Raw genomic sequence first — 56,131 nt, 5'->3', positions numbered from 1 at the left:
CGTCGCGCACCTCCACGAGCACCCGGTCGCCTCGGACGGACACACCGACGTCCACGGTTGCCGTGGCGTGGTCGATGGCGTTGTCGACGAGCGCGGTCACCGCCCGGCGCAGCGAGACCGGCGACGCGAGGACCGACGCCTGCGCGTCGCCGCCGCGTGTGAGCGCGATCTCCATCTCCATGGCCATGGCCTGGGCCGCGTCGACGACGTCCTGCACCAGCGCGGACGCATCGACCGGGACGGCATCGACCGACCGCGCGTCGGCGGCGAGGAGCATGTCGTCCAGCACGGACGTCAGTGCGGCCGCGTCGGCGAGCAGACCGTCGACGTCGTGCTGCACGCGGTCGGGCGGACCCGAGCCCCAGTCGGTGGTCATGTGCCGGTCCAGCAGCTGTGCCCGCGTCGAGAGCAGGGTGAGCGGGGTGCGCAGCTCGTGGCTCGCATCGGCGACGAATCGCCGCTGGAGGTTCAGTGCGGCGACCATCGGCTGCACCGCCCGACGGGTCAGCCACACGGCACCGAGTCCGGCGAGGACCATCCCGACGGCGCCCGCCGCCAGCAGCGCGACGACGAGTCGCGCCAGCTCCTCGCGGCTCTCCGTCGGGTCCTCCGCGGCCTGCACGACGGTCCCGTCGTGCCTGCCCGTGAGCACGCGGACCGTGCCCGCGTCGGTGGGTGCGGTCGTCCAGACGTCCTCGCCCGACCTGGCCACCTCCCGCATCACGTCCACGTCCGGCAGGCTCTCCGGCAGGCCCTCGGACGTGGACAGGCCCCGGGGTGACGCCACCGCGACCCACATCCCGGGAGGAGCGTCCTGAGCGTCGTCGATCGAGCTCACGGCCCCCTCGAGCCGCGACCGTGCCGCCTCGTCCTGCGCCCGGACGACCACCAGGAGCACGGCAGCGCCCACGACGACCAGGCAGCCCAGGACGAGCACCGCGGTCTGCAGGCCGAGCCGGCGCGCTGTCCGACGCAGCGCGTCGCGCTCGGCGCCCGTCGTGGACGGCGTGGTCATCCGGCGCCCAGCCGGTAGCCCGCGCCGCGCACGGTCGCGACCGTCGATCGGCTCAGCTTGCGGCGCAGGTAGTAGACGTACGTGTCGACCACGCCCTCGTCCTCGGCGTCCGTGAAGACCCGGTCGAGGATCTCGGGCCGGCTGAACACCTGGCGGGGATGCCGCGCGAGCAGCTCCAGGAGCGAGCACTCCCGCTCCGAGAGGTCCACCAGTGCCCCTGACGAGGTGGTGACCTGCCGGGTGCCCACGTCGAGCGTGCCGGCGGGGACGTGCAGCGTCCCGACGTGATCGCGCTGCCGACGACGCAGCGCTCGTAACCGCGCTGCGAGCTCGTCGACGTCGAACGGCTTGCTCATGTAGTCCTCGGCTCCCGCGTCGAGCCCGGCCACGCGGTCGGCCGGGTTGCCGAGGGCCGAGAGCACCAGCGCGGGCGTCACCACTCCTCGGGAGCGCAGCCGGCCCAGCAGGTCCAGGCCGTCGATGGCCGGGAGGCCGCGGTCGAGCACGATCACGTCGTAGGTCCGTGTCAGACCGAGGTGCAGGCCGCGCTGTCCGTCGCGCGCGACGTCGACGTCGTACCCCTCGCCGACGAGGATCTGCTCGAGCATCGTCGCGAGCTGCCGGTCGTCCTCGACGAGGAGCAGCCGCGCGGACTCCGGCATCGCGTCCTCCCTGCTCAGCACCTCGTCGCATCGTACGGTCGCACTCGTCGCTCCGAGCGCGAGGTGCACGTGCGGGGACCGCACGCGCGTATCGGCCCGGATCGTCGCGCTCGTCGCCTCCGGGACCGAGGGTGGCGTTCGGTCAGCCGGACAGCGCCTCGCACACCTCGACCAGCCGGGTGCGCAGCGCGTTCCCGCGCTCGGCGAAGCCGCGCTGCCGCGCGACGTACTCGGCCTTGCCCTCGGGCGTCTCGATGGTGACGGGGTCGAGCCCGTACGTCGTCACGTCGTACGGCGACGCCTGCATGTCCAGGGTCCGGATGTCGCGCGCGAGCTCGAAGCAGTCGAGGAGCAGGTCTCCGGGGACGGCTGGGCCCAGCTTGGTGGCCCACTTGTAGACGTCCATCCCGGCGTGCAGGCAACCGGGCTGCTCCATCGCGGCCATCGAGCCCCGCGTCGGTCGCAGCGTGTTGAGCTCGACCGCGTCGGGGGTGAAGAACCGGTACGCGTCGAAGTGCGTGCAGCGGATCTTGTGGGTCTCGACGACGGCGTCCGTGCCGGCTGCGCCGAGGCGCAGCGGGAGCGGGTGCCGGTGCTCGTCGGTCTCCCGGTAGACCATCGCCCACTCGTGCAGACCGAAGCAGCCGGTCAGCGCGGGACGGCCCAGGGTCGCGGTCAGGAGCCCGTGGATGAACCGGATGGCGTCGCCGCGATCCGCGAGGAACGCGTCGACGTCCAGGGTCACGGTGCTTCCGGTGGTCCGGTACCAGCGCCAGTCCGTGTGCGGGGCCGGGGCGTCGAGCGCGACCCCGACGCCCGGGTGCCAGCGCCGCAGCGCGGCGGGCGTCACCGGGTAGTACTCGAAGAGGAAGTCCTCGATCGCGTGCTTCTGCTGACGCGACCGGCGTTCGCGTCGGCCCGCGGTGAACGCGTCGGCCCGCTGAGCGTGCGCGTCCGCGAGCGACGCCCACGTCGTCGCGTCGAGCACAGGGGGAGCGGTCACAGGCATGCCACCAGGGTAGGCGAGGCTGACAGACTGCCCTCGTGGTCATCCTCGCGTCGGTGTTCGCCGTCCTCGCAGCCCTGCTGCACGTCCTCTTCTTCGCCTACGAGTCGCTGCTGTTCGAGCGCCCCGAGGTGCACGCGCGCTTCCGGACGCGCACCGAGGACGTGCCGGCGGTCAAGCCGTGGGCCTACAACCAGGGCTTCTACAACCTGTTCCTCGCGATCGGCGCCCTGGTCGGCGTCGTCCTCGCGCTCTCGGGACAGGAGACGGTCGGCCTGGCGCTGGTCCTGCTGGCGTGCGGGTCGATGCTCGCAGCCGCCCTCGTGCTCGTCGCGACGAACCGCGCCATGGCCCGTGCCGCGGTGACCCAGGGCGCCTTCCCGCTGCTCGCCGTGCTGTTCGCGGTGGTCGCTCTCCTGTCGTAGAAACCTCAACCCCAACGTCGGAGCAGTCGACAGGCGTTATGGGTGCAGGAGACGCGAACAGGGAGCGTGGTGCGTGAGCAGACGGTGGGAGGACCTGCTGGAGCAGGTCGCCCGTGAGCGGTATCAGCGCCTGGTCGCGCATGCCACGCTCGTCTCGGCGTCGCCGTCGGATGCCCAGGACCTGGTGCAGGAGTCGTTGATCGCGGCGTTCTCCGGGCGGGCGCGGTTCGGGTCGGTCGAGCAGGCGGAGGCCTACGTGCGTCGGGCGATCGCGTCGCGGGCGATCGACGCGGGTCGGCGCAAGACCCGTGAGGCGCGGCTGATGGCGCGTGCGGCTGCGCAGACGTCGCCGGTGGTCCTGCCGGACGACCGGCTGCCCGGCGCGGACGTGGTCCGGGCGCTCGCGGCACTGAGCCCACGGGAGCGCGCGTGCGTGGTCCTGCGGCAGATGGAGGACCTCTCCGTGGTCGAGACGGCCTCGGCGCTCGGGCTGTCCGAGGGTGCGGTCAAGCGGTACACGTCGGACGGGCTCGCGCGGCTGAACGCGGCGCTGGGGAGCACGGCGGACGTGAGCGAGCGGATCGCGGTGCGGACGCTGGACACGACGGAGGTGCGCCATGAGCGATGAGCTGCACGCCCTGCTCGCCCGGGCGGCCAACGAGATCGAGGGTGCCGCCCCGGCACTGGACGGTGGCCGGCTGGGCCTGGTCCGGTCCGCGGCGCGTCGTCGCCGGATCGTGCGGCACACCGCCGAGTCGTTCGCGGGTGTGGGTGTCGTCGGGGTGCTCGGGGTCGGCCTGTGGTTCGGGCTCGGCCAGGAGACCCCGGAGCCGGTGGTGCCCGTCGTGACCCCCACGGTCGCGCCGACGCCGACGCCGACGCCGACGAGCGCGCCCACGCCCACCGCGACCCCGACGCCCACCGGTCCGCCGACGCGCGCCGAGTCGATCGACGACGCCACCGTGATCGCCCGGCTGAGCGCACCCCGCACCGGTGAGGTCTGGCAGACGCCGGTGCCGGCGCCCGAGCTCGAGGCGGTCTTCGGCGAGTTCTCGAACCCGCACCTCGTCGGCACCCGAGGCGAAGCGTCGATCTACTTCACGACGTACGACCAGCTGGGCACGTGGTACGTCGGCGGTCTGTTCGAGGTCGACGCGCAGGGTGTTCGGCGGATCGCCTGCCCGAGCGCGCGGACGGTCGACCTGTGCGCCGAGGAGGGGGAGAGCTACAGCACGCCGCCGGGCTGGGTGCGGGACGAGGACACCTTCTACGACACGCTCACCCTTCCGGCGTCGATCGACCTGGGCGACGGGTTCACCGTGACGACCACCAACACCGCCCGGACGCCCGCCTTCGGGTTCAGGATGTACGGCGACGCCGACCCGACCATGAAGGATGACTTCGAGCTGCGCGTGCTGCGCGACCTCGGCCCGGTCGACGTGGTCGCACGGGTCACGGACTACTCGTCGGTGCCCGACGTCACGGACCTCACCTACGGCCTGGCGACACCCTTCGGCACCTTCGTGCGACTCGAAGCGAGCGACATCCCGGCGGGGGACTTCGAGGCGATCCGGTGGGACGACGGCATCGTCCGGACGGACACCGGCGACGAGTACCCCACGCAGACCATCGCTCCGGGAGGGCAGTCGTGCCTGTGGACGACGTTCTCGCAGGACGACGCGCACGTGCCCGGCGACTGGCGGCCGGGCGGGACGACGCCGGACGGCCGTCGGGTGTACCTGCCGGTCGCAGGAGGCAACCCGCTCTCGCGCGCGGTGCGGGCGTGGCAGGAGGAGAACTCGTGGACCGTCTCCGAGCTCGGCGGCGACGACCCGGCGGCGGACGAGTGGGGAACTCTGCACGGCGCGGCAGCGGGGTACGCGTACCCGACCGACGACGCCTTCCTCGAGGCGAACGCGTTGTTCGCGCTGAAGGGGCCGGCCGGCACGTGGCTGCTCGGGATGCGGCAGGACGCCGCCAACAACGTCTACGAGTGCGCCTGACCTGCGGAGTCGCTCTCGGTGGCGTCTGACGGTTCGGTCGTGCGCGGCGGAAGTACGTCGGGGACGATGTCCGCCGCCCTGGTCGAGACCCGGTGCAGGACCCACTCGAGCGGCCCGCGCCCGACGGACACCACCCAGAGCCAGCACAGCCCGATCGTCGTGAGGATGAACGCGAGCCACACCCCGACGGTCGCCTGGTAGACGACGCCCTGCCCGAGGGCGGCGATGACGACGATGTGCACGGTGTACGCGGTGAGCGCGAGCGACCCGACGGCCGCCAGCGGCGCGAGGACCCGCGGCCACCGGTCGGCGACGGCGAGGCTCCCGGCGATCACCAGCAGCGCGACCCCGACGTTGCCCACGACCTCGAAGGTGGTCGACGAGTGCGGCTCGGCGATCGCCAGCGCGGCGGGCCAGCCGAACAGGTGCAGCGCGACCCAGGAGCCGCCGTGCCCGAGGATCACGAGCCCGACGCCGGCCAGGGCACCGATGCCGCGCAGCCGCGTGGAGCGCAGGTCGCTGCGACCGATCGCGAGCCCGACCAGCAGGTAGGCCGTCCACACGATCGCCGGGTAGTAGTGGCCGACCGTGATCTCGGCGAGGACGGTCGGTCGCGCGCCCTCGAGGGCGGCGGCGATGGCCTGCCCCAGCGGGGGGCCGAGCACGGCGACGACCCCCGCCGCCGTCAGCAGAGCGGCCCGCGACCAGCGCAGCGCCACGCAGCCCAGCGCGAACAGCAGCCCGTACGTCGGCAGGATCACGACGACCGGCGTCGCCAGGATCACGAGGAGCTCCCCGAGGGCGAACAGCAGCAGCGCCCGGACCAGGATGCGCACGCGCGCCTGCACGAGACGGGTGCCAGTGACGGGATTCGTGCTGCCGGAGAGCAGCGCCAGGGACAGGCCGGCCAGGACGACGAACAGGGCTGCCGGCCGACCGTCCGCCAGCTGCGCGAAGCCGCCCGGAGGGATGGGCCCGTGGTCGTCGGGACCGACGTGCGCGGTCATCATCCCGAGCACGGCGAGCCCCCGGGCGACGTCGATCCCCACGATGCGGCGCATGATCGGATGCTAGCGAGCCGAGCGACCCGCGGGATCTCGCATGTCGAAACGGTTCGTCCCGGTTATTGAACTCTGGGCCTCATCGATGATTACAGTTCGATGTGAACTCCCCGACGCACCCCGACGTGTACACCCACGGACACCACGAGTCCGTGCTGCGCTCGCACCGCTGGCGCACCGCCGAGAACTCCGCGGCCTACCTGCTGCCGGCCCTGGTCCCGGGTACCCGGCTGCTGGACGTGGGCTGCGGCCCGGGCTCGGTGACGATCGACCTGGCGGCCCGCCTCGAGCCCGGTGAGGTCGTCGGCGTCGACACCTCCGCGGCGGTCGTGGAGATCGCGCAGAAGGCGGCGGCGGACGCGGGCGCGGACAACGTGACGTTCCAGGTGGCCGACGCCTACGAGCTCCCGTTCCCCGACGACTCCTTCGACGTCGTGCACGCCCACCAGGTGCTCCAGCACCTCACGGACCCCATCGCGGCGCTGCGGGAGATGCGCCGCGTCACGCGGCCGGGCGGGCTCGTCGCGCTGCGCGACGCCGACTACTCGGGCATGACCTGGTACCCCCAGTCGGACGGCCTGGACGAGTGGCTGGCGCTGTACCACGAGGTCACGCAGGCCAACGGGGCCGACGCGAACGCCGGCCGCAAGCTGCAGTCGTGGGTGCGCGAGGCCGGGTTCGAGGCGGACGGCATCGTGCCCAGCGCCGGCGTCTGGTGCTACGCCACCCCGGAGGACCGCGCCTGGTGGGCGGGGCTGTGGGCGGACCGCTCGGTCGCCTCGAACTTCGCCGCGCAGGCCATCGCGCACGGCCTCGCCGACGAGGTCGGGCTCGAGCTCCTCGCCGACGCGTGGCGCGAGTGGGGCAAGCAGCCCGACGGCTGGTTCGCGGTCCTGCACGGCGAGGTCCTGGCCCGGGCCTGAACTAGGCTGCGCAGGTGCGCATCGCGAGGTTCACCACCGGGGGAGACCCCCGCTACGCCCTGGTCGACGGAGCTCCCGGCTCCGAGGAGCTCGTGGTCATCACCGGCGACCCGCTCTACACACCGGTGCAGCCCACGGGCGAGCAGATCCGTCTCGACGACGACAGCGTCCGCCTGCTGGCGCCGGTCATCCCACGCTCCAAGATCATCGGCGTCGGCCGCAACTACGCCGACCACGCCGCGGAGATGGGCAACGAGCTCCCGCCCGCGCCGCTGCTGTTCCTCAAGCCGAACACCTCGGTGATCGGCCCGGACGACCCGATCGTCCTGCCCGACTGGACCGAGCACGTCGAGCACGAGGCCGAGCTGGCCATCGTCATCGGCAAGGTCACCAAGGACGTCCCGCCCGACCGCGCCCTGGACTACGTGTTCGGGTACACCGTCGCCAACGACGTCACCGCGCGCGACGCCCAGCGGGCCGACGCCCAGTGGACCCGCGCGAAGGGGTTCGACGGCTCGTGCCCGATCGGGCCGTGGATCGTGCCGGGCCTCGACGTCGACGACCTGTACGTCCGCGCCCGCGTCAACGGCGAGACGAAGCAGGACGGCCGCACGTCGCAGATGATCTTCGACGCGGCGTACCTCGTCTCGTACGTGTCCGAGGTGTTCACGCTCCTGCCCGGCGACCTCATCCTCACCGGCACCCCCGCGGGAGTGAGCCCGATCGTGGACCGCGACGTGGTCGAGGTCGAGGTCGAGGACATCGGGGTCCTGCGCAACCCGGTGCTGCGCCGCCACTGACACCCTGGGCACCATCGCCCACCCGAACGAAGGAGAACCGTGAGCTTTGTCGATGTCGCCGTGGAGACCACCCCGATCGACGGCCTGCTCGTCTTCCGCCTGAAGCAGATCGGGGACGAGCGCGGCACCGTGCGGGAGTTCTACCGCGGCTCGGTGTGGGAGGACGACGAGCTCAGGTCCAAGGTCGACGGCCCGTGGGCTCAGGTCAACATCACCGAGAGCAAGCGCGGTGCGATCCGCGGTCTGCACGGCGAGGCCATGAACAAGCTGGTCGGGATCGTCTCCGGGCAGGCGCTGGGCGCCTACCTCGACGCCCGGGAGGGCTCGCCGACGTACGGTGCGGTCCACACGGTGCCGCTGGAGAAGGGCACGCAGGTCTTCGTGCCGAAGGGGGTCTGCAACGGGTTCCAGTCGGTGTCCGACGAGACGCAGTACCTGTACTGCTTCGACACCGAGTGGCGTCCGGGCATGCCCGGCGTCGCCTACAACCCGCTGAGCCCGGACCTCGGCATCGAGTGGCCGGTCCCGGTGGACGTCGACGACCCGGCGCAGGTCTCGGTCAAGGACCGCAGCGCCATGGTCTGGACCAAGGCCTGACGGACCGCCAGTAGCCTGGAGCCTGTGACTTCCTCTGCTGTTCGCGTTCGCTTCTGCCCCTCGCCCACCGGCACCCCGCACGTCGGACTGATCCGGACCGCCCTGTTCAACTGGGCGTACGCGCGCCACACGGGTGGCACGTTCGTCTTCCGCATCGAGGACACGGACGCGGCGCGCGACTCGCAGGAGTCCTACCTCCAGTTGCTCGACGGGCTGCGCTGGCTGGGCCTGGACTGGGACGAGGGCGTCGAGGTCGGCGGTCCGCACGAGCCGTACCGGCAGTCGCAGCGGACGGACCTCTACGCGGACGTCGTGCGTCGGCTGGTCGAGGGCGGGCACGCGTACGAGTCGTTCTCCACACCGGAGGAGATCGAGGCGCGTCACAAGGCGGCAGGCCGGGACCCGAAGCTGGGCTACGACGGCGTCGACCGGGACCTGACCGACGAGCAGAAGGCGGCGTTCCGCGCGGAGGGCCGGGAGCCGGTCCTGCGCCTGCTGATGCCGGAGGACGACCTCACGTTCGCGGACCTGGTGCGCGGCGAGGTGACCTTCAAGGCCGGTTCGGTGCCGGACTTCGTCATCGTGCGCGCCAACGGTCAGCCGCTCTACACGCTGGTCAACCCGGTGGACGACGCCCTGATGGGCATCACGCACGTGCTGCGCGGCGAGGACCTGCTGTCGTCCACCCCCCGGCAGATCGCTCTGTACCGGGCGCTGGCCGCGATCGGCGTCGGCTCGGGCGAGCCCGTGTTCGGGCACCTGCCGTCGGTGCTCGGCGACGGCAACAAGAAGCTCTCCAAGCGCGACCCCGAGTCCAACCTGTTCCTGCACCGGGACAACGGGTTCACGCCCGAGGGTCTGCTCAACTACCTCGCGCTGCTCGGCTGGTCGATCGGCCCGGACCGGGACATCTTCTCGATGGCGGAGATGACGGCCGCGTTCGACGTCGCGGACGTCAACCCGAACCCGGCGCGCTTCGATGTGAAGAAGGCCGAGGCCATCAACTCGGCCCACGTCCGGCTGCTCGCGCCCGGGGACTTCCGCGACCGGCTGGTCCCGTACCTGCACCGTGGAGGAGTGGTCCCGACCGACTCCTACGCAGACCTGTCCGTGGAGCACCGCGCGCTGCTCGACGCGGGCGCCCCGCTGATCCAGGAGCGCATCACGCTCCTGGGCGAGGCGGTCGGCATGCTCGGCTTCCTGTTCGTCGCGGACGACGCCCTCGAGATCGCCGACGACGCCCGCGGCGCGCTGCGCGAGGAGTCCGGGTCCGTCCTCGACGCCGCGGCGACCGCACTGGCGGCCGTCGACGACTTCACCACCGCCGCCACGCAGGAGGCGCTGCAGGCCGCGCTCGTCGACGGCCTCGGCATCAAGCCGAGGTTCGCGTTCACGCCCCTGCGGGTGGCGCTGAGCGGTCGCCGCATCTCGCCGCCGCTGTTCGAGTCCATGGAGATCCTGGGCAAGGAGTCCACGCTCGCGCGGATCGCCGCCCTGCGCGCGTCGCTCTGATGCGCGTCGACGGCGTCCTGTTCGACATCGACGACACCCTCGTCGACACACGTGGTGCGTTCGGCCACGCGCTGTCGGACGTCGCGCGTCGGTACCTGCCGGACCTCCCGCCCGAGCGGCACCCGGAGCTGGTCACGGTCTGGCGGGCCGACGTCGGCGGCCACTACGCGGCGTACACGCGCGGCGAGGTCGGCTTCGTCGAGCAGCGGATGACGCGCGCCAACGAGCTGCACGAGCTGTTCGGCGGACCGACGCTGGACGCCGATGGGTTCGCCGTCTGGGACGAGTCGTTCCAGCAGGCGTTCGCGGACGCATGGGTCGCCCACCCGGACGTCGACGCGGTCCTCGACAAGCTCCTCGCGGCGGGTCTCGCGGTCGGCGCGCTGTCCAACGCGTCGGTCGGGCTCCAGACCACCAAGCTCGAGCGGGTCCGCCTGCTCGACCGCGTGCCGATGCTCGTCGGCGTCGACACGCTCGGCTTCGGCAAGCCGGACCCGCGGGTGTTCGTCGAGGCGTGCCGACGGCTGGGCACCGCGCCCGAGCGCACGGCCTACGTGGGCGACGAGCTCGACGTCGACGCCGTGGCCGCCCGCGCGGCGGGGCTGCTCGGCATCTGGGTCGACCGGCCCGGCGGGCGCCGGCTGCCGCTGACCGACGCCGAGATCGCGGCGGCCGACGTCGTCACGATCGAGTCGTTCGACCAGCTCCCCGGCGTGCTGGGCCTGTGAGGGCTCAGAGCAGCCGCGCCCGGTAGCACTCCGTCCGGTACGGCACGTCGATCCACTCCCGTCCGCGCAGGTCGGGGTGGGTGGTGACGAGCCGGTCGATCTCGTCGAGCAGCGCGTCCCGCTCGTCGGCCGGCAGCAGGATCAGGTGGCTGCGGCTCGCCGCCAGCGTGCGCAGGTCGGCGGCGCGCAGCCGCTGGGCCCAGTGGAAGGTGGCGTGCTCCGGCTCGGTGAACGCGTCCCCGAGCTCCGGGTCGCGGTAGCTGGTCTCCAGGGTGTCCCCGCGGTGCACGATCTCCGTCCACCGCGCCACCCAGTCGGTCTCCTGGTCCCGCACGTTCCAGATCGCGGCGACCTGCCCGCCGGGGCGCAGGATGCGGGCGAGCTCGGCGGAGGCCGCCGGCGGGTCGACCCAGTGCCACGCCTGCGCGATGGTCACGGCGTCCACCGAGGCGTCGGGCAGGCCCGTCCGCTCGGCGGTGCCGGGGAACGCCTCCACGGCCGGCAGGACGGCGGTCAGCTCGGCCCGCATCGCGTCCGACGGCTCCACGGCGACCACGTGCCAGCCGAGCGCGACGAGGCGCTCGGTGAGCTTGCCCGTCCCGGCGGCCAGGTCGAGGACGTCGCGCGCCTCCGCGGGCACCGACCATCGGACGGCGTCGTCGGGATAGCTCGGCCGGGTGGCCTGGTAGACGGCCGCCGCGCGGTCGAACGAGGCGGCGCGGTCGTCACGGTCGTCGGTGCTCATGGCATCGATCGTGCCGCGGACCGGCCCGTCACGCCTCAGGCAGCGGGTCCAGGTACTCCAGGGCCGCCTGGTGCAGCTTCCCGTTGGACACCAGCGCCGACCCGCCGAACGGGCCCGGCACCCCCCGGATCGACGTGAACATGCCGCCGGCCTCCGTGACGATGGGCACCAGGGCCGCCATGTCGTGCAGCGCCAGCTCGGGCTCCGCGGACAGGTCGACGGCGCCCTCCGCGACCAGCACGTGCGACCAGAAGTCGCCGTAGGCCCGGGTGCGCCACGTGCGTCGCGACAGGTCGAGGAAGGCGTCCAGCTGCCCCCGCTCCTCCCAGCCGCCCAGCGACGAGTACGACAGCGAGGCGTCCTCGAGGCGGTCGACCCCGGAGACGTGCAGCTGGCTCGCGGCCGCGAGCGACTTGCCCGTCCACGCGCCCGAGCCCTGCGCGGCCCACCACCGGCGGCCGAGCGCGGGGGCGCTGACCACGCCCACCACCACCTGGTCGCCGTCCAGCAGCCCGATGAGCGTGGCCCAGACGGGCACCCCGCGGACGAAGTTCTTGGTGCCGTCGATCGGGTCGATGATCCAGCGCCGCGGCCCGTGGCCGGTGTCGCCCATCTCCTCGCCGTGCACCGCGTCGCGCGGCCGTGCCCGGGACAGCTGACCGCGCACGATCTCCTCGGCCGTCTTGTCGGCGTCGGACACGGGGGAGAGGTCGGGCTTGGTCTCCACGCGCAGGTCCTGCGCCTTGAACCGGGACATGGTCAACCCGTCGACCTGGTCCGCGATCACGTGGGCGAGGCGCAGGTCGTCGTCGTACCCGGGGCGCAGGCTCATGCCCGACACCGTAGTGGGTCGAGTTCGCACGTCAGGGACGTGCGGGCTCCCGGTTGTCCGGTTCGCCGCTGCCGAGCCGGCTCGCCAGCAGCCGGCGGAAGGACTCGATCCGGGCCGCCCGGGCCGCCCGGGTCACGTCGTCGGGGGAGGCCTCGACCCACTCGTCCAGCGCGCAGTCGGGGGCGTCGTCGGCGTGCGTGCAGCCGCGCGGGCACTCCTCCGCGACCGCGGCGAGGTCGGCGAACGCGCCCAGCAGGTGCTGCGGGTCGACGTGCGCGAGCCCGAACGACCGCACACCCGGGGTGTCGATGACCCAGGTGGGCTTCGAGGTGCCCGGCACGCGCAGGGCCACGGCGGAGCTGGACGTGTGCCGCCCGCGACCTGTCACGTCGTTGACGATGCCGACGGCCCGATACGTGCCGGGAACGAGCGCGTTCACCAGCGTCGACTTGCCGACACCGGAGTGGCCGACGAGCACCGAGGTCTTGCCCTCCAGGGCGGCCCGCACGTCGTCCAAGCCGTGGATGATCTTGCCCCCGACGGACGACTGCGCGCTCGTGACCACGACCTCGACGCCGATCGGGGCGTACATCCCGACCAGCTCGGCGGGGTCCGCCAGGTCGGCCTTGGTCAGCGCGAGCAGCGCGTCCATGCGGGCGTCGTAGGCGGCGGCGACGCACCGGTCGATCATGCGGGTGCGGGGTTCGGGGTCCGCCAGGGCGGTCACGATCACCAGCTGGTCGGCGTTCGCGACGATGATCCGCTCGATCGGGTCGGTGTCGTCGGCCGTCCGCCGCAGCACGGTGCGGCGCTCGCCGATCCGCACGATGCGGGACAGCGAGCCCTCGTCGCCGGACGTGTCGCCGACGATGTCCACGCGGTCGCCCGGCACCACGCGGTCGCGGCCCAGCTCGCGGGCCTTCATCGCGATAGCGACGCGCTCGTCGGGTCCGTCGGGGTCGACGAGGATCGCGTAGCGACCGCGGTCCACCGCCGTGACCAGCGCGGTCTCGGCGTCGGCGTGCTCGGGACGCTGCTTGGTCCGGGGGCGCGAGCCACGACCAGGACGGATACGGACGTCCCGCTCGTCGTAGCGCCGGGTCCCCATCAGGCCAGCACGGCCGATCCGGTCAGCATGCCGCCCCAGAGCCCCACGAAGTCCGGGATCGTCTTGGCGGTCGTCGCGACGTCCTCCACCTCGACGCCCGGCACCCGGAGGCCGACGAGCGCGCCCGCGGTGGCCATCCGGTGGTCCTCGTACGTGTGCCAGGTGCCGCCGGTCAGCGGTCGCGGCGTGATGACGAGCCCGTCCGACGTCTGCTCCGCCTGCCCGCCGAGCCGCGTGATCTCGGCAGCGAGGGCGGCGAGCCGGTCGGTCTCGTGTCCGCGCAGGTGGGCGATGCCGCGCAGCCGGGTGGGGGAGTCCGCCAGGGCGGCCAGCGCGGCGATGGTCGGCGCGATCTCCCCTGCGGCGTGCAGGTCGAGGTCGACCCCGCGGATCGCACCGGTCGCCGTCACGCTCAGCACGTCGCCGTCCAGGCGTGTGGTGGCGCCCATGCGCTCCAGGATCCCGGGCAGGAGGCCCCCGGGCTGCGTCGTGGACGTGGGCCAGCCCGGCACCCTCACGGTGCCGCCGGCGACCAGCGCCGCGCACAGGAACGGCGCCGCGTTCGACAGGTCCGGCTCGACGCGCACGTCGCGCCCGGCGATCCGCCCCGGGCTGACCTGCCAGATCGCGGGCCGGGAGTCGTCGACCGCGACGCCCGACTCGCGCAGCAGCGCGACGGTCATCTCGATGTGGGGCAGGCTCGGCAGCGTCCGGCCGGTGTGCCGCAGGGTCAGCCCCTGCTCGAACCGGGCGGCGGCGAGCAGCAGGCCGGAGACGAACTGGCTGGACGCCGAGGCGTCGACGTCGACCTGGCCGCCGCGCACGGACCCGCGACCGTGCACCGTGAACGGAAGGTGACCGGGCTCGCCGTGCTCCTCGACGCGCACGCCCAGCGTGCGCAGCGCGGTGAGCACCGGACCCATCGGCCGGGCCAGGGCGGCGTCGTCACCGTCGAACCGGACCGGCCCGTCGGCGATCGCGGCGACGGCCGGCAGGAAGCGCATGACGGTCCCCGCGAGGCCGCACTGGATGCTCGCCGCACCCTGCACCGGCCCCGGCGTGACCACCCAGTCGGCGCCGTCCTCGTCGATCCGCGCGCCCAGGCTGGTCAGCGCGTCCTGCATCAGGAGGGTGTCGCGGGACCGCAGCGCGCCGCGCAGGCGACCCGGTGCGTCCGCGAGCGCGGCCAGGACGAGGTACCGGTTGGTCAGGGACTTCGATCCGGGCACGTCCACAGATGCGTCGAGCGGGCCACCGGCGAGCGGTGCGGTCCAGAGATCCATGGCACCCAGGCTATCGGGGGTGCCGACGGAGCCTGGTGGACGTCTCAGGCTCGGTCAGTCGGTGGACTTCGCCGCGGCGTGGTCGGAGCGCGCCTTCTGCACGCGCCAGCTGATCCCGGGGCGCCCCTCGAGGTCGACCCCGGCGATGAGGGCACCGCCCGTGAACGCCAGCGCGCGCACGAACCGGTCGCGACGGGCCCGGCGCAGGACCGGGTCCTCGCCCTTGACGCGCTTGAACGGCAGGTTCAGCACGATCAGGGGCGCCGTCAGGACCGCCAGGGCGAGCGCGGCCGTGCGCGGTGCCTTGCCGACGGCGAGCAGCACCCCCGCCCCCGCCAGCGCGACACCGTGCACCTGGACGATCGTGGTCAGCTGGCGGTCGCTGAGCTCGTAGCCCAGCGCCTCACCGGCCGGCCCCTCGCGGACGGGCTCGGGCAGCCGGGCGCGCAGCGTGGTCAGGGCGCCGCGGGCGTCGGCGGCGTGCGCGGCGGGGTGCCGGACGACATCGAGACCCTCGGTGACGAACCACGAGGCGAACAGGGGACGTGCGAGACGACGCAGCAGCACGGCAGCTCCTCCTACAGGGCGCCACCGGCGGCGGAGGGTGCGTCGGCGGACTCGCCACCGTCACCGATCTGCTCGCGGGCGACGTAGTTCTCGAGGTCGAACAGGTTGTCGCCGGCACGCGTGGCGACGGTGAGCAGCGTGGTCGCCGACGCGACCTCCTCGACCTGCTCCTTGAGGAACCAGAGCAGGAACTGCTCGCCCAGGGCGTCACCCTCCGCGCGGGCCGCGGCGAAGATGGCCTCGATCTGCGTGGTGACCTGCTTCTCCTGCTGCAGGGCCAGGCCGATCGGCTCGGTGACCTGGGTGAAGTCGTTGCGCACCGCGCTGCCGCCGGGGATGGCGACGGGCAGGTCCCGGTCGAGCAGGTACTGCACGATCATCAGCGCGTGGTTGCGCTCCTCGATCGCCTGCCGGTAGTAGTGCCGTGCCAGCTGGGGGAGGTCCTGCCCGTCGAACCACACGGCGATCGCCACGTACTGCTGGTGGGCGTCGAACTCGTGGCCGATCTGCTCGCGGAGCAGGCGCAGGAACGTGGACTCGTCGGCAGTGCTCGTCATGCCGCCAACCTAGTGCTGTCCCCTGGGGTTCAGCACGAGGGAATGGCTCGCGCGCTCGCGCCGTTGTGCCCACCATGAGCTGCACCACCGAGGCGCGACCCGCCACGACGTCCGTGACGGGCTGGGCCATCGGTATCCCCGTGGACACTCTTCCGGCTCTGGCACCCGCGCAGATGCAGTCTGCCGCGATCGATGTGGCGTGGCCCACGCCGGTCGGTGGTCCTCAGCCTGCGGGACTAGGCTCGACCGCGATGAGCGAGGACACGAACCGCGCGCCTGAGACCGAGGACGACGCGGCACGGACCGAGAGGTTCGAGGCGGAGGCGCTGGTCTACCTGGACCAGCTGTACGGCGCTGCCCTGCGCATGACGCGCAACCCGGCAGACGCCGAGGACCTGGTGCAGGAGACGTTCGCCAAGGCGTTCGCCGCGTTCCACCAGTACCGCCCGGGCACCAACCTCAAGGCGTGGCTGTACCGGATCCTGACCAACACGTACATCAACTCGTACCGCAAGAAGCAGCGCGAGCCTCAGCAGTCCCGGTCCGAGGAGATCGAGGACTGGCAGCTGGCCCGCGCCGAGTCGCACACGTCGAGGGGCCTGCGGTCTGCCGAGGCCGAGGCGCTCGACCACCTCCCGGACTCCGACATCAAGGACGCGCTGCAGCGTCTGCCGGAGGAGTTCCGGATCGCGGTGTACCTCGCCGACGTCGAGGGCTTCGCGTACAAGGAGATCGCCGAGATCATGGGGACGCCGATCGGGACGGTGATGTCCCGCCTGCACCGCGGCCGCGCACAGCTGCGCGAGCTGCTGTCGGACTACGCGCGGGGGCGTGGTCTGGTCGGGGTGGCCCCCACCGCACCGGAGGGCGAACGATGAGTGACCTGCACGACGCAGACCCGCTGACCCCTGCCGCCGGCAACTGCGGCAACAACTGCGCCGACGCGCTGGACCGGTTGTGGGAGTACCTGGACGCCGAGCTGGGCGCGGTCGACGCCGCGACGGTCCGGGCGCACCTGTCCGAGTGCCAGGGCTGCCTCGAGGAGTACGACGTCGACGTCGTCGTGAAGACCCTCGTGCGCCGGGGCTGCCAGGAGGCGGCACCGGACGGTCTGCGGCTGAAGATCCACGAGCAGCTGACGGTCATGCGGGTGACGCGGGACTGAACGAGTGACGAAGGCCCGGTGCAGCAGCTGCTGCTCCGGGCCTTCTGACTACCTGTCTCCGAACGCTCAGGCGTTGGGACGGTTGCCGTGGTTCGCTGCACTGCCCTTGCGGGAGCGGCGCTTGCGGCCTCGCTTGCTCATGGGATCTTCCTTCGTCGACGTACGGGGGTCGGCGCCCGTGCTACTCGCCGGACTCGCTCCATGGTCCCACATATCGCGTGCCCTCAAGTGCGGGGCCTCGTCGTCCGATATCCAGTGCGTGAGCCAGCCGACACAGTCCGTGATCCCGTTCCTGCACGCCCTCGCGAGCACGGGCGGCTCCGACCTGCACTGCAAGGTCGGGTCCGCGCCCCGCGTGCGTGTCGACGGGCGGCTGCGCAAGCTGCAGGTGCCCGACCTCAAGCCCGCGGACACCGAGCGGATGCTCGAGGAGGTCCTGCCCGACGACCTGGTCGACAAGTTCCGGGAGCACCACGAGGCGGACTTCGCCTACTCGGTCTCCGGCGTCGGCCGGTTCCGCGTCAACGCCTACCAGGCGCGCGGCACGTACGGCATGGTGTTCCGCCGGGTCGCTGTCGGCGCCCAGGCGCTCGCCGAGCTGGCGCTGCCCGAGGTCATCGGTGAGCTGGCCCTGGAGCCCCGCGGGCTGGTCCTGGTGACCGGGCCCACCGGGTCGGGCAAGACGACGACGCTGGCGTCGATGGTCGACCTCATCAACACGCTGCGCGAGGTCAACATCGTCACCATCGAGGACCCGATCGAGATCCTGCACCAGGACAAGAAGTCGATCGTGTCCCAGCGCGAGGTCCGCCAGGACACCGCCGACTTCACGGTCGCGCTGCGTGCCGCGATGCGCCAGGACCCCGACGTGATCCTCGTCGGCGAGATGCGTGACGTCGAGACCGTGCGTGCGGCGCTGTCCGCCGCCGAGACCGGCCACCTCGTGCTGTCGACGCTGCACACCATCGACGCGGCCGAGACGATCAACCGCATCATCGATTTCTTCCCGCCGCACGAGCAGAAGCAGGTCCGCATCGCGCTCGCGCAGGCGCTGCGCGGCATCGTGTCGCAGCGCCTTGTCCGCCTGGCCAACGGCACCGGCCGGCGGCCCGCGATCGAGGTCATGATCAACACGGGCCGGACGCGCGAGGCGATCCTGGACCCGGAGGACGCCCCGCCCCTGATCGACCTGATCAAGGAGGGCGACTTCTACAAGATGCAGACGTTCGACCAGCACCTGTTCCAGCTGGTCCGCGACGACGTCATCACGTACGAGGAGGCGCTCTCCGCCTCGACCAGCCCGCACGACCTCACGGTCGAGCTGCGGCAGGCCGGCCTCGTGTCCTGAACCCTCCCGAGAAGAGCCCGTGACCACGTCGGTCACGGGCTCTTCTTGTGTTCCTGAACGCGATATGACGCGAGTAGTTGCATCTCCGTAGAACGCGATATAACGTGTCTGGCGGAACGAGATATATCGCGAATGGGAGAGCATCATGGCAAGCGAGTCCTGGGTCGTCGCCGGCCCGCAGATCATCGAGATCGAGGCGATCACCAGCCTGCGCGTCCAGCTCGCCGGTGGCCGCGTCGACGTCGTCGCGCACGACGGACCCGGTGCACGGATCGAGGTGCACGCGGTCGACGGCCGGCCGCTGGAGGTCAGCCTGTCGGGGGACGGAGAGCTCCGGGTCGGCTACCAGTTCACTCTGGGTGGCTGGGACGGCTTCCTGGAGAAGTTCCGGAACTTCAGCGGCAAGGACCGGGCCGACGTGCACATCGCCGTCCCGCGGGAGGTGCACGCCAAGGTGGGCACGGTGTCGGCCGACGGGCTGCTGGCGGGGATCGAGCAGGACGCGTCGGTGTCCACGGTGTCCGGCACGCTCATCACCGACGGCACCCGCGGCCGGCTGAGCGCCAACACGGTGTCCGGCGAGATCGTGGTCCGCGACCACCGTGGCGACCTCAAGCTCAACTCGGTCTCCGGTGAGCTCGCCGCGTCGGGGGAGCTCAGCCTGGTGCAGGCCAACTCCGTCTCGGGATCGCTGACCTTCGACGTGACGTCCGGGACGTCGAGCCTGACCGCGACGACCGTCTCCGGCGACGTCACGGTCCGGCTGCCCGAGGGCAAGGGCGTGCAGGTCAAGGGGCAGTCGGTGTCGGGGCGTCTGGTCGTCGACGGCGAGGAGTACAAGGGCACGACGCCGGGGCACCGCAAGGTCGACCTGCGGACCGGTGACGGCGCGTGCTTCGTGTCGGCCAGCACGGTGTCCGGGCACCTGACGGTGCTGCGCGGTGCAGGGACCGGGGTCGCGTGATGATGGCACCCGTCTTCGCGCACGGACAGCTGCGCCTCTACCTGCTGTCGCTGCTGGAGGGTGGCCCCAAGCACGGCTACGAGCTCATCACCGCGCTGTCGGACCGGTTCGGTGGCACGTACCGACCGAGCCCGGGCACGGTCTACCCCCGTCTGGCGCGGCTCGAGGAGGAAGGGCTGGTGCAGCGGGTCGACGAGGAGCGCAAGAGCACGTACGCGCTCACGGAGGCCGGCTACGCCGAGCTCGAGGCGCGCCGGGCCGAGCTCGGCCACCTCGAGGAGGGCATCGCGGAGTCCGTCCGGGAACGTGCCGCGCAGGTGCGCGAGGACGTCCGCGGGTCCATGCGCGGGCTGCGCGCCGATCTCGCCGCGGCGGCCCAGCAGGCCCGTGCGTCCGCGGTCCCGCACGCCACGCAGGTGCCGGACGACCCGCGGCTGGCGTCGCACGTGCGGTACATGGACGCCGAGGCCATGATCCACCGGTTCCGCGACGAGATCCGGGCGGACCTGCGTCGGGCCGACGCCGGCGGGAAGGTCGAGCAGCTCACGCTCGACACGCTGCGGACCGTCCTGGACTCGGCGCTCACCGCGGTGCGCGGCACCCTGCGATGACGAGCTAGGTCAGGCGCCGTCGTCCGGCAGGCCGAGCCAGGCGTGCCAGCCGGTGTGCAGCACCAGCCAGGCCATCAGGCCGTACCCGGCCTGACCTGGCAGGATGCCGTCGCCGGCGGCGAGGTCGCCCAGCCACTGGTCGTGCGCGGCCAGCGGGGTGTAGGTGTCCACGAACGGCACGCGCCGCCGGGCGGCCACGTCCGCGAACGCCGCGGAGAGGTCGGCGAGCTTCTCGCTGTCCGCTGTGGCGCCCGGCGGCGGGCCGACGACGAACGCGGGGATCCGGCGCTGGTCCGCCACGTCGAGGATGTTGGCGAGGTTGAGCCGGCTGCGGGCCAGGGAGAGGCCGGCGGCGACGTCGGCGCGGCCCAGGGCGACCACCAGGCGGTTGTCGGTGTCGGGCGACCAGCGACGCGAGGCCTCGTCGTCCCACCGGGCGCCGAGCTCGGTGCTGGTCTCGCCCGGCACCGCGAGCGTCAGGACGGTGAGCGGGTCCGGGGTCGGCGTCCGGGCGGTCACGCGACCCACCCAGCCCAGCCCCTTGGGGTCGCCTGCGCCGGCGACGAGCTCGTCACCGACCACCGCCAGTCGCAGCGGCAGCTCTCCCACGTGCGTCACCTCTCGCCGTCCGACCCCGACGGGCCGTCGGGAGACGGCCGTCGCCGCACAGTCTCTCAGGGTGCAGCGACGTCCGCGGGTTCATCGGCGGGCCTGTCGTGGGGGGAGTGGGTGAAGGGCGGTGGGTCCGTCAGGCGCTGCGGTACGGGTGGCTCGGCAGGTCGGACACAGCGTCCGACCAGTCGGCGTGGGAGGCGGGCGGCCGAACGCTGCCGAGCCCGTCGGCGCGCAGCGCGACGACGAGACGGGCGACCAGCCAGGCCGCTACGACGAGTGCGAGGACGATCCAGAAGGTGGTCATGGCAGAAAGTCTGCGCCCGACGATAACGCGCCACGAGTGGCAGAACTGACGATGACCGTTGACATTCTGCCAGGCGACGTCGGATGCTGGCAGCATGCTCCGATCCGTCGCCGTCATCGTCCTGCCGAACGTCGCGCCCTTCGAGCTGGGGGTCGCGTGCGAGGTCTTCGGCATCGACCGTCGTGACACGGGCGGACCCGCGTTCGACTTCACGATCTGCGGCATCGAGCCCGGGATCGTGAAGACCAAGGACGCCGGCTACTTCTCGATCGTCGTCGAGCACGGCCTGGAGGCCACGCGCGACGTCGACCTGGTCATCGTCCCCGCGTACGGCAGCTCGGGGCCGGTGCCCGAGGTCGTGCTCGACGCCCTGCGGGACGCGCACGCGCGCGGGGCGTGGGTGCTGAGCATCTGCAGCGGCTCGTTCGCACTCGGGCAGGCCGGCCTGCTCGACGGCCGCCAGTGCACCACGCACTGGATGTACACCGACGAGCTGAGCCGGACGTTCCCGCAGGCCCGCGTGAACCCGGCCGTGCTCTACGTCGACGACGACCGGGTGATCACCAGCGCGGGCACCGCGGCCGGCATCGACGCGTGCCTGCACCTCGTGCGCCGCGAGCTCGGGGCCGCCACCGCGTCGGCGATCGCCCGCCGGATGGTCGTGCCGCCGCACCGCGACGGCGGCCAGGCGCAGTACGTCGACACGCCGCTGCCGTGCGACGCCGACACCCTGGCCCCGCTGCTGGCCTGGATGGTCGAGAACCTCGAGGAGGAGCTGAGCGTGCCCGACCTCGCGGCCCGCGCGTTCGTGTCGGAGCGGACGTTCGCCCGCCGGTTCCGCGCCGAGACCGGGACCACGCCGGCCGCCTGGGTCACCCGGCAGCGCGTGGTCCGCGCCCAGGAGATGCTCGAGCGCTCCGATGCGAGCATCGAGGAGATCGCGCGGCTGTGCGGCTTCGGTACCGCTGCGGTCCTGCGGCACCACTTCGCGCGGACGCTCGGCACCAGCCCGCAGGCCTACCGCAGGACCTTCGCGCCCGCACCCGTCTCCTGACGCGCCGAGAGCCGCATCCCCCGTTGGGGATGCGGCTCTCGGTCAGCGTGTCGTCAGCGCGCGAACGCGGTCTCGACGAGGTTCGCCTGCTGGGCCTGGTGCTTCTTGGCCGACCCCGCGGCCGGCGACGCCGACTCCTTGCGGGAGACCACCCGGAGCGTGCGGTTGAGCAGCTGCGGCAGGTGCATGGACAGGAACGTCCACGGGCCCTGGTTGCGCGGCTCGTCCTGCACCCACACCAGCTCGGCACCGTCGAACGGCGCTACCGCGGCGCGGGCCGCCTCCGTGTCGAGCGGGTAGAGCTGCTCCAGCCGCACGATCGCCGTGTGCTCGTCGCCCGTCTTCACGCGGTGCGCGAGCAGGTCCCAGTAGACCTTGCCCGAGCAGAGCAGCACACGGGTGACCTGCCCGGCCTTGGCGGCGGCGAGGTCGTCGCCGATGACCGTGCGGAACGTGCCCGACGTGAAGTCCTCGACGCCGGACGACGCCGACTTCAGGCGCAGCATCGACTTGGGCGTGAACACGACGAGCGGGCGACGCGGGCGGTCGTAGGCCTGACGGCGCAGCAGGTGGAAGTGCGACGCGGGCGTCGACGGCTGTGCGATCGTCATGTTGTCCTCGGCCGCGAGCTGCAGGAACCGCTCGATGCGTGCCGACGAGTGGTCCGGGCCCTGGCCCTCGTACCCGTGCGGGAGCAGGAGGACGACCGACGAGCGCTGCGCCCACTTCTGCTCGGCCGACGAGATGAACTCGTCGATGATCGTCTGGGCGCCGTTGACGAAGTCGCCGAACTGCGCCTCCCAGAGCACCAGGGCGTCCGGGCGCTCGACCGAGTACCCGTACTCGAACCCGAGGGCCGCGTACTCCGACAGCGACGAGTCGTAGACCCAGAACTTCGCCTGGTCGGCCGACAGGTAGAGCAGGGGCGTCCACTCGGCGCCGGTGTCGCGGTCGTGCATGACCGCGTGCCGCTGCACGAAGGTGCCGCGACGCGAGTCCTGCCCGGCGAGGCGCACCGGGGTGCCCTCGACCAGCAGCGACCCGAACGCCAGCAGCTCGCCGTAGCCCCAGTCGATGCCGCCCTCGCGGGACATCGCCTCGCGCTTGGCCAGCAGCTGCGCCAGCTTCGGGTGGACCGTGAAGCCTTCCGGCGGGCGCACGTGCGCGCGGCCGATGCGCTGCAGGGTGCCGGCGTCGACGGCTGTCTTCCAGCCGACCATGACGCCCGCGTCCTCGAGCTGCGACTCGGGGCGCTCCAGGCCCTTGACGGCTTCGGCCTCCGGCGGGGTCGGCGCGTAGCCGTCCTCGCGCGTCTCCGTGAACACCCGCTCGAGCTGCTGCTGGTAGTCCTGCAGCGCCTGCTCGGCGTCGGAGATCGTCAGGTCGCCGCGCGCCACCAGGGTCTCGGTGTAGAGCTTGCGCACCGAGCGCTTCGCCTCGATGAGGTTGTACATGAGCGGCTGCGTCATCGACGGGTCGTCGCCCTCGTTGTGACCACGGCGGCGGTAGCAGACCATGTCGATGATGACGTCGCGGTCGAACTGCTCGCGGTACTCGAACGCCAGCTCAGCCACCCGCACGCACGCCTCGGGGTCGTCCCCGTTGACGTGGAAGATCGGCACCTGGAGGCCCTTGGCCACGTCCGTCGCGTACTGCGACGAGCGGGACGAGGACGGGCCCGTGGTGAAGCCGACCTGGTTGTTGATGATGACGTGGATGGTGCCGCCGGTGCGGTACCCGCGCAGCTGCGCCAGGTTGAGCGTCTCGAACACGACGCCCTGCCCCGCGAACGCCGCGTCACCGTGGATGAGGATCGGCAGCACGGAGAACCCGTCGCCGCCGAGGTCGATGCGGTCCTGCTTGGCGCGCACGATGCCCTCGAGCACCGGGTCCACCGCTTCGAGGTGCGACGGGTTGGCGGCCAGGTACACCGCGGTCGTCGCGCCGGACTCCGCCGTGAACGTGCCCTCGGTGCCCAGGTGGTACTTCACGTCGCCCGAGCCCTGGACCGACTTGGGGTCCTGGTTGCCCTCGAACTCGCTGAAGATCTGCGCGTAGGACTTCCCGGCGATGTTCGCCAGGATGTTCAGCCGGCCACGGTGGGCCATGCCGATGCCGACCTCGTCCAGGCCACTGTTCGCCGCCTTGGACAGGATCGCGTCGAGCAGGGCGATGACCGACTCGCCACCCTCGAGCGAGAACCGCTTCTGGCCGACGTACTTGGTCTGCAGGAAGGTCTCGAAGGCCTCCGCCGCATTGAGCCGGCGCAGGATGCGCAGCTGGTCCTCGCGCGGCGTGCGGGCGTACCCGGACTCGAGGCGCTCCTGGAGCCAGCGCCGCTGCCGCGGGTCCTGCAGGTGCATGTACTCGCTGCCCACCGTGCGGCAGTACGAGTCGCGCAGCAGGCCGAGCACCTCGCGGAGCTTGGCGCGGGGCTTGCCGCCGAAGCCGCCCACCGGGAACGTCCGATCGAGGTCCCACAGGGTCAGGCCGTGCGTCTGCACGTCCAGGTCGGGGTGCTTGCGCTGGCGGTAGGCCAGCGGGTCCGTGTCGGCCATGAGGTGGCCGCGCGACCGGTAGGAGTGGATGAGCTCCGCGATCCGCGCCGGCTTGATGGCGTCGGCGTCGGCGTCGGCGGTCTCGCGCACCCAGCGGACCGGCTCGTACGGCACGCGCAGCGACGCGAAGACGCGGTCGTAGAAGCCGTCCTCACCCAGCAGCTTGCGGCCGATGATCCGCAGGAAGTCGCCGGACTGGGCGCCCTGGATGATCCGGTGGTCGTACGTCGAGGTGAGCGTCAGCACCTTGGAGACGCCCATCTTGTTCAGCGCGTCCTCGGACGTCCCCGCGAACTCTGCGGGGTAGTCCATGGCGCCGACACCGATGATCGTGCCCTGCCCCTGCATGAGGCGCGGGACCGAGTGGACCGTGCCGATGGTGCCGGGGTTGGTCAGCGAGATCGTGGTCCCCGCGAAGTCCTCGACCGTGAGCTTGTTGCCGCGGGCGCGGCGCACCACGTCCTCGTACGCGGACCAGAAGCCGGCGAAGTCGAGCGTCTCGCACTTCTTGATCGACGGGACGAGCAGCTGCCGGGTGCCGTCCGGCTTGGCCAGGTCGATCGCGATGCCGACGTTGACGTGCGCGGGCGTCAGGACGCTCGGCTTGTCGTCGGCCACCGTGTACGAGGTGTTCATCGCCGGCATCTCGGCCAGCGCCTCGACCATCGCGTAGCCGATGAGGTGCGTGAACGAGATCTTGCCGCCGCGGCCACGGGCGAGGTGGTTGTTGATGACGATGCGGTTGTCGACCATCAGCTTCGCGGCGATCGCGCGCACCGAGGTGGCCGTCGGGACCTCGAGGGAGGCCTCCATGTTCGTCACGACGCGGGCGGCCGGCCCGCGCAGCTTCTGCACGTCGTCCGCGGACTCGGCCTCGTCGGCGGCGGAGGGCTGCTGGGCGACCTGGGCGACTTGGGCGTACGGGGCGGTCGCCGGCTGGGCGGTCGCGATCGGGGACGTCACCGGGGGCGGCTCCACGAACGTCGCCGCGGCCTTGGCGGGCGCGATCGCAGCGGGAGCGGCCGGAGGAGCAGCCGGCGGAGCCGGGGCCGCGTGCGCGCCGCGGGGTGCGGTGGCGGGCCTCGGGACGCCGTTCGAGGGTGCCGCGACGGGGGTGGTCGCCGTGGTCGAGCCGTTGGTGGAGGCCTCGTCGGGCTTGTAGCCCTCGAAGAAGTCCCACCACGCCGGGTCGACCGAGTTCTTGTCCTTCTGATACTGCTCGAACAGCTCGTCCACGAGCCACTCGTTGGCACCGAAAACGGCACGCGTCGAGTCAGGATCCGCCATCTGGGTCACGCTGGGATCGCCCACTTCCGCTGCGGTTCGTGACCGCGCCTCTGCTAGTCCGACTGCTACTTCTGTTGATGACAACACTACGGCCTGCAGGCGCTCCGCCCCGCCTCAGGACGGTGGTTCGGGACGGATCCGCAACGGTCTTCACCTGGTCGGCACACGCGGGTCAACACGGGGCAACGTGCCAGTTCGCCGCCGCTCAAGACGAGGTTGTCGGCACCCCTTCGAGGTCATGGTTGTGCACGCGCGTCCAGCTGCGGGCCGGTGGGCGCCCCGCGCAGCTCAGGTGATGTCGCGGCGGAAGGTGGTCACGCGGCCGATCGCCGCCAGTCCGACCCCGTACGCGAGCAGCACCAGGGCGCCCTGCCACCACTCGAGCAGCGACCCCACGCCGGTCTCGGAGTAGAAGCTGCCGCCCGAGACGGCCTCCCCGGCGGCGCCCGGCAGGTAGGCGGCGACGTCGGGTCCCCAGCTGGTCAGTGCCAGCACGAACCGCAGGACCGGCTCGACGAACTGCGTGAACGCGAGGACCACCACGATCACCGCGACCTGGTTGGTCAGCACGGAGCCGAAGCCGACGCCGACGATCGCCCACAGACCGAGCGCGAGCGCGGACAGCGCGACGGTCCGCCACGTCGATGCCTGGTCGAGGAAGGTCGGCTGGCCCAGCAGCGTCAGCACCGCCGCGCCCGCCCCGACGGCGGCGAGCGTGCCGACCACGCCGTACACCAGGCCCAGGACGCCCGCGGAGAGGACCTTGGCGGACACGAGGACCGTCCGGCGCGGCTCGGCGAGCAGAGTCGGGGTGATGGTCTGGTGCCGGAACTCCGAGGCGACCGCGAGCGCGCCGACCAGCAGCGGGAAGACGTAGCCGAACGTCACGGCGACCGTGTAGACGGCCCGCACCACGGCGTCCGGCGCCAGCGCGAGGTCGTCCTGCCCTCCGCCGTCGGGACCGGTGGTGGCCATCCCGCCACCCTGTGAGATGCCCCAGCCGAGGACGGCGGACAGGAACCCCATGTAGACGACCATGCAGAGCAGGAGGATCCACCACAGCCGGGTGGTGACGAGCTTGCGGTACTCGGTGACCAGGGCGGCGCGCATCAGGCAGCCACCTCGGCGGTCTCGACAGCGCCGACCAGCTGGAGGAACAGCCCTTCGAGGCCCGGGTCCCGGCTGGTCAGCTCGTGCAGCTCGACGCCCGCGGCGAACGCGGCGGCACCGACCGCGGCGGCGTCGACGTCCCAGAGGTCGGCGACCCGCGGGTCACCCGCGTCGGTGCGGGTCCACGCCGAGCGTTCGACGAGGGCGGCGAGCCCGGCCGCGTCGGGCGAGACCGCCCGGACCTGGACGCGGGCCATGCGGGCGAGGTCGGGCAGCGACGAGGCGTGCGCGAGCCGGCCGCGGGCGATGATGACGACGTCGTCGACCGTCTGCTCGACCTCCGACAGGACGTGGCTGGACACCAGCACGGTGCGTCCCTCGCCGGCGAGCATGCGCAGGAAGCCGCGCAGCCAGCGGATGCCCTCCGGGTCGAGGCCGTTGGCGGGCTCGTCGAGCAGGAGGACCCGGGGGTCGCCCAGCAGGGTCGTCGCCAGGGCGAGGCGCTGGCGCATGCCGAGCGAGAAGCCGCCGACGCGACGGTCGGCCGCGGCGGACAGGCCGACGAGCTCGAGCACCTGCCCGGCGCGCGCGTCGGGGACGCCGATCTGCGGGGTGTAGAGCCGCAGGTGGTCGAGCGCGGTGCGGCCGGGGTGGAAGCTGGCCGCCTCGAGCGCTGCCCCGACCGTGCGCAGCGGCCGGCGGATCTGGGCGTAGGTCTGCCCGCCGATGGTCGCGGTGCCCGTCGTCGGCCGTACGAGCCCGAGCAGCATCCGCAGCGTCGTGGTCTTGCCGGCCCCGTTCGGTCCGAGGAAGCCCGTGACGCGGCCGGGGGCGACCTGGAAGGAGAGGTCGTCCACCGCACGGACCGGGCCGAAGGACTTGGAGAGGTGCTCGACGAGGATCGTGCCGTCGGAGGTCATGCCCCCAGAGCCTAGTGTTCTAGCGGGACTAGAACACAAGGTCAGGCGGCGGTCCGGCTGACCGCGGGCAGGGTCACTCGCATCGTGCAGCCGACATCGGTGTCCGCGACCTCGATCCGCCCGCCGTGCAGCTCGACCGCCCACCGCACGATCGCCAGACCCAGTCCGGTGCCACCCGTCGAGACCTGACCGGTGACCGCCGGGTTGTTGCCGCGCACGAACCGCTCGAACACGTGCGGGCGCTGCTCGAGGGAGATGCCCGGGCCGTGGTCGACCACGTCGATGCGCACCTCGGTACCCACCAGCCGCGCCTCGAGCCGCACCTCGTCGTCGGCGGGGGAGTGCCGCACCGCGTTGTGGAGGAGATTCGCGACGACCTGGTGCAGACGGTCCGGGTCGGCGGGGACGGTGAGGTCCGCCGGCTCGACGACGACCGGGAAGGTCAGCCGCTTGGCGGCACCGACGAGCATCGCGCCCTCGGCCGCCTCCTCCAGGAAGTCCTGCAGCCGCACGTCGAGGATCTCGAGCGGGACGTCGCCCGCCTCCAGCCGCGACAGGTCCAGCAGGTAGGTCACCAGCCGGCCGAGGCGCTCGGTCTGCGCCAGCGCCGCCTGCATGGTCGCTGGGTCCGCCTCCGTGACGCCGTCGACGATGTTCTCGAGCTGGGCCTGCAGCGCGGTCACCGGCGTCCGCAGCTCGTGGGAGACGTTGGCGATGAGCTCGCGCCGGAACACGTCGGCCTGCTCGAGGTCGTCGGCCATCATGTTGAACGCGTCCGCCAGCTGGCCCACCTCGTCCAGGCTGGTCGCCTGGACGCGACGGCTGTAGTCGCCGGCGGCCATCCGTCGTGCCGCGTAGGTCATCTCCCGGAGCGGCGACGTCATGCCCCGCGCCAGCAGCTGCGTGACGATCAGCGACCCGACGATCGCGATGGGCAGCGTCCGCGACGGACCCAGGTGGTTGTAGAGCCCCAGCCAGGTGATGAACGCGGCCGCGGTCACGGTGGCCGCGACGAGCACGCCGAGCTTGATCTTGATCGAGCTCAGCCGGTCCAGCGGCCGGATGTCCGGGAGCCGCGACTTGGCGAACTCGCCGCGGACGTGCCGGGGTGCGTTCACGCGCCCTCGGGGACGCTCGCCCCGCTGGGCCCGTCGGCCCCGGTGGTGCCGTCGCTCGGCTCGAACGCGTACCCGACGCCGTGCACCGTGCGGATCAGGTCCGGGCCGAGCTTGCGGCGCAGCGCCTTGATGTGGGAGTCGACCGTCCGGGTGCCGCTGGCGTCGACCCAGTCCCACACCTCCGCGAGCAGCCGCTCCCGGGTCAGGACCGTGCGCGGTGTCGCCGCCAGGGCGAGCAGGAGGTCGAACTCCGTCGGGGTCAGGTGCACCTCGGTGTCCCCGCGCAGGACGCGCCGCTGAGCACGGTCGACGGTGACGTCGCCGAGGACGAGCGGGGGGTCGGGCTGCTCGGCGGACGCCATCTCTGCGGCCCGCGTGGCTCGCTCGGTGCGACGCAGCAGCGCCTTGGTGCGCGCCACCAGCTCGCGCATCGAGAAGGGCTTCGTCATGTAGTCGTCGGCGCCGACGCCGAGACCGATCAGCATGTCCGTCTCGTCGTCCCGCGCGGTGAGCATCAGCACGGGGACCGGACGCTCGGCCTGGATCCGTCGGCACACCTCGAGGCCGTCGATGCCGGGGAGCATCACGTCGAGCACCACGACGTCCGGTCGCAGCCGCGATGCCGCACTGACCCCGGCGAGCCCGTCGCCGACCGCCTCGACCGTCCAGCCCTCCGCCGAGAGCCGGTGCACGATCGCCTGCGCGATCGCCGGTTCGTCCTCCACCACCAGGACCGTCGTGCCGGCAGCTCCGCCGGCCGTCGTCGGCCCACCGCTCACGTTCGCCATGTCGCCAGGGTGGCACAGCGACGCACGGATCACTCTCTGTTGATGGTCGGGCCGTGTGAAGACGCGTGGCCGCCCGTATGATCGAGCCCACCATGAGCAGCTCAAGTCGCTGCCGGCGTCACTCCCGGGCCGATGCGCCCGGAGGAGACCATGCCGGCCACCTCTTCCTCTTCTCTCCTGTCCTCACCAGCGCCGACCTCCGGGTCGGCGCTCGTCGTGAGGCCGGCGGCCCGGCGTGCTGATCGAGTGGCTCCTGGTCGGGCTGGGCATCCTGCTCACGCTCGGTACCGCGGTGTTCGTCGCCAGCGAGTTCTCGCTCGTGACGCTCGACCCGGGTCTGGTCGAGAGCCAGACCTCGCCCGACGACCGGCGCAGCCAATCGGTCCTCAAGGCGCTGCGCCGTCTGTCGACGGAGCTGTCCGGCGCCCAGCTCGGCATCACCCTGACCACGGTCCTGCTCGGGTACACCACGCAGCCCGCCGTCGTCCGGCTGCTGCAGCTCCCGCTCGAGGAGTCCGTGCTCGGTCAGGTGGTCGGCGGCATCGTCGCCGGCATCCTGGCGATCATCCTGGTGAACGGCTTCTCGATGGTCGTCGGCGAGCTCATCCCCAAGAACCTGGCGATCAGCCGGCCGCTGCCCACCGCCCGCATGGTCGCGCCGCTGCAGCGCGGGTTCACCAGCGCCCTGCGACCGCTGATCGTCGCGTTCAACGGCAGCGCGAACGCCCTGCTGCGCAGCTTCGGGGTCGAGCCGCGCGAGGAGCTGTCCGGCGGGCGCTCGCCGCAGGAGCTCGCCGCGCTGGTGCGGCGCTCGGCGGAGGTCGGCACGCTCGACGAGTCCACCGCGACGCTGCTCACCAACTCGATCGAGTTCACCGAGCTCACCGCCGTCGACGTCATGACGGACCGGTTGCGGCTCGTCGTCGTGCGCCGCGAGGAGTCGGCGGCCGACGTCGTCGACCGGGCCCGGCGCACCGGGCACTCCCGGTTCCCCGTCATCGGTGACTCGAGCGACGACATCGTCGGGCTGGTGCACCTGCGCCGCGCGATCGGTGTCCCGTACGAGCGCCGGTCCGACGTGCCTGCGGCCGCCCTCATGGTCGAGGCGCCGCGCGTGCCCGAGACCGTGCACCTGGGCCCCCTGCTCGTCGAGCTGCGCGAGCTCGGCCTGCAGATGGCCGTGGTCGTCGACGAGTACGGCGGCACCTCCGGGGTGGTCACGCTCGAGGACGTCGTCGAGGAGCTCGTCGGGGACGTCGCGGACGAGCACGACCGCCGACGGGCCTCCACCACCCGGTCGGCCGACGGCTCGTGGCAGCTGCCCGGGGTGCTGCGCCCCGACGAGCTGGCCGAGGTCACCGGGCTGCACGTCCCCGCGGACGGACCCTACGAGACCCTCGGCGGGTTGCTGATGTTCGAGCTGGGGCGGATCCCGAGCGTGGGCGACGAGATCGTCGTCGACCGGGTCCTCCTCCAGGTCGAGGCCATGGCGGGCCGCCGCGTGGAGCGGGTGCGCGTGCGCGCGGTCGAGACCGACGACGAGGACGAGTCATGAGCTCGACCGTCGCGCTGGTCCTCGGCGCGCTGCTGCTCGCCGCGAACGCGTTCTTCGTGGGCGCCGAGTTCGCCATCATCTCCGCCCGCCGCAGCGCCATCGAGCCCCTCGCCCGCGAAGGCGACCGGCGCGCCAAGACGGTCCTGTGGGCGATGGAGAACGTCTCCCTCATGCTCGCGTGCGCCCAGCTGGGCATCACGGTCTGCTCGACGAGCCTCGGCGTCGTCGCCGAGCCCGCGATCGCCCACCTCATCGAGGCGCCGCTGCACGCGCTCGGCGTCAGCGAGAGCCTCACCCACCCGATCTCGTTCGTCGTCGCGCTCGCGATCGTGGTCTACCTGCACGTCGTGCTCGGCGAGATGGTGCCCAAGAACCTCGCCGTGGCCGGACCCGACCGCGCGGTCCTGCTCTTCGGCCCGCCGCTGGTCTGGGTCGCGCGCGTCGTGCGCCCGATCATCGCTGCGCTGAACTGGATCGCCAACCACGCGCTGCGGCTCGTCGGGGTCGAGCCCAAGGACGAGGTGGCCTCCGCGTTCACCGCGCAGGAGGTCCAGTCGATCGTCGAGCGGTCCCAGGCCGAGGGCCTCCTCGACGACGAGCAAGGGCTGCTGGCCGGCGCCCTGGAGTTCTCGGACAAGACGGCGGCCGACGTCATGATCAGGACCGGCTCGCTGGTGACCGTCGGCGGCGGCAGCACGCCCGAGGACGTCGAGAGGCTGGTCGCCCGGACCGGGTTCAGCCGGTTCCCGGTGGTCGACGACGCGGGGGTGCCGACGGGGTACCTGCACCTCAAGGACGTCCTCTACGCCGACGAGCCCGCGCGGTCCGTGCCCGTGCCGCCGTGGCGCGTGCGGGCGCTCGCGGTGGTCGGCCCGCAGGACGAGGTGGAGGACGCGCTCGCGGCCATGCAGCGGTCGGGGGCGCACCTGGCGCGGGTGGACGAGGACGGCCGGACCGTCGGTGTCGTGTTCCTCGAGGACATCCTCGAAGAGCTCGTGGGCGAGGTGCGCGACGCGATGCAGCGGGACCAGCTGTCCTGATCGTTGGTCCAGATGTGGGGATCGCGTGCGCTCTGTCGGCGTGTCGCACCGCGTGTCGCCCGGAATGTCCAATTCTCGGACTGGACGCGCGTCCAGGGGGTTGGATGCGTGTCGACGAGCCGTTATGGTTTCGTGACCGCACGTCGCCGGGTCGCCCGCAGCGCACCCGACGACGACGTCGCGGCAGATCAGAGACGCGTGAACGGACGGGAGGTGTCGTGGGGTCGCACAGCGAGGAGCCCGTGACGGCACCCCCCACCCGTCGCAGCCTCCGTGAGGCCCAGCGCAGGTCGGAGTCCGGGTCCATCCCCACGGCCGGCACGCGACCGGATCCCGACTCCCCGGCCGCGCACCACGTGCCGTCCTGGGCGCACCACGGACCCGCCGCACCGCACCAGCCGGTCACCGAGGCGCTCGCGCGATCCACGCCCCCGGCGCAGGCCCGCTCGGCCTGGTCCGCCGGACCGCAGACCCGCGCAGCGTCACCGACGGCCTCGCTCCCTGGCCGCGCCGGCTCACCGACGCCGTCGCAGGCTCGCGCTGCCTCGCCGGTCGCCCCGCCTGCCCGCGCCACCGCACCGGTCCCCCCGCCGCAGGCCCGTGCAGCGGCACCCGCTGCGGCCCCGCCGCGGCAGTCTGCGGCTCCCGCGCCGTTCAGCGCCTCGCGTGCGCCGATGCCGCTCCCCACCCTGCCCGCACGCATCGAGTCGCCCCTCGCACCTGCGCCGCGCTCGGTCGCGGCGCCCACGGTCCCGACGTCGATCAGGGCCGCTGCGCCCACCACGGCGATCCGGCTGGACGCGCCTGCTCCCGCCGCGCCGGTGCTCGCTGCACCTGTACCGGAGCTCGAGGACGTGCCGGAGCTCGAGGTCACGGCTCACGGCACGATCAAGCGTCGCTCCCGCAAGCCCACCCGCGCCGCCGCGCGACTCGGCGTGCTCGGCGTCCTGGCGGGCATCACGGTCGTCATCCCGGTGAGCCAGGGGCTCGTGCCCAGCTCGGTGGCGTTCGGCTCCGACGCGCTCGCCGACTCCACGCTCCCCAGCACCGTCTCGGCGCTGGCCGGGTCGGCAGCGGCCGCCCAGCCCCCGACGTCCCTGATGGCGACCGACGGTGCGCTCCAGGCGCGCGGCCTGGCCGCTGCCAGCCGGACCGAGGACCGGTCCGCACTCCCCGGCTGCGACGGCTCGTTGCGCCCCGCCGGCCAGAACGGTCTGCTCAAGACCTCCGACCTGTGCAACTTGTGGGACAACCACACGCAGCTGCGAGCGGATGCGGCGGTCTCGCTCGCCGAGTTCAACCAGGCGTTCGCCGCGCGGTTCGGCGGCGACCTGTGCATCAGCGGCGGCTACCGCACGCTGGCCGCGCAGCGGGCCGTCAAGGCGCAGAAGGGCGGCCTCGCCGCGGTCCCCGGCAAGAGCAACCACGGCTGGGGACTGGCCGTCGACCTCTGCCAGGACCAGACGTCCGGCGCGAAGTGGGCCTGGATCACCGAGAACGCACCGACGTACGGCTGGGAGAACCCCGCCTGGGCGCAGCCCGGTGGCAGCGGTCCGTACGAGCGCTGGCACTGGGAGTACACCAAGGGCGTCCAGGCCGACGGCGAGTACTATGACGGCTGAGGCCGGTAGCCTCCGCGACGGGTCCCGACTCAGAGGAGCGCGAGACCCCAGGTGATCGTGTGGCTGGCGCCCGGCGCCAGGTGCACCAGGTCGTTCCCGGTCCGGAACGCGTCGGCGATGCAGGTCATCGGCTCCGCAGCGACCCCCCGACGCGAGATCTGCGCGACCGTGTCGCCCGTGCACACCTGCCAGGCCTGGGTCGCGGCATCCGCCCACATCGCGACCGTGCGCCCGTCCGGGCAGCCCAGGCGGATCCACGACAGCCCGTCCGCGTCACGCACGACGTCGACCCACGCGTCGTCCAGGTCGAGGCCGCGCAGGACGCGCGGGGCGCGCAGGTCGCTGTCGCCCGCCACCCGCTCGGTCCCCGTCGGCAGCAGCCGGTCGTCGACCGTGACGTGCCGCGCGGCATCGACCTGCAACGTGCAGTCGTCCACCTGGCCGTCGCCGGGGGACAGCCACGGGTGGAACCCGATGCCGTACGGCGCGGTCGTCGCGCCGAGGTTCGTCCCCTCTGCCGACACGTGCAGGCCGGCGTCGGTCAGCGTGTAGATGAGCCGTACGCGCACCGGCCACGGGTACCCGTGGGTCGGGACGATGACGTGCTCGAGGGTCACGGACGTCGCGTCGGCGTCGACCGTCTGGAAGGTCGTGCTCGCGACGAGGCCGTGCAGCGCGGTGTGCCGGAGGTGCTCCGTCAGCGGGACCTCGAACGCGTGCCCGTCGTAGGAGTACACGCCGTCGCGCAGGCGGTTCGGCCACGGGGCGAGCACCGCGCCCGAGAACGCCGGCGCGATGTCGGCGTCGTCGAACGGCAGGACGACGTCCCGGCCGTCGACCGTGTACTCGCGCAGGCTCGCGCCGACGGCCGTGACGACAGCCCGCTGGCCCCCGAGCTCGAGGACGTGCTGGCGGCCGGTCGGGAGGGGGGTGGTGAGAGTCGTGTGCACGCTCACACGCTAGTGGGCACCGCCCACGAGCCGGGGGGATCGGGCCACGTGTCCGGTCGCGGTCAGCTCTCGGTCTCGTTGTCGTCCCGGCGGCCGACCATCACCAGGAGGGCCGTGCCACCGACGAGCGCGACGAGGCCCGCCACGACCAGCGGGCCGGCCGAGCCACCCGTCGACGCGAGCCGGCCAGCGAGGACCTCACTCTGGAAGGCGTCGTCCGTGGCGAGCACCTCCGAGACCGGCTCCGTGGGGTCGACCGGCAGGACGGTGTCCGTCGGCTCGCCGGGGTCGACCGTGACGGGGGGATCCGTCGGGTCCGTCGGGACGGCAGGGTCGGTGGGGTCGGTCGGGATCACGGGGCCCGTGGGGTCCGTCGGGCCGAGCGGGACGGCCGGGTCCGTCGGGTCCGTCGGGACGACTGGGTCGGTCAGGTCCGTCGGGTCGACCGGGTCGGTCGGGTCGACCGGGTCGGTCGGGTCCGTCGGCTCCGTCGGCTCCGTCGGGTCGACCGGGTCCGTCGGGTCGACCGGCGAGCCGGGGTCGGTGCAGGCGGGGGGCTGCCCGCCCTCGCCGAAGTGCTCGTCGAACAGGCTCACCTGGACCCAGGTGACGCAGTACCCGTCCGGGAACGCCGCGGCGAACGACGGGTGGTCGGTCCACGCGTAGTAGCTCTGACCGACATACGCCGCCGCCGGCCAGACGTTGTTGTGCGGGACGGCCTGGTGGACGTTGAAGGTCCGCTCACCCGTGCCGTCGAGGGCGGTCACGCGGTAGTTGATGTGGCCCTGCTCCTCGAACGTCGTGCCGGTGGGAAGCGTGAGCCCGGCGGCCGTGACCGTGTAGGGCGTCGGGCTGTCGGAGCCGGCGTGCGCGGCGGTGGGGAGCAGGACGAGCGCGGCCGTGATCGCGGCAGCAGCGAGCGTGCGGGCATGCATGGGACGAGTCCTCAGGCCGATGGGGTGCGTGCGACGGGCCGTCGCAGGTGCTCGGCAGGATGGTCGGCGGGCGCTCAGGCCCAGGAACCGGCCCGACGCGGATGACAGCGCCGAACGTCGGTCGTCGAACTCCTGCTCGATGTCACGACAAGTGTCGCAAGGCCGGTTGCTCCGGGCGTGGGCCCTAGGTCCCTGCCCGCCGCGGAGTCCCGCCTGTGGACAGTGGGATGTGTCACCCCCGCGATGTCCCCTAGGGTTCCGCCGAGCGTGCAACCGGACATGACGGATGAACCGGGCACCTGTGACCAGGCCGAGGAGGAGCACCGTGGACGGTGTGGCGATCCTCGAGACCGAGGTCCGCGAGCTGATCCGGCGGCGGGGGCTCGACCCCGTCCGGGACCGTCCCGGCGTCGTGGCGCTCGTGACGGACGCGATCGCCGACTACGACGAGCGCTCGGTCGTCGGTGCGGTCCCGCCCCTGGTGGACGCCGTGGCCGCGCACAAGTCGGTGGTCGACGCGGTGGCCGGCCTCGGTCCGCTGCAGAAGTACCTCGACGACCCGGAGGTCGAGGAGATCTGGATCAACTCGCCCACGCAGGTGTTCGTCGCGCGGCGCGGTGAGGCGGAGCTGACGACGACGATCCTCACGGACGGCCAGGTCCGGGACCTCGTCGAGAAGATGCTGAAGGTCTCGGGACGCCGGCTCGACCTCTCCAGCCCGTTCGTGGACGCCAGCCTCCCGGGCGGCGAGCGGCTGCACGCAGTGATCCCGGACGTCACGCGGCGGCACTGGTCCGTGAACATCCGCAAGTACGTGGTGCGGGCGACGACCCTCGACGAGCTCGTCGGGCTCGGGACGCTGACGCCGCACGCGGCCGCGTTCCTGCAGGCGGCCGTCCGTGCCGGGCTCAACGTGCTCGTCTCCGGCGGGACCCAGGCGGGCAAGACCACGCTGCTCAACGCTCTGGCCGGGGCCATCCCGGCCCGGGAGCGGGTCATCACGTGCGAGGAGGTCTTCGAGCTGCGGCTCGTCGCGCGGGACTGGGTGGCGATGCAGTGCCGCCAGCCGAGTCTGGAGGGCACAGGCGAGATCCCCCTGCGCCGGCTGGTGAAGGAAGCCCTGCGCATGCGGCCGAACCGGTTGCTCGTCGGAGAGGTGCGCGAGGCTGAGGCACTCGACCTGCTGATCGCACTGAACGCCGGCGTGCCGGCGATGTGCACCATCCACGCGAACTCGGCACGCGAGGCGCTGACCAAGCTCTGCACGCTGCCGCTGCTCGCCGGAGAGAACGTGTCGGACCGGTTCGTGGTCCCCACCGTCGCCTCGGCCGTCGACCTCGTCGTGCACCTCGACCTGGACGCCGGTGGTCGGCGCCTGGTGCGGGAGATCGTCGCGGTCCCCGGCCGCGTCGAGCAGGGGATCGTGGAGACCGCCGACGTGTTCCACGCCCGTGACGGACACCTGGTCCGGGCCGACGGCTACCCTCCGCACCCCGAGCGGTTCGCCCGCACGGGGATCGACCTGGCCGCGCTGCTGCGAGGGCGGAGCTGATGGGGGTCGTCTTCGGGCTGCTGCTCGGGGCCGGGGTCGCCTGCATCTGGTGGTCGTTCTGGGCCCAGCCGGCCGGAGCCACCTCGACTCGTGCCACCGGCTGGCACACCCGGACCCAGGACGCCCTGGTCCAGGCGGGAGTGGCGGGCGTGACGCCCGGAGGGCTCGTGGCGACGAGCGTGATGCTCGGCCTGGTCGTCCTGCTCCTGGGCACGGTGCTGACGCGGATCCCGTCCATCGCGCTGTGCTTCGCCGTGTTCGCCGCGATCGCGCCGTGGGCGGTCGTGCGGGGACGGGCTCGCCGTCGCCGCGCGCGGCTCCGACAGCTCTGGCCCGAGGTCGTCGACCACCTGGGATCGGGGATCCGCGCCGGGCTGGCGCTGCCGGAGGCCGTCGCCCAGATCGGGGAGCGCGGACCGGTGGAGCTGCGCGAGGCGTTCACGGCGTTCGCCGAGGACTACCGGGCGACCGGGCGCTTCGGTGAGAGCCTCGACGCGCTCAAGGCCCGGCTCGCGGACCCCGTCGCGGACAGGATCGTCGAGGCTCTGCGTCTGACCCGCGACGTCGGCGGCACGGATCTCGGCCGGCTCCTGCGGACCCTCTCGACGTTCCTGCGCGAGGACGTCCGCACGCGCGGCGAGCTGGAGGCGCGGCAGAGCTGGACGGTGTACGCGGCGCGGCTCGCGGTCGCGGCCCCGTGGATCGTCCTGGCGATGCTGGCCACGCGACCGGAGGCCGCGGCCGCGTACGACACCCCTGCCGGTTTCGCCGTCCTCGCCATCGGCGGCGCGTGCACGATCGTCGCGTACCTCATCATGCTGCGCATCGCCCGGCTCCCGGACGACCCGCGGGTGCTGCGGTGAGCCCGGGTGTGGTGGGCGCACTCGTGGGTCTGCTCGGTGGGCTCGGACTGACGATCGTCGTGCTGCGGCTGCGGTCCCGTCGGATCAGCCTCGACCAGCGGCTCGCCCCGTACCTGCGCCCGCAGACCACCGCGTCCGGGTTGCTGCGCGCGCCCAGCGTGCGGGGACCGTTCGCGACGGTCGAGCGGCTGGTCGCCCCGGTGATGACGGACGCCGTCCGGCTGGTCACACGCCTCGGCTCACCCACGGCCGAGCTGCGACGCCGACTGAGTCGGGCGGGCCGCACCGAGACGGTGGAGCAGTTCCGCGCAGGGCAGGTGGTCTGGGGCGTCCTCGGCCTGGCAGCAGGGCTCGCCCTCGCGCTGGTGCTCGCTGCGACGCGCGGCGGCGGGGTGCTCGCCCTCGTGGTGCTGGTCGCGGTCTGCGGTCTGACCGCGGTGCTCGCGCGCGACTGGGCGTTGACGCGCGAGCTCCGGGCCCGTGAGTCCCGGATGCTCACCGAGCTCCCGACGATCGCGGAGCTGCTCGCGCTCGCGGTCGGCGCGGGCGAGGGGGCCATCGGCGCCCTGGAGCGCGTCGTGCGGTCCACGCACGGTGAGCTGACCGCGGAGCTCGCGCGGACCCTGGCGGACGCGCGCGCAGGGGCACCGCTGACCGTGGCGCTGGACAACCTGGCCGACCGGACCGGGCTGCCCGCGCTCGCGCGCTTCGCCGAGGGTGTCGCCGTGGCGGTCGAGCGTGGAACACCGCTGGCCGACGTCCTGCGCGCGCAGGCCCAGGACGTGCGTGAGGAGGGCCGTCGCGCCCTCATGGAGACCGGTGGGCGCAAGGAGGTGCTGATGATGGTCCCGGTGGTCTTCCTGATCCTGCCGGTGACCGTCGTCTTCGCCGTCTTCCCCTCGATGGTGGTCCTGCGGGTCGGTCTGTGACCGACGCAGGAATCGTTCATGGCGCCGCGACGGCGCCCGATGAAGGGAGAACCGATGACGGGCGGGACCGAGAGTCAGGCGGGGAGCGCGGGGGACCGGCCGACGTCGCGTATCGGAGCGGCGCTGTGGGGCTCGCTGGTGTGGGGGACGACCACGTGGAGCGGAGCGCGCGGGCGCGTCCGACGCGGTGGACCCGAGCGGGGCGACGTGCCCGGTTGGGTCCTGGTGACCCTGATGACCGCAGGCCTGGTGACCGCCTTGTGGGTGGTCGCCGGCGATGCGCTCGCCACGGTGTTCGAGGACGCCATCAACAGCGTCAAGGCGCCCTGACGGGGGACGCGGGGTCGGCGATCGTCGACTTCGCCCTCGTCGGTGGCCTGGTCACGGTGCTGTTCGTGGCCGTGCTGCAGCTGACCATCGTGCTGCACGTGCGCAACACGCTCGTCGACTCCGCCGGGGAGGGCGCCCGGTACGGCGCGCTGGCCGGGCACGAGCCGGCCGACGGCGCGCAGTGGGCAAGGGATCTCGTCGCGCAGTCGTTGTCACCGGCGTACGCCCAGGGGGTGAGCGCCGGGCGGACCACGCTGGACGGTCTCGAGGTCGTGGAGGTCGAGGTGGAGGCGCCGCTGCCGCTGGTGGGTCTCGTCGGTCCGGCGGGCACCCTGACGGTCCGGGGGCACGCGCTGGTCGAGGAGCCGTGACCGGGTGGTGTGCCGAGCGCCGGGCACGGCTGACGGGGGAGGACGGCAGCTCCGTGATCGAGTTCCTCGGACTCTCGCTCGTGCTGCTGATCCCCCTGGTGTACCTGGTGCTGACGCTCGGGCGCCTCGAGGCTGCGATGTTCGCCACGGAGGGCGCGGCACGCGAGGCCGCACGCACGTACGTCGCGGCCGACGGTGCCGACGAGGGCGCCGAGCGGGCGGTCGCTGCGGTCGGGATCGCGTTGCACGACCAGGGTTTCGACGACGACCCTGCCACGGCGCTCGTGCTGACCTGCTCGGCGGTGCCGTGCCTGGCACCAGGCAGCGCCGTGTCCGCGCGGATCGAGGTGCGGGTGCCGCTGCCGTTCGTGCCGAGCTTCGTCCGGGACGTCATCCCGCTCGAGGTTCCGGTCAGTGCCGAGCGGGTCGCGCCGGTCGACACGTACCGGACCACCGATGAGTAGCGCGTTCCGGGCCGCCTCGATCGGAGGGTCGCGGCGGACGGCGGGAGACGACGGGCAGGTGATGATCCTGACTCTCGGGTTCGTGGTCGTCGCACTGCTCCTGCTGACCGTCGTCGTGTCCGCCGCCGGGGTGCACCTGGAGCGCAAACGCCTGCTCGCGCTCGCGGACCTGCTCGCGCTGGAGGGAGCCGACGCGGTCGGCGACAACCGGTACTTCGTCCCGGGCGCCGGTCAGGAGGCCGCCGGGACCGGCGGTCTCCCGCTCACCGACGTCTCGGTCCGGGCGTCGGTCGACGGCTACCTGCAGGAGAACGCAGCCGCCGCCGAGGCCTGGGACGAGTTCGCGGTCCTCGACGCCTCGACGCCCGACGGGAAGTCCGCGCAGGTCCGCCTGGGCGCCGTGGTCCGGCCGGTGCTCATGAGCTGGGTGCTGGCTCCGTGGTCCGACGGGATCGCGCTGGAGGCGGAGTCGGTCGCGCGCGGGTCCTGACGACACCGTCCTGAGTCGTCGCCGGGGAGATCGGGCAGCGCGGACCCGGTAGCCTGGACGGTTGTGGCCACCACCGACTTTCCCACCGCGATCCGCGATCTTCGCACCACCCTGGGCACCATCCAGGCGGTGAGCGACCCGACCGCGCTCCTGGCGAAGGTCGCGAGCCTGTCGGAGCAGGCCTCGGCACCCGACCTGTGGGACGACCCGGACGCCGCGCAGAAGATCACGAGCGCCCTGTCGTCGACGCAGGCCGAGCTGGACCGGATGAGCAAGCTCGACGGCCGGATCGACGACCTGGAGACCCTCGTCGAGATGGCGCTCGAGGAGAACGACGAGGACACCCTCGCCGAGGCCGAGGCCGACCTGGTGAAGATCAAGAAGGACCTCGGCGAGCTCGAGGTCCGCACGCTGCTTGCAGGGGAGTACGACCAGCGCGAGGCGGTCGTCACCATCCGCGCCGGCGCCGGTGGCGTCGATGCCGCGGACTTCGCCGAGATGCTGCTGCGCATGTACCTGCGCTGGGCGGAGCGGCACGGGTACCCCACGACGGTGCTCGACACCTCCTACGCGGAGGAGGCCGGGTTGAAGTCGGCGACGTTCGAGGTCAAGGTGCCGTACGCGTTCGGCAACCTGTCCGTCGAGGCCGGCACGCACCGCCTGGTCCGCATCTCGCCGTTCGACAACCAGGGCCGGCGCCAGACGAGCTTTGCGGCCGTCGAGGTGATCCCGCTGATCGAGTCGAACGACTCGATCGACATCCCCGAGTCCGAGATCAAGGTCGACGTCTTCCGCTCGTCCGGCCCGGGCGGCCAGTCGGTCAACACCACCGACTCCGCGGTGCGCATGACGCACATCCCCACCGGCATCGTCGTGTCGATGCAGAACGAGAAGTCCCAGATCCAGAACCGCGCCGCCGCGCTCCGCGTGCTGCAGTCCCGCCTGCTCCTGGTCCGCAAGGCCGAGGACGACGCCAAGAAGAAGGCGCTCGCCGGGGACGTGAAGGCCAGCTGGGGCGACCAGATGCGCTCGTACGTCCTGCAGCCATACCAGATGGTCAAGGACCTGCGGACCGAGCACGAGGTGGGCAACCCGGCCGCGGTGTTCGACGGCGACATCGACGACTTCATCGAGGCAGGCATCCGCTGGCGCCGGTCCGCGGAGAACGCGGCCTCCTGACCTGACGCACGAAGGCACGGCGTCCTTCGTGATGCTGGCCGTCGCCACGTCCGAGCAGAGCGGCCTAGAAGCTCGACGCACAACGACCGCTGACGTCCGCACATCCGGTCGTCCGGACGCTCGATCGTGCGGACGTCCCGGTGGTCGGGCGCTGACGTCCGCACATCCGGTCGTCCCGACGCTCGATCCTGCGGACGTCCGTAGGCGGACCGGGCCCCGAGCTCGGCGCCGTCCGGACGCGGTCACGTGCGGACCGGCCGCGGAGGCGGAGCGAGTCCGCTGGCGGTAGCGGGGTTTGTTGCCGGGGGGAACATGGTTAAGCCAGGTGGGCGAATCGGACGCGCCAGAAAGCGCTTGCTTGGCCAGCAAGGTCACGGTTTGACCACGGAAAGCGGTTCTGACCTTGTGACACATCCCTGCCGGCCATATGTTGTCGCCCGCAACATAGTCCGAGCGTCCGAAAAGCGCCGGGTGGAGACGAGCGCAACGGGGCGTCGTCCAGAGAGGGAGCACGATGCGACGAAGCATGATCCTGGCGACGGCGGCTGTCATGGCCTCCGGCTTGCTGCTGGCCGGTTGTGGCAGCGACGACACGCCCAGTGGGAGCGACACGGCAAGCGGCGACGGCGGTGAGGTCACGCCCAAGGTCGGTGTGATCCTCCCCGACACCAAGTCCTCGGCACGGTGGGAGACCGCCGACGCCAAGTACCTGAAGGAGGCCTTCGAGGCCGCGGGTGTGGACTACGACATCCAGAACGCCCAGGGTGACAAGACCCAGTTCCAGACGATCGCGGACCAGATGATCACGAGCGGCGTCAACGTCCTCATGATCGTCAACCTGGACTCCGGGTCCGGCAAGGCGGTGCTGCAGAAGGCGCAGGCCCAGGGCATCGCGACGATCGACTACGACCGGCTCACGCTGGGCGGCGGCGCGGACTTCTACGTGTCGTTCGACAACACCAAGGTCGGACAGCTCCAGGGCGAGGGCCTGCAGAAGTGCCTCGACGACGCCGGGAAGACGACGGCGAACATCGCGATGCTCAACGGCTCGCCGACGGACAACAACGCCACGCTGTTCAAGGCGGGTGCCGTTGCCGCGCTGCAGCAGAAGACGACGAGCGGCGAGTACACCGTGGTCGCGGACCAGGCCGTGCCCGACTGGGACAACCAGCAGGCCGGCACGATCTTCGAGCAGATGTACACCGAGAACGCCGGCAAGATCGACGGCGTCCTCGCGGCCAACGACGGTCTCGGCAACGCCGCGATCGCCATCCTGAAGAAGAACGGCGTGAACGGCACCGTCCCGGTGACCGGTCAGGACGCGACGGACCAGGGCCTGCAGAACATCCTCGCGGGCGACCAGTGCATGACCGTCTACAAGGCCGTCAAGAAGGAGGCCGACGCCGCTGCGGCGCTGGCCATCGCTGCCGCCAAGGGTGAGGACACCGCTGACCTGGCGACTGGCGAGGTCGAGGACACCGAGTCCGGCGGGATGGTCGCGGCCGTCCTGCTCGACCCGCAGGCGATCTACTTCGACAACGTCAAGGACGTCATCGCCGACGGGTACACCACGAAGGACGCCGTCTGCACGGCCGACTACGCGGACAAGTGCGCCGAGGCCGGCATCTCCTGACGCATGACACCGCCGGTGGTCGACCGACCACCGGCGGTGACCAGGCGGGGCCGGTCCGCGCGAGCGGCCGGCCCCGGCCTGGCGTCCGGAGAACGACGCCGGACCGCGACGACGACGTCGCCCGAGAGCTGCCGACGAACCTGCACAGACCCGCGACGACGCGGGGTGAACCGACGGACCCCACGAGGTGGACGATGACACAAGCAGCGCATGCCGCACCCGACCTGGCCCCACCGCCGACCCTCGAGGTCCGGGGAGGGCGGAAGAACTTCGGCGCGGTGCACGCGCTGCGCGGCGTCGACCTGGTCGCCCGGGCCGGTGAGGTCACGGCGCTGGTCGGTGACAACGGCGCCGGCAAGTCGACGATGATCAAGTGCGTCGCCGGCATCTACCCGTTCGACGCGGGCGAGGTGCTCTTCGAGGGCGAGGCGACGCACATCAGCTCGCCGGCCGACGCCAACGCGCTGGGCGTCGAGGTGGTGTACCAGGACCTCGCACTGTGCGACAACCTCGACATCGTCCACAACATGTTCCTCGGACGCGAGCTCAAGAAGGGCTTCCGGCTCGACGAGTCGGCGATGGAGACGCGCGCCGCGGAGGTCCTCGCCAGCCTGTCGGTGCGGACCGTCCGGTCCATCCGCCAGCACGTGGCCAGCCTCTCCGGAGGCCAGCGCCAGACCGTCGCCATCGCGCGGGCCGTGCTGTGGAACTCCAAGCTCGTCATCCTCGACGAGCCCACCGCAGCCCTCGGCGTCGCCCAGACGGAGCAGGTGCTCCAGCTGGTCAGGAGGCTCGCCGACGCGGGCCTCGCGGTCGTGCTGGTCTCGCACAACATGAACGACGTCTTCGAGGTCGCGGACTCGATCAACGTGCTCTACCTGGGGCAGACGGCGGCGCAGGTCCGCACCAAGGACACCTCGCGCACCGAGGTCATCGAGCTCATCACCAGCGGGTCTGCGGGCATGGCACCGGGTGCCGTCGCACCGAAGATCTCGCCGGACGCACCGGAGCGTGCGACGAGCGCGACAGCGACGACGAGCGACGCGACGACCACGAACGGGAGCACCTCCGCATGAGCACGTCCACGGTTCCTCCGGCATCCGCTTCGCCGTCGCTGCTGGCCGGCTCGGTCGAGCAGCCCACGTTCAGCGAGGCGGTCGGCAACTACGTCAGCAAGGTGCGCGGCGGCGACATGGGTTCGCTGCCGGCCATCCTCGCGCTGGCCGTCCTCACGCTCGTGTTCGTCGTCCTCAAGCCGAACACGTTCCCGTCGACGCTGAACATCGCCAACCTGTTCCAACAGGGCGCGGTCGTCGTGACCATCGCCATGGGTCTCGTCTTCGTCCTGCTGCTGGGCGAGATCGACCTGTCGGCCGGCTTCGCGTCGGGTGTCTGCGGCGCCGTCCTCGCGACCGGCCTGACGGTCTACCACTGGTCCTGGTACGTGGCGCTGCTCGCGGCCCTCGGCACCGGCATCGTCATCGGCCTGCTCATCGGCACCCTGGTCGCCCGCGTCGGCATCCCGTCGTTCGTCACGACGTTGGCCGCGTTCCTGGCGTTCCAAGGCGTCGTGCTGCTCATCATCGGCGCGGGCGGCAACATCTCGATCACCGACCCGGTGATCATCGCGCTGCAGAACAAGAACGTGCCGCCGCTGCTGGGCTGGGCGCTGGCGATCGTCGCCGTGCTGGCGTACGCGGGTTCGAGCATCGTGACCTGGCGTCAGCGCCGCCAGCGCGGGCTGCTCGCAGCTCCGTTGGGGCTCGTCGTGCTCAAGGTCGTGGCGCTCGGTGCGGTCGTCATCGCGATGGTCGCCATCCTCAACCAGGAGCGCAGCCTCAACCCGTTGCGGACGTCGATCATCGGTGTGCCGATCGTGGTGCCGCTCATCGTCGTGCTCGCGCTGGTGCTCGGGTTCGTGCTCACGCGGACGGCGTTCGGCCGGCACATCTACGCGGTCGGTGGCAACGCCGAGGCCACGCGTCGCGCGGGCATCAACGTCAAGGCCGTGAAGATGGCGTGCTTCATGATCTGCTCGTTCATGGCGGCCATCGCCGGTGTGCTGGCGGCGTCGCGCGCGACGTCGGTGGACCCGAACGCGGGCGGCTCGAACGTGCTGCTCTACGCCGTCGGCGCGGCGGTCATCGGTGGCACGTCGCTGTTCGGTGGCAAGGGCCGGATCATCGACGCCCTCATCGGTGGTGCGGTGATCGCGGTCATCGACAACGGCATGGCCCTGCTCGGGTACTCGTCCGGCGTCAAGTACGTTGTCACCGGCACGGTGCTGGCGGCAGCTGCAGCCGTCGACGCGATCTCCCGTCGGCGCGCAAGAGCCACGGGACGCGGCTAGACAACCTGAGGGAGGCTGCTGGTGCGGCTCGGCGCTGGTCCGCCGGTCCGGCGGGCCGACGCGGCTGCGCAGGACGACGTGCGACGGGCCAACCTGTCGGCGGTCCTCCGCCTGCTGCACTTCCACGGGCCTGCCACGCGCTCGGACCTGGTCGCCTCCACGGGCTTCAACCGGTCGACGGTCGGGTCGCTCACCTCCGAGCTGGTCAAGCTCGGGCTCGTACGTGAGCGACCCGGCGTCGTCTCCGGCAAGGGCCGGCCGTCGAACGTCGTGGAACCGGTCAGCACCAGCGTGCACGTGCTCGCGTTCGACGTGACGCCGTCGAGCGTGGGCGCCGCTCGGGTGGGTCTGGGCGGCTACATGCTCCAGGTCCGCCGCCGGCTGCACAGCTCGTCGCCGCACGACGTCCCGGCGGTCGTCGAGCTCATCGCGACGCTCGCCCGGGAGATGCAGGCCAAGTCGGTCCCCGGGTCGGTGTGCCTCGGCCTCGTCGTCTCGGTGCCGGGCAGCGTGCGGCAGCCCGACGGGCTGGTACGGCGCTCGCCTCCGCTGGGCTGGCACGAGGTGCCGTTCGCGGAGCTGCTCAGTGAGGCCACCGGTCACGAGTACCCCGTCGCCGTCGGCAACGACGGGGACCTCGGGGTCGTCGCCGAGTACCTGCGCGGGGCAGCCCGCGGTGCCCAGGACGTGCTCTACGTCCGCGGCGAGGTCGGCGTCGGTGGCGGCGTCGTCGTCGACGGTGAGCTGCTCAAGGGCGCCGGCGGGTACGCGGGCGAGGTCGGCCACATCGTGGTCAAGCCGGGCGGGCGCGTGTGCTCGTGCGGGGCGCGCGGGTGCTGGGAGGCGGAGATCGGCGACGCCGCGATCATCCGTGCGGTCGGCCGGGACCCGCGTGAGTCCGACATCGAGGACGTGCTCAACGACGTCGCCGTCGGCAACCGCCGCAGCATCTCCGGGGTGCGCAAGACGGGGGAGTGGGTGGGGCTCGGGCTGGCCAGCCTGGTCAACCTGTTCAACCCGCGCGTGGTCGTCCTGGGCGGGACCCTCGGGGCGCTGTACCCGACGATGGAGCCGACACTGGCCGCGTCGTACTCGCGGGCGCTCGGGCCCATCCGGGAGCAGGCGCTGCTGGTGCGGTCGGACCTGGGTTCGGACGCGCAGCTGGTCGGCGCTGCCGAGGTGGCCTTCGCGGATGTGCTGGAGGACCCGGCGGGCACCCTCGGGGAGCGGTCGGACCAGGAGCCCGAGCTGCGCTCCGGGACCTGACGACCCGACATTCTGCACCAAAGCAGACGCCCGCCCGTACTCACAGGCAACCGTCGGCGTGTCACCACCGCCGGTGCACGGGGCCCCTGCCTACGCTCGTTCAGGCCAGCAGCAGTGCCCCGTCCCCGAACCTGGCCCCCGCGAGCATCGTGATCAGATTCGAGAACGTCACCAAGGTCTACGCGCGTGGCGCCCGACCGGCGCTGGACCGCGTGTCCCTGGATGTCGAGCGGGGCGAGTTCGTGTTCCTCGTCGGCGCCTCCGGCTCCGGTAAGTCCACCTTCCTGCGCCTCGTGCTCCGCGAGGAGCGGGCGTCGGCGGGCCGCGTGTTCGTCGCCGGCAAGGAGCTGGGCACGCTGTCGTCGTGGAAGGTGCCGACGCTGCGCCGCCACATCGGCGCCGTGTTCCAGGACTTCCGCCTGCTGCCGAACAAGACCGTGTTCGAGAACGTGGCGTTCGCGCTGCAGGTCATCGGCAAGCCGCGCCACCACATCCTGACCACCGTGCCGGACACGCTCGAGATGGTCGGGCTGGCCGGCAAGGAGAAGCGTCGTCCGCACGAGCTCTCCGGTGGCGAGCAGCAGCGCGTGGCCATCGCGCGCGCGTTCGTGAACCGCCCGAACATCCTGCTGTGCGACGAGCCCACGGGAAACCTGGACCCGACGACGTCCCTGGGGATCATGCGCCTGCTCGACCGGATCAACCGCACGGGCACCACGGTCGTCATGGCGACGCACGACGACGAGATCGTCGACCAGATGCGCAAGCGCGTCATCGAGCTGTCCACCGGCGCCCTGGTCCGTGACCAGTCGCGCGGTGTGTACGGATCGGACCGCTGATGCGCCTCCAGTTCATCCTGTCCGAGATCGGCCTGGGTCTTCGTCGCAACCTGTCGATGACCATCTCCGTCATCCTCGTGACCTTCGTGTCGCTCACGTTCGTCGGCGCCGCCGCCCTGCTGCAGACGCAGATCGGCAAGATGAAGGACGACTGGTACGACAAGGTCGAGGTCTCCGTCTTCCTCTGCCCGCAGAACTCCACCGCGCCCACGTGCGCGAGCGGGGAGGTCACCGACGACCAGAAGGCCGACATCCAGGCGGCGCTCGCATCGCCCGAGGTGAAGCCGTACGTCGAGAAGGTCTACACGGAGACCAAGGAACAGGCCTACGCGGCGTTCCAGAAGCAGTTCCAGGACCAGTTCTGGGCGTCGGCCGCGACGGTCGACGACATGAACTCCTCCTACCGCATCAAGCTCACCGACCCGGAGAAGTACTCGGTGGTCTCCGAGGTGATCTCCGGCCGTGCCGGCGTCGAGGAGGTCAAGGACCAGCAGCGCCTGTTCGACCGGCTGTTCTCGGTGCTGAACAACGCGACCCTGCTGGCCGGCGGGCTGGCCCTGGTGATGCTGCTGGCGGCCGTCCTGCTGATCACGACGACCATCCGGTTGTCCGCCCTGAGCCGCAAGCGCGAGACCGGGATCATGCGCCTGGTCGGTGCGTCGACGGTGTTCATCCAGCTGCCGTTCATGCTGGAGGGGGCGATCGCCGCGACGATCGGCGCCCTGCTGGCGGTCGGCGGGCTCTGGGTCGGAGTCACCTACCTCGTCGACGACTGGCTGGGGGAGTCCGCGGGCTGGATCCCGTACGTGAGCACCGCGGACGTGCTCACCATCGCGCCCGCGCTGATCGCGGTCGCCATCCTGCTCGCCGGGATCTCCTCCCTGGTCACCCTCAGCAGATACACGAAGGTCTGACAGTGACCCGACTGAGCCACCTGCGACTCTCCGCCTTCCTGGCAGTGCTGATGCTGCTGGTCACGGCCTTCGTCGCCGGGCCTGCCGCCGCAGACCCCATCGACGACCGCCGCAAGGCCGCCGAGGCGCAGAAGGAGGCGATCGCCCAGGCGCGCGAGCAGACCGAGGCGGCGATGGAGGGCGTCAGCGCCGAGATCCAGGCGCTCGCCGTGCAGCTTTCGGACACCCAGGCGAAGATCCCCGGCGCGCAGGCGACGCTCGATGCGGCGAAGGCCGCGCTGGAGAAGGCGCAGCGGGAGGCGGCGATCATCGCGGCCAGGCTGGTCGACGCCGAGGAGCAGCAGGCGACGATCACGACGACCATCGCGCAGGACACCGAGCACGCCAAGGCGATGCGCGCCGCGATCGGGCAGATGGCCCGCGAGGCCTACAAGGGTGGCGGCGGGGTCTCCAGCGTCGACGTGATCCTCGACTCCCAGAGCACCGACGACTTCGTGCAGCGGTACGGCCTCATGGCGACCGCGCTGCGCACGCAGGCGCAGATCCTCGACGACCTCAAGGCCGCCGAGTCGGCCAACCGCAACGCCGAGGCCCGGCTCACCGCCGTCAAGGACAAGATCGCCGAGCTGAAGGCCGCGGCCGACCAGAAGGTGGTCGAGGCCGACGCGGCGAAGGCCGCCGCTGCCGCCGCCAAGGAGGCGCTGGACACGCTCCTCGCGCAGCAGGTGCAGCAGCAGGCAGCCCTCGACGCGACGAAGGCGGCCCTCGAGGCCCAGCTCGCGCAGGCCGACGCCGAGGCTGCGCAGGTGCAGCGCGAGCTCGAGCAGGCGATCGCGGAGCAGCGTGCGCGCGACGCCGCAGCCGGCCGGCCGCAGGGACCCCCCGGGGCGATCGGCGGCGGGCTGTTCAGCAACCCGACCAGCATCAGCCCGATCTACGTGACGTCCGAGTACGGCATGCGGATGCACCCGACGCTGCACTACGTGCGGCTGCACGCCGGCATCGACCTGCGCACGTACTGCAACACCCCCATCTATGCCGGGCGCGCCGGCACGGTCACGTGGGCGATGTCGCGGTTCGGGTTCGGCAACCAGGTGATGATCGACAGCGGGTTCGTCAACGGCAACGGCCTCTCCGCCAGCTACAACCACCTCACCAGCTTCGCCGTCAGCAGCGGGCAGCACGTGGAGCGGGGGCAGCTGATCGGGCGTTCGGGCAACACCGGCACGTCGGCGGCCTGCCACCTGCACTTCGAGGTCTACGTGAACGGCGCGACGACGGACCCGCGGCCACTGCTCGGCCTCTGATTTCGGGTGGCGTGCGGACGGTAGTCTCGACCCCGCACAACATCCCCTCTCGAGCGCTGGGCTGGAGTGCAGCGGAGGGTGGGGGCGCGCCAGCGCACCCGCCCGGAGCGGAACGCAAGGTCAGCGCGACCATGAGACGAAGGAACGAGGTTCGACCACCGTGGCCAAGGACGTCGGGCGCAAGGTCGTCGCCTCGAACCGCAAGGCCCGGCACGACTACGTCATCGAGGACGTGTTCGAGGCCGGCATGGTCCTCAGCGGCACCGAGGTCAAGGCGCTGCGCATGGGCCGCGCGTCGCTGGTCGACGGCTGGTGCGAGGTGACCAACCATGAGCTGTGGCTCGAGGGCGTGCACATCCCCGAGTACTCGCAGGGCACCTGGACCAACCACGCGCCGCGCCGCAAGCGCAAGCTGCTGCTGCACCGCCAGGAGATCGACCGCCTGGAGTCCCGCACGCGGGAGAAGGGGCAGACGATCATCCCGCTGTCCCTCTACTTCCTCGACGGGCGCGCCAAGGTGGAGATCGCGCTGGCCCGAGGCAAGCGCGAGTGGGACAAGCGGCAGGCGCTGCGCGAGAGGCAGGACAACTTGGAGGCCACCCGAGCCATTCGCGAGAAGCGCGACCTGTGAGGGCTGTTCGGGCGCTCGTCGCCGCCCTCGTCCTGCTCGTCGTCTGTGCCGTTCCTTCTGTCGCCGCTCCTGACCAGTCGAGCGGTCGCGAGATCACCCGGTACGACGTCACCGCGGACCTGGCCGTCGACGGCACCATGCGCGTCACGCTCGACTTCGACTTCGACTTCGGCGACGACCCCGGGCACGGCCCGTACCTGACGCTTCCCACCCGCGTGTCGTACGACGACGAGCTGGACCGCGCGTTCCGCTACACCGACATCACGGCGTCCTCCTCGACGGATGCTCCGGCGCAGGTGAACACGGAGACCACCGACAGCGCGCTGATCCTGCGCATCGGCGACGAGGACATCGACGACGTCTCCGGCGTGCAGTCGTACCGGATCGAGTACACGGCCGACGGGCTGCTCAACCCCGCGAACGCCCAGCACTCCGGCGACGAGCTGTACTGGAACGTCATCGGCGCCGGCTGGGAGATCCCGCTCGGCGACATCACCGTCGCTGTCACCGGCCCCGCGGCCGTCGAGGGCGCCGTGTGCTTCGCCGGGCCGTACGGCTCCAGCACGCCGTGCACGTCCGCGACGTTCGCCGGGTCGTCCTCGTCGTTCACGCAGGACCTCGTCCCCGTCGGTTCGGAGCTCTCGACGGTCACCGGCTGGCCCGCCGGCACGTTCCCCGGGGTCGAACCGATCCTCGTCGACAAGCCCGACCCGCTCGCCCCGGTGCGGCCGGTCTCCGTCTTCGGCGTCGTCGCGCTGCTGGTGCTCATCGGCGGCGGCATCTTCGCCGTCGTCCGGATGCGACGCGTCGGCCGCGACAAGGCCTACCTCGGCCTGACCCCGGGCCTGCGCCCGGCCGACAACCAGCCCGGCGGCGCCACGGTCGGGTTCCGCGACAAGCGCGGCGCCGTCTCCGTGCAGTTCCAGCCGCCCGAGGGCGTGCGCCCGGGGGAGGTGGGCACGCTCGTCGACGAGAAGGCCGACCCCGTCGACGTCACCGCCACCCTGGTCGACCTCGCCGTGCGCGGCTGGCTGCGCATCGAGGAGGTGCCGCGGTCCAACCCGAAGAAGAAGGCCAAGGACTGGACCCTGGTGCAGCTGAAGAACAAGGACGGCTCGCTGCTGCCCTACGAGGACGAGCTGCTCGCCTCGATCTTCGCGTCGTCGACCACGGTGAAGCTCTCCGATCTGAAGACCACGTTCGCCGCCTCCATGGCCAAGGTCCAGGACGGCCTCTACGACCACGTCACGGAGTCCGGCTGGTTCCGGTCGAACCCGAAGTCGGTCCGCACCGCCTGGCACGCCACCGGCATCGTCCTCGTCGTGGCAGGCGCCATCCTGACGTTCTTCGCGTTCGCCGCCGGCGCCTCCGTCGCAGGGATCGCCCTGGTGCCCCTCGCCATCGCGGCCATCGGCGTCATCGTCACGATCCTCGGCAACGCCGCCCCCGCCCGCACCGCCGACGGCACCGCCGTCCTGGCGCAGTCCCTCGGGTTCCGTCGCTACCTGGCCACCGCCGAGGCGAACCAGCTGCGGTTCGAGGAGGGCGAGGACATCTTCAGCCGGTACCTGCCCTACGCGATCGTCTTCGGGCTCGCCGACCGGTGGGCACGCGTGTTCTCCGAGCTCGCCGCGCAGGGTCGTGCTTTCGAGCAGCCCTCCTGGTACGTCGGCGGGTACTACCCCGGGGCCAACATCTACTGGGCGACCGCGTTCGCGTCGTCGCTCGACCGGTTCGCGGCCGTGGCCACCGAGTCGATCTCCGCACCCACGCCCGGGACCTCCGGCGGGTCCGGGTTCAGCGGGGGCGGGTTCTCCGGTGGAGGCGTCGGCGGCGGTGGCGGCGGGGGCTGGTAGACCGCCTCGCCCCGCGTCACGATGAGGCGGGGACCGGTCGAGCCGACCAACCCCCGACACAGTCTGACCCTCAGCTCATCGGCGGTGCGCCCGGGATCTGCACCCGGGCCGGCAGTGTCCCGTTCGTGTTCGTGTAGAGCCACAGCGTGGCGCTGGCGTCGACGCCCAGGACGTCGGCTCGTCCGTCGCCCGACCAGTCCGACACCATGACGTCCTGGAACGTGCCCCACCCGTTGCCGATGTGGACCCGGGCCGACAGACCTGGCCCGTTGTGCGGGTAGTACCAGAGGTCTCCGGCGGCGTCGACGCCCACGACGTCCGCATGCCCGTCGCCGCTGTAGTCGGCGGCCAGGACGTGCTTGAACGAGCCCCAACCCTGCCCGAGCTGGACTCGGGCGGGCAGCGTCAGGCCGGAGTTGAGGTAGAGCCACAGCTTCCCGTCAGCGTCGACGCCCAGGACATCAGCCTTGCCGTCGTTGTTCCAGTCGTCGGCGGTGACGTGCGTGAAGGGTGCCCAGCCGGATCCGATCTGCACCCGGGGGGACAGGCCGTTGCCGTTGTGCGGGTAGTACCAGAGCCGTCCGCTGTCATCGACGCCGAGGACGTCGGCGCGCCCGTCGCCACTGAAGTCGGCCGCCATGACGTGCCTGAACGAGCCCCAGCCGCCGCCGAGCGAGACGCGCGCCGACAGCCCGTTGCCGTTGTGCGGGTAGTACCAGAGGTACCCGGCGACGTCGACGGCCAGCACGTCGGCGTGGGCGTCCCCGCTCCAGTCGTCCGCGGTGAGGTCTCTCACCGGCATGTTCGTCGTGGTCTCCGTGATCCAGCTGCCCAGGTTGTCGAGGCGGGTCTCGGTCGCGCTCTGCTGGGTGGTCGTCGCTCCGAGGCAGCCGCCCTGGTACGCGGTGTGGTGGATCGCGACCAGCTGGACACTGCCGTTGGTGCTGCGGAGCGCGGGGCCGCCGGCGTCGCCCTTGCAGATCGTGGCGCCCGGCGCGGTGGCGTTGATGTCGATGGTGCCCGTCGCGACAGCCCCGACGGTGTACGTGGTGGCGTGGGCGGTGTCGGGGACGAGGGCGGTGGTGGTGCGTCCGTAGCCGGTGACGGTCAGCTGCTCGCCGACGACCGGGGCTGTGCTGGCCACCGTCACGGGGGCGACGTCGTCGACCGGGGTGGCCAGCCGGGCCAGGACCACGTCACGGTCCGGGTGGGGGACCAGGTGGGTCACGCTGACGACCTTGCCCGCGGTGCCGGTGAGGTCGACCCGCCCGATCGTGGCGGTGGTGGCGTTCTTGGGCGCGCCCTGGACCACCGGGGTCGACTGGGTCTCGGTGAAGCAGGACGTCGCGGTGATCACCCACCACGGGCTGACCAGTGCCCCGGAGCAGCTGCCCTGCCCACCGACGTCCACCTTCACGGTCGCGGCTGCGACGGCCCCGGTCGGGGTGCTGCCCTGCACCGCATACGCGGCCGGCACGCCCACGCTCGCCAGGACCAACGCGGTCACTCCGACGCGGACGGTCCAGCTCTGACGCATGCCCATGAGTCCTCATCTCTCGCGTGTCTTTCGTTCCCTGGGCACGAGCCGCGGTCGACCCTGGTACCCGTTGTCCGGCCCGCCTCACCCCGGACGTGCCGCCGTCGCCGACGGCACGTCCGGGGGTCACGCCCGCGGTGCTGCGCCTCGTCGGCTCATCGGACCGCCGGCCGGTCCGGGAGGACGTTCGCGTCGCCGTTCACGCTCGTCCACCCCGTGACGCCGCCGGGCGAGACGAGCCACCGACCGTCCGAGTTCGCGAGGAACACGTCGGCCTTGCCGTCGCCGGTCATGTCTGCGAGCTGGTACGACTCCACGCCGATGCCCGGCGCTCCGTTGACGTGCCGAAGCGGCTGGGTGCCGCCGTCCGAGATGTACCAGAGACCCGTGGACGGGTTGACCCAGAACACGTCGGCCTTGCCGTCACCGGTCATGTCCGCCACGGCCAGCCCGCTGGCCGGCACCTGTCGGGTGTTGAGGTTGCTCCAGCCTGTGGTCCCGCCCCACGAGACGATCCAGCGACCGTCGCCCGGCGCGAGGAAGACGTCGTCCTTGCCGTCACCGTTGAAGTCGCCGAAGCGCAGCCGGTCGATGCCGATCCCCGGAGCGCCGTTGATCTGGCGGAACGGCTTCGCCGCGTCGTCGGAGACCCACCACAACCCGGTCGCCGGGTCGACCCGGAAGACGTCCGACTTGCCGTCTCCGGCGAGGTCGACGACGGCGAGACTGTCCCCCGGGACGCCGCTGTTGGCGGTCCGCCAGCCCGTGGTGCCGCCGTTCGAGACGAGCCACCGGCCGTCGCCCGGGGCGAGGAGCACATCGTCGCGGCCGTCGCCGTCGAAGTCGCCGAAGCGGAACGCGCTGGTCGGGAAGGGCCCCGCCCCGTTGATGATGTTCCATCCTGTCGTGCCGCCGTACGACACGCGCCACAGCCCGTCCGCCTGCCGGGACCAGAACACGTCTGCCTGGCCGTTGCCGTCGAAGTCGGCCCCCTGGGCGTTCTGCGTCCTGAGGATCCAGTCGCGGAGGTTGTCGAGGCGGGTCTCGGTGGCGCCCTGGAGGGTGGTGGTGGCTCCGAGGCAGCCGCCTTGGTAGGCGGTGTGGTGGATCGCGACGAGCTCGATCCCGTTGGTGGTGGTGCGCAGGGCGGGGCCGCCGGCGTCGCCCTTGCAGATGGTGGCGCCGGTCGTGCTGGCCTGGATGTCGATGGTGCTCGTTGCTACGGCGCCGACGGTGTAGGTCGTGCTGTGTGACGTGTTCGGCACGAGCACGGTGGTGGTGCGCCCGTAGCCGGTGATGGTCAGCTGCTCACCGACTACCGGGGCTGCCGTGGCGACCTTGACCGGGGTGACCGTGGTGACCGGGGACGCGAGGCGGGCCAGGACCACGTCACGGTTCGGGTGGGGGACCACCAGGGTGACGTTGACGATCTTGCCGGCCGTGCCGGTCAGGTCGACACGGCCGATCGTGGCGGTCGTGGGCAGGCTCGGGGGTCCCTTGGTGACCGCCGCGGTCTGGGTCTCGGCGAAGCAGGACTTCGCCGTGATCACCCACCACGGGCTGATCAGCGCCCCGGAGCAGGCGCCCTGCCCCCCGACGTCCACCTGCACGGTTGCCGCCGCGACGGCACCGGTAGGGGTGCTGCCCTGCACGGCGTACGCGGCCGGCACCCCCACCCCGGTCAGTACGAGCGCCGTCACCGCAACCCGGACCGCCCACCTGTTATGCGCGCTCACCAGGCACCGAACCGCAGCTCGACCAGGATCGCGCCGGGCCTGCCGGTCCCGTCGTACGGCTCGATCTCGACCGAGGTGTTCGCCGGGACGTTGTAGGTCTCCTCTGCCTCGCCAGG

56 protein-coding genes (1 of these 56 cut by a window edge) are annotated in these 56,131 nt (G+C 72.0%); 34 read left to right on the top strand and 22 right to left on the bottom strand.

Annotation, left to right across the window (positions count from 1 at the left end; genetic code table 11):
- The 3 genes from J2X26_RS20775 to J2X26_RS20765 all read right to left on the bottom strand — a co-directional run.
- A protein-coding gene (locus J2X26_RS20775) for a sensor histidine kinase (protein ID WP_307494619.1) crosses the window boundary here: on the bottom strand, positions 1 to 1,015 show its 5' portion. 215 nt of this gene lie to the left of the window's left edge; the window shows 1,015 of its 1,230 coding nt (coding positions 1-1,015); the start codon lies at positions 1,013 to 1,015; the stop codon falls past the left edge of the window.
- A complete protein-coding gene (locus J2X26_RS20770) occupies positions 1,012 to 1,698 on the bottom strand; it encodes a response regulator transcription factor (RefSeq protein WP_307494618.1) in 687 nt (228 codons plus the stop codon). The genes J2X26_RS20775 and J2X26_RS20770 overlap by 4 nt, the downstream gene beginning before the upstream one ends.
- A gap of 121 nt (positions 1,699 to 1,819) precedes the next feature.
- Complete coding sequence (locus J2X26_RS20765) at positions 1,820 to 2,686, bottom strand: 3-methyladenine DNA glycosylase (protein WP_307494617.1); 867 nt, start codon at positions 2,684 to 2,686, stop codon at positions 1,820 to 1,822.
- A 35-nt stretch (positions 2,687 to 2,721) separates the two neighbouring features.
- On the opposite strand from J2X26_RS20765, the gene J2X26_RS20760 reads away from it, so the two are divergent.
- The 3 genes from J2X26_RS20760 (at position 2,722) to J2X26_RS20750 (ending at position 5,111) form a co-directional block, all read left to right on the top strand.
- A complete protein-coding gene (locus J2X26_RS20760; RefSeq protein WP_307494616.1) occupies positions 2,722 to 3,108 on the top strand; it encodes a DUF1304 domain-containing protein in 387 nt (128 codons plus the stop codon).
- A 73-nt stretch (positions 3,109 to 3,181) separates the two neighbouring features.
- Positions 3,182 to 3,736: an RNA polymerase sigma factor gene (locus J2X26_RS20755; protein WP_307494615.1), complete on the top strand. Its 555-nt coding sequence runs from the start codon at positions 3,182 to 3,184 to the stop codon at positions 3,734 to 3,736.
- Positions 3,726 to 5,111, top strand: a complete 1,386-nt coding sequence (locus J2X26_RS20750) for a hypothetical protein (RefSeq protein WP_307494614.1) — start codon at positions 3,726 to 3,728, stop codon at positions 5,109 to 5,111. Before J2X26_RS20755 ends, J2X26_RS20750 begins: the two co-directional genes overlap by 11 nt.
- Here J2X26_RS20750 and J2X26_RS20745 read toward each other — a convergent pair.
- Positions 5,096 to 6,172, bottom strand: coding sequence for a heparan-alpha-glucosaminide N-acetyltransferase domain-containing protein (locus J2X26_RS20745; protein ID WP_307494613.1), 1,077 nt, complete (start codon positions 6,170 to 6,172; stop codon positions 5,096 to 5,098). The two genes, J2X26_RS20750 and J2X26_RS20745, sit on opposite strands and share 16 nt — an antisense overlap.
- Before the next feature lie 101 nt (positions 6,173 to 6,273).
- Here J2X26_RS20745 and J2X26_RS20740 point away from each other — a divergent pair, with 101 nt between their 5' ends.
- Genes J2X26_RS20740 through J2X26_RS20720 form a run of 5 tightly spaced genes read left to right on the top strand, consistent with a single transcriptional unit; the run spans position 6,274 to position 10,732 of the window.
- Positions 6,274 to 7,095: a methyltransferase domain-containing protein gene (locus J2X26_RS20740; protein WP_307494612.1), complete on the top strand. Its 822-nt coding sequence runs from the start codon at positions 6,274 to 6,276 to the stop codon at positions 7,093 to 7,095.
- Positions 7,096 to 7,109: 14 nt separating this feature from the next.
- Positions 7,110 to 7,895, top strand: a complete 786-nt coding sequence (locus J2X26_RS20735) for a fumarylacetoacetate hydrolase family protein (RefSeq protein ID WP_307494611.1) — start codon at positions 7,110 to 7,112, stop codon at positions 7,893 to 7,895.
- A gap of 39 nt (positions 7,896 to 7,934) precedes the next feature.
- On the top strand, positions 7,935 to 8,492 hold the full coding sequence (locus J2X26_RS20730; RefSeq protein WP_307494610.1) for a dTDP-4-dehydrorhamnose 3,5-epimerase family protein: 558 nt from the start codon (positions 7,935 to 7,937) through the stop codon (positions 8,490 to 8,492).
- Positions 8,493 to 8,516: 24 nt separating this feature from the next.
- The gene (gene gltX / locus J2X26_RS20725; RefSeq protein ID WP_307494609.1) at positions 8,517 to 10,004 is read left to right on the top strand and encodes a glutamate--tRNA ligase; all 1,488 of its coding nucleotides are present in this window, start codon (positions 8,517 to 8,519) and stop codon (positions 10,002 to 10,004) included.
- Positions 10,004 to 10,732, top strand: coding sequence for an HAD family hydrolase (locus J2X26_RS20720; RefSeq protein ID WP_307494608.1), 729 nt, complete (start codon positions 10,004 to 10,006; stop codon positions 10,730 to 10,732). The genes gltX and J2X26_RS20720 overlap by 1 nt, the downstream gene beginning before the upstream one ends.
- 4 nt (positions 10,733 to 10,736) lie before the next feature.
- Here the strand turns inward: J2X26_RS20720 and J2X26_RS20715 are convergent, their stop codons facing one another.
- From J2X26_RS20715 to J2X26_RS20690, 6 genes are read right to left on the bottom strand one after another with little or no spacing between them, the layout of a single operon-like run.
- Complete coding sequence (locus tag J2X26_RS20715; protein ID WP_307494607.1) at positions 10,737 to 11,477, bottom strand: class I SAM-dependent methyltransferase; 741 nt, start codon at positions 11,475 to 11,477, stop codon at positions 10,737 to 10,739.
- Positions 11,478 to 11,505: 28 nt separating this feature from the next.
- Positions 11,506 to 12,309: a histidinol-phosphatase gene (gene hisN, locus J2X26_RS20710; protein ID WP_307494606.1), complete on the bottom strand. Its 804-nt coding sequence runs from the start codon at positions 12,307 to 12,309 to the stop codon at positions 11,506 to 11,508.
- 31 nt (positions 12,310 to 12,340) lie between these two features.
- On the bottom strand, positions 12,341 to 13,417 hold the full coding sequence (rsgA, locus tag J2X26_RS20705; RefSeq protein WP_307494605.1) for a ribosome small subunit-dependent GTPase A: 1,077 nt from the start codon (positions 13,415 to 13,417) through the stop codon (positions 12,341 to 12,343).
- Complete coding sequence (aroA, locus tag J2X26_RS20700) at positions 13,417 to 14,700, bottom strand: 3-phosphoshikimate 1-carboxyvinyltransferase (RefSeq protein ID WP_307494604.1); 1,284 nt, start codon at positions 14,698 to 14,700, stop codon at positions 13,417 to 13,419. The genes rsgA and aroA overlap by 1 nt, the downstream gene beginning before the upstream one ends.
- Before the next feature lie 54 nt (positions 14,701 to 14,754).
- A complete protein-coding gene (locus J2X26_RS20695) occupies positions 14,755 to 15,267 on the bottom strand; it encodes a DoxX family protein (RefSeq protein WP_307494603.1) in 513 nt (170 codons plus the stop codon).
- A gap of 11 nt (positions 15,268 to 15,278) precedes the next feature.
- The gene (locus J2X26_RS20690; RefSeq protein ID WP_307494602.1) at positions 15,279 to 15,824 is read right to left on the bottom strand and encodes a ferritin; all 546 of its coding nucleotides are present in this window, start codon (positions 15,822 to 15,824) and stop codon (positions 15,279 to 15,281) included.
- 173 nt (positions 15,825 to 15,997) lie between these two features.
- On the opposite strand from J2X26_RS20690, the gene J2X26_RS20685 reads away from it, so the two are divergent.
- The gene (locus J2X26_RS20685) at positions 15,998 to 16,702 is read left to right on the top strand and encodes a sigma-70 family RNA polymerase sigma factor (protein WP_307494718.1); all 705 of its coding nucleotides are present in this window, start codon (positions 15,998 to 16,000) and stop codon (positions 16,700 to 16,702) included.
- Positions 16,699 to 16,989, top strand: coding sequence for a mycothiol system anti-sigma-R factor (gene rsrA / locus J2X26_RS20680; protein WP_307494601.1), 291 nt, complete (start codon positions 16,699 to 16,701; stop codon positions 16,987 to 16,989). Before J2X26_RS20685 ends, rsrA begins: the two co-directional genes overlap by 4 nt.
- A gap of 66 nt (positions 16,990 to 17,055) precedes the next feature.
- Here rsrA and J2X26_RS21710 read toward each other — a convergent pair whose 3' ends face one another.
- Positions 17,056 to 17,130, bottom strand: a complete 75-nt coding sequence (locus J2X26_RS21710) for a 50S ribosomal protein bL37 (RefSeq protein ID WP_155859599.1) — start codon at positions 17,128 to 17,130, stop codon at positions 17,056 to 17,058.
- A gap of 118 nt (positions 17,131 to 17,248) precedes the next feature.
- On the opposite strand from J2X26_RS21710, the gene J2X26_RS20675 reads away from it, so the two are divergent.
- From J2X26_RS20675 to J2X26_RS20665, 3 genes are all read left to right on the top strand, one after another.
- Positions 17,249 to 18,337, top strand: a complete 1,089-nt coding sequence (locus J2X26_RS20675) for a type IV pilus twitching motility protein PilT (RefSeq protein WP_307494600.1) — start codon at positions 17,249 to 17,251, stop codon at positions 18,335 to 18,337.
- 145 nt (positions 18,338 to 18,482) lie between these two features.
- Positions 18,483 to 19,301, top strand: a complete 819-nt coding sequence (locus tag J2X26_RS20670) for a DUF4097 family beta strand repeat-containing protein (RefSeq protein WP_307494599.1) — start codon at positions 18,483 to 18,485, stop codon at positions 19,299 to 19,301.
- Positions 19,301 to 19,912 carry a PadR family transcriptional regulator gene (locus J2X26_RS20665; protein ID WP_307494598.1) on the top strand — a complete coding sequence of 204 codons (612 nt, stop codon included), beginning with the start codon at positions 19,301 to 19,303 and terminating at the stop codon, positions 19,910 to 19,912. Before J2X26_RS20670 ends, J2X26_RS20665 begins: the two co-directional genes overlap by 1 nt.
- A gap of 9 nt (positions 19,913 to 19,921) precedes the next feature.
- On the opposite strand, the gene J2X26_RS20660 is transcribed toward J2X26_RS20665, so the two are convergent.
- Positions 19,922 to 20,521 carry a GDSL-type esterase/lipase family protein gene (locus J2X26_RS20660; protein WP_307494597.1) on the bottom strand — a complete coding sequence of 200 codons (600 nt, stop codon included), beginning with the start codon at positions 20,519 to 20,521 and terminating at the stop codon, positions 19,922 to 19,924.
- Positions 20,522 to 20,660: 139 nt separating this feature from the next.
- Positions 20,661 to 20,831 (bottom strand): hypothetical protein, encoded by a 171-nt coding sequence (locus J2X26_RS20655; protein ID WP_307494596.1) that lies wholly within the window; start codon positions 20,829 to 20,831, stop codon positions 20,661 to 20,663.
- Positions 20,832 to 20,925: 94 nt separating this feature from the next.
- On the opposite strand from J2X26_RS20655, the gene J2X26_RS20650 reads away from it, so the two are divergent.
- A complete protein-coding gene (locus J2X26_RS20650) occupies positions 20,926 to 21,885 on the top strand; it encodes a GlxA family transcriptional regulator (RefSeq protein WP_307494595.1) in 960 nt (319 codons plus the stop codon).
- 53 nt (positions 21,886 to 21,938) lie between these two features.
- Here J2X26_RS20650 and J2X26_RS20645 read toward each other — a convergent pair whose 3' ends face one another.
- The 5 genes from J2X26_RS20645 to J2X26_RS20625 form a co-directional block, all read right to left on the bottom strand.
- The gene (locus J2X26_RS20645; protein WP_307494594.1) at positions 21,939 to 25,730 is read right to left on the bottom strand and encodes a multifunctional oxoglutarate decarboxylase/oxoglutarate dehydrogenase thiamine pyrophosphate-binding subunit/dihydrolipoyllysine-residue succinyltransferase subunit; all 3,792 of its coding nucleotides are present in this window, start codon (positions 25,728 to 25,730) and stop codon (positions 21,939 to 21,941) included.
- 288 nt (positions 25,731 to 26,018) lie between these two features.
- Positions 26,019 to 26,840: an ABC transporter permease gene (locus J2X26_RS20640; protein ID WP_307494593.1), complete on the bottom strand. Its 822-nt coding sequence runs from the start codon at positions 26,838 to 26,840 to the stop codon at positions 26,019 to 26,021.
- Positions 26,840 to 27,760, bottom strand: a complete 921-nt coding sequence (locus J2X26_RS20635; RefSeq protein ID WP_307494592.1) for an ATP-binding cassette domain-containing protein — start codon at positions 27,758 to 27,760, stop codon at positions 26,840 to 26,842. Before J2X26_RS20635 ends, J2X26_RS20640 begins: the two co-directional genes overlap by 1 nt.
- Positions 27,761 to 27,801: 41 nt before the next feature.
- On the bottom strand, positions 27,802 to 28,878 hold the full coding sequence (locus J2X26_RS20630; protein ID WP_307494591.1) for a sensor histidine kinase: 1,077 nt from the start codon (positions 28,876 to 28,878) through the stop codon (positions 27,802 to 27,804).
- Entirely contained in the window at positions 28,875 to 29,666 is a 792-nt protein-coding gene (locus tag J2X26_RS20625) for a response regulator transcription factor (RefSeq protein ID WP_307494590.1), read from the bottom strand. Before J2X26_RS20625 ends, J2X26_RS20630 begins: the two co-directional genes overlap by 4 nt.
- Before the next feature lie 235 nt (positions 29,667 to 29,901).
- On the opposite strand from J2X26_RS20625, the gene J2X26_RS20620 reads away from it, so the two are divergent.
- From J2X26_RS20620 to J2X26_RS20610, 3 genes are all read left to right on the top strand, one after another.
- On the top strand, positions 29,902 to 31,221 hold the full coding sequence (locus J2X26_RS20620; protein ID WP_307494589.1) for a hemolysin family protein: 1,320 nt from the start codon (positions 29,902 to 29,904) through the stop codon (positions 31,219 to 31,221).
- Positions 31,218 to 32,261 (top strand): hemolysin family protein, encoded by a 1,044-nt coding sequence (locus J2X26_RS20615; RefSeq protein ID WP_307494588.1) that lies wholly within the window; start codon positions 31,218 to 31,220, stop codon positions 32,259 to 32,261. The genes J2X26_RS20620 and J2X26_RS20615 overlap by 4 nt, the downstream gene beginning before the upstream one ends.
- Positions 32,262 to 32,935: 674 nt before the next feature.
- Complete coding sequence (locus J2X26_RS20610) at positions 32,936 to 33,883, top strand: M15 family metallopeptidase (protein ID WP_307494587.1); 948 nt, start codon at positions 32,936 to 32,938, stop codon at positions 33,881 to 33,883.
- Between the two features lie 29 nt (positions 33,884 to 33,912).
- On the opposite strand, the gene J2X26_RS20605 is transcribed toward J2X26_RS20610, so the two are convergent.
- Both J2X26_RS20605 and J2X26_RS20600 read right to left on the bottom strand, forming a co-directional pair.
- Positions 33,913 to 34,833, bottom strand: coding sequence for an aldose 1-epimerase family protein (locus tag J2X26_RS20605; protein WP_307494586.1), 921 nt, complete (start codon positions 34,831 to 34,833; stop codon positions 33,913 to 33,915).
- Positions 34,834 to 34,895: 62 nt separating this feature from the next.
- Positions 34,896 to 35,768 (bottom strand): hypothetical protein, encoded by an 873-nt coding sequence (locus tag J2X26_RS20600; RefSeq protein WP_307494585.1) that lies wholly within the window; start codon positions 35,766 to 35,768, stop codon positions 34,896 to 34,898.
- A gap of 325 nt (positions 35,769 to 36,093) precedes the next feature.
- Between J2X26_RS20600 and J2X26_RS20595 the strand changes: the two genes are divergently transcribed.
- The 17 genes from J2X26_RS20595 to J2X26_RS20515 all read left to right on the top strand — a co-directional run bounded on the left by J2X26_RS20595 (position 36,094) and on the right by J2X26_RS20515 (position 52,742).
- On the top strand, positions 36,094 to 37,320 hold the full coding sequence (locus J2X26_RS20595; RefSeq protein ID WP_307494584.1) for a CpaF family protein: 1,227 nt from the start codon (positions 36,094 to 36,096) through the stop codon (positions 37,318 to 37,320).
- Positions 37,320 to 38,183, top strand: a complete 864-nt coding sequence (locus J2X26_RS20590) for a type II secretion system F family protein (RefSeq protein WP_307494583.1) — start codon at positions 37,320 to 37,322, stop codon at positions 38,181 to 38,183. The genes J2X26_RS20595 and J2X26_RS20590 overlap by 1 nt, the downstream gene beginning before the upstream one ends.
- Complete coding sequence (locus J2X26_RS20585) at positions 38,180 to 39,112, top strand: type II secretion system F family protein (RefSeq protein WP_307494582.1); 933 nt, start codon at positions 38,180 to 38,182, stop codon at positions 39,110 to 39,112. The genes J2X26_RS20590 and J2X26_RS20585 overlap by 4 nt, the downstream gene beginning before the upstream one ends.
- 135 nt (positions 39,113 to 39,247) lie before the next feature.
- Positions 39,248 to 39,442 carry a hypothetical protein gene (locus J2X26_RS20580; protein ID WP_439897888.1) on the top strand — a complete coding sequence of 65 codons (195 nt, stop codon included), beginning with the start codon at positions 39,248 to 39,250 and terminating at the stop codon, positions 39,440 to 39,442.
- 65 nt (positions 39,443 to 39,507) lie between these two features.
- The gene (locus J2X26_RS20575) at positions 39,508 to 39,813 is read left to right on the top strand and encodes a pilus assembly protein (RefSeq protein ID WP_439897883.1); all 306 of its coding nucleotides are present in this window, start codon (positions 39,508 to 39,510) and stop codon (positions 39,811 to 39,813) included.
- Positions 39,810 to 40,277, top strand: coding sequence for a TadE/TadG family type IV pilus assembly protein (locus tag J2X26_RS20570; RefSeq protein WP_307494581.1), 468 nt, complete (start codon positions 39,810 to 39,812; stop codon positions 40,275 to 40,277). Before J2X26_RS20575 ends, J2X26_RS20570 begins: the two co-directional genes overlap by 4 nt.
- Positions 40,270 to 40,767: a pilus assembly protein TadG-related protein gene (locus J2X26_RS20565; protein ID WP_307494580.1), complete on the top strand. Its 498-nt coding sequence runs from the start codon at positions 40,270 to 40,272 to the stop codon at positions 40,765 to 40,767. The genes J2X26_RS20570 and J2X26_RS20565 overlap by 8 nt, the downstream gene beginning before the upstream one ends.
- A gap of 63 nt (positions 40,768 to 40,830) precedes the next feature.
- A complete protein-coding gene (gene prfB / locus J2X26_RS20560; RefSeq protein ID WP_307494579.1) occupies positions 40,831 to 41,946 on the top strand; it encodes a peptide chain release factor 2 in 1,116 nt (371 codons plus the stop codon).
- 514 nt (positions 41,947 to 42,460) lie between these two features.
- Positions 42,461 to 43,579 carry a sugar ABC transporter substrate-binding protein gene (locus J2X26_RS20555; protein WP_307494578.1) on the top strand — a complete coding sequence of 373 codons (1,119 nt, stop codon included), beginning with the start codon at positions 42,461 to 42,463 and terminating at the stop codon, positions 43,577 to 43,579.
- A 194-nt stretch (positions 43,580 to 43,773) separates the two neighbouring features.
- Positions 43,774 to 44,655 (top strand): ATP-binding cassette domain-containing protein, encoded by an 882-nt coding sequence (locus tag J2X26_RS20550; protein WP_307494577.1) that lies wholly within the window; start codon positions 43,774 to 43,776, stop codon positions 44,653 to 44,655.
- The gene (locus J2X26_RS20545; RefSeq protein ID WP_307494576.1) at positions 44,652 to 45,929 is read left to right on the top strand and encodes a sugar ABC transporter permease; all 1,278 of its coding nucleotides are present in this window, start codon (positions 44,652 to 44,654) and stop codon (positions 45,927 to 45,929) included. Before J2X26_RS20550 ends, J2X26_RS20545 begins: the two co-directional genes overlap by 4 nt.
- A gap of 21 nt (positions 45,930 to 45,950) precedes the next feature.
- Positions 45,951 to 47,195 (top strand): ROK family transcriptional regulator, encoded by a 1,245-nt coding sequence (locus tag J2X26_RS20540; RefSeq protein WP_307494575.1) that lies wholly within the window; start codon positions 45,951 to 45,953, stop codon positions 47,193 to 47,195.
- A 149-nt stretch (positions 47,196 to 47,344) separates the two neighbouring features.
- Complete coding sequence (gene ftsE / locus J2X26_RS20535) at positions 47,345 to 48,034, top strand: cell division ATP-binding protein FtsE (protein WP_055920845.1); 690 nt, start codon at positions 47,345 to 47,347, stop codon at positions 48,032 to 48,034.
- Positions 48,034 to 48,948, top strand: a complete 915-nt coding sequence (gene ftsX, locus J2X26_RS20530) for a permease-like cell division protein FtsX (protein WP_307494574.1) — start codon at positions 48,034 to 48,036, stop codon at positions 48,946 to 48,948. Before ftsE ends, ftsX begins: the two co-directional genes overlap by 1 nt.
- A gap of 2 nt (positions 48,949 to 48,950) precedes the next feature.
- On the top strand, positions 48,951 to 50,255 hold the full coding sequence (locus J2X26_RS20525; RefSeq protein WP_307494573.1) for a peptidoglycan DD-metalloendopeptidase family protein: 1,305 nt from the start codon (positions 48,951 to 48,953) through the stop codon (positions 50,253 to 50,255).
- A 160-nt stretch (positions 50,256 to 50,415) separates the two neighbouring features.
- Complete coding sequence (gene smpB / locus J2X26_RS20520; RefSeq protein WP_055921678.1) at positions 50,416 to 50,886, top strand: SsrA-binding protein SmpB; 471 nt, start codon at positions 50,416 to 50,418, stop codon at positions 50,884 to 50,886.
- Complete coding sequence (locus J2X26_RS20515) at positions 50,883 to 52,742, top strand: DUF2207 domain-containing protein (protein WP_307494572.1); 1,860 nt, start codon at positions 50,883 to 50,885, stop codon at positions 52,740 to 52,742. Before smpB ends, J2X26_RS20515 begins: the two co-directional genes overlap by 4 nt.
- A 70-nt stretch (positions 52,743 to 52,812) precedes the next feature.
- On the opposite strand, the gene J2X26_RS20510 is transcribed toward J2X26_RS20515, so the two are convergent.
- Entirely contained in the window at positions 52,813 to 54,279 is a 1,467-nt protein-coding gene (locus J2X26_RS20510; protein WP_307494571.1) for an FG-GAP-like repeat-containing protein, read from the bottom strand.
- Between the two features lie 155 nt (positions 54,280 to 54,434).
- Positions 54,435 to 55,979, bottom strand: a complete 1,545-nt coding sequence (locus J2X26_RS20505; protein WP_307494570.1) for an FG-GAP-like repeat-containing protein — start codon at positions 55,977 to 55,979, stop codon at positions 54,435 to 54,437.
- Positions 55,980 to 56,131: the final 152 nt, after the last annotated feature.

Source organism: Cellulomonas humilata (assembly GCF_030814415.1).
Classification (GTDB): Bacteria; Actinomycetota; Actinomycetes; order Actinomycetales; family Cellulomonadaceae; genus Cellulomonas; species Cellulomonas humilata_A.
This window is presented reverse-complemented; position numbering and strand designations above follow the sequence as displayed.

Coding starts and splice junctions, on each gene's coding strand:
- rsgA (WP_307494605.1), bottom strand. CDS start 13,417: ATGGGGACCCGGCGCTACGACGAGCGGGACGTCCGTATCCGTCCTGGT.
- J2X26_RS20750 (WP_307494614.1), top strand. CDS start 3,726: ATGAGCGATGAGCTGCACGCCCTGCTCGCCCGGGCGGCCAACGAGATC.
- J2X26_RS20635 (WP_307494592.1), bottom strand. CDS start 27,760: ATGACCTCCGACGGCACGATCCTCGTCGAGCACCTCTCCAAGTCCTTC.
- J2X26_RS20650 (WP_307494595.1), top strand. CDS start 20,926: ATGCTCCGATCCGTCGCCGTCATCGTCCTGCCGAACGTCGCGCCCTTC.
- J2X26_RS20550 (WP_307494577.1), top strand. CDS start 43,774: ATGACACAAGCAGCGCATGCCGCACCCGACCTGGCCCCACCGCCGACC.
- ftsX (WP_307494574.1), top strand. CDS start 48,034: ATGCGCCTCCAGTTCATCCTGTCCGAGATCGGCCTGGGTCTTCGTCGC.
- J2X26_RS20665 (WP_307494598.1), top strand. CDS start 19,301: ATGATGGCACCCGTCTTCGCGCACGGACAGCTGCGCCTCTACCTGCTG.
- J2X26_RS20625 (WP_307494590.1), bottom strand. CDS start 29,666: ATGGCGAACGTGAGCGGTGGGCCGACGACGGCCGGCGGAGCTGCCGGC.
- J2X26_RS20610 (WP_307494587.1), top strand. CDS start 32,936: ATGCCGCTCCCCACCCTGCCCGCACGCATCGAGTCGCCCCTCGCACCT.
- J2X26_RS20590 (WP_307494583.1), top strand. CDS start 37,320: ATGGGGGTCGTCTTCGGGCTGCTGCTCGGGGCCGGGGTCGCCTGCATC.
- aroA (WP_307494604.1), bottom strand. CDS start 14,700: ATGGATCTCTGGACCGCACCGCTCGCCGGTGGCCCGCTCGACGCATCT.
- J2X26_RS20690 (WP_307494602.1), bottom strand. CDS start 15,824: ATGACGAGCACTGCCGACGAGTCCACGTTCCTGCGCCTGCTCCGCGAG.
- J2X26_RS20655 (WP_307494596.1), bottom strand. CDS start 20,831: ATGACCACCTTCTGGATCGTCCTCGCACTCGTCGTAGCGGCCTGGCTG.
- J2X26_RS20720 (WP_307494608.1), top strand. CDS start 10,004: ATGCGCGTCGACGGCGTCCTGTTCGACATCGACGACACCCTCGTCGAC.
- J2X26_RS20715 (WP_307494607.1), bottom strand. CDS start 11,477: ATGAGCACCGACGACCGTGACGACCGCGCCGCCTCGTTCGACCGCGCG.
- J2X26_RS20545 (WP_307494576.1), top strand. CDS start 44,652: ATGAGCACGTCCACGGTTCCTCCGGCATCCGCTTCGCCGTCGCTGCTG.
- J2X26_RS20600 (WP_307494585.1), bottom strand. CDS start 35,768: ATGCATGCCCGCACGCTCGCTGCTGCCGCGATCACGGCCGCGCTCGTC.
- rsrA (WP_307494601.1), top strand. CDS start 16,699: ATGAGTGACCTGCACGACGCAGACCCGCTGACCCCTGCCGCCGGCAAC.
- J2X26_RS20745 (WP_307494613.1), bottom strand. CDS start 6,172: ATGCGCCGCATCGTGGGGATCGACGTCGCCCGGGGGCTCGCCGTGCTC.
- J2X26_RS20640 (WP_307494593.1), bottom strand. CDS start 26,840: ATGCGCGCCGCCCTGGTCACCGAGTACCGCAAGCTCGTCACCACCCGG.
- J2X26_RS20565 (WP_307494580.1), top strand. CDS start 40,270: ATGAGTAGCGCGTTCCGGGCCGCCTCGATCGGAGGGTCGCGGCGGACG.
- J2X26_RS20555 (WP_307494578.1), top strand. CDS start 42,461: ATGCGACGAAGCATGATCCTGGCGACGGCGGCTGTCATGGCCTCCGGC.
- hisN (WP_307494606.1), bottom strand. CDS start 12,309: ATGAGCCTGCGCCCCGGGTACGACGACGACCTGCGCCTCGCCCACGTG.
- J2X26_RS20510 (WP_307494571.1), bottom strand. CDS start 54,279: ATGCGTCAGAGCTGGACCGTCCGCGTCGGAGTGACCGCGTTGGTCCTG.
- J2X26_RS20615 (WP_307494588.1), top strand. CDS start 31,218: ATGAGCTCGACCGTCGCGCTGGTCCTCGGCGCGCTGCTGCTCGCCGCG.
- J2X26_RS20765 (WP_307494617.1), bottom strand. CDS start 2,686: ATGCCTGTGACCGCTCCCCCTGTGCTCGACGCGACGACGTGGGCGTCG.
- J2X26_RS20685 (WP_307494718.1), top strand. CDS start 15,998: ATGCAGTCTGCCGCGATCGATGTGGCGTGGCCCACGCCGGTCGGTGGT.
- J2X26_RS20670 (WP_307494599.1), top strand. CDS start 18,483: ATGGCAAGCGAGTCCTGGGTCGTCGCCGGCCCGCAGATCATCGAGATC.
- J2X26_RS20645 (WP_307494594.1), bottom strand. CDS start 25,730: ATGGCGGATCCTGACTCGACGCGTGCCGTTTTCGGTGCCAACGAGTGG.